The following is a 54,644-nucleotide window of genomic DNA, read 5'->3' on the forward strand; positions in this document are numbered from 1 at the left end:
TGCCGCCGAAGAGCTCGGCATCGACCTGTCCCGGCGCGAGCCGAGCAGCGTCGAAGAGGTCTGATCCAGAAGCTGAGGAGGGGAAAACACATGTTGGACGTCAACTTCTTCGACGAGCTTCGGATCGGCCTGGCGACGGCTGACGACATCCGCCAGTGGTCGCACGGTGAGGTCAAGAAGCCCGAGACCATCAACTACCGGACCCTCAAGCCCGAGAAGGACGGACTCTTCTGCGAGAAGATCTTCGGCCCGACCCGGGACTGGGAGTGCTACTGCGGCAAGTACAAGCGCGTGCGCTTCAAGGGCATCATCTGTGAGCGCTGCGGCGTCGAGGTGACCCGCGCCAAGGTGCGTCGTGAGCGGATGGGCCACATCGAGCTGGCCGCGCCGGTCACGCACATCTGGTACTTCAAGGGTGTCCCGTCGCGTCTGGGCTACCTGCTCGACCTGGCCCCGAAGGACCTGGAGAAGGTCATCTACTTCGCGGCCTACATGATCACGCACGTCGACAAGGACCTGCGTGAGCGCGACCTGCCGTCGCTGGAGGCGAAGATCTCCGTCGAGCGGCAGCACGTCGAGCAGCGCCGTGACGCCGACGTCGAGGCCCGCCAGAAGAAGCTGGAGGCCGACCTGGCGGAGCTGGAGGCCGCCGGCGCCAAGGGCGACCAGCGCCGCAAGGTCCGCGAGGGCGCCGAGCGCGAGATGCGCCAGCTCCGCGACCGGGCCCAGCGCGAGCTGGACCGGCTGGAGGAGGTCTGGAGCCGCTTCAAGAACCTCAAGGTCCAGGACCTCGAGGGCGACGAGCTGCTCTACCGCGAGATGCGCGACCGCTTCGGCCGCTACTTCCGCGGCGGCATGGGTGCCCAGGCCATCCAGGAGCGCCTGTCCAGCTTCGACCTCGACGCCGAGGCCGAGAACCTCCGCGAGACGATCCGCAGCGGCAAGGGCCAGAAGAAGGCCCGCGCCCTCAAGCGTCTCAAGGTCGTCTCCGCGTTCCTGAACACCCGCAACTCGCCCAACGGCATGGTCCTGGACTGCATCCCGGTCATCCCGCCGGACCTGCGCCCGATGGTGCAGCTCGACGGTGGCCGGTTCGCGACCTCGGACCTGAACGACCTGTACCGCCGGGTCATCAACCGCAACAACCGCCTCAAGCGTCTGCTCGACCTCGGCGCCCCCGAGATCATCGTGAACAACGAGAAGCGGATGCTCCAGGAGGCCGTCGACGCGCTGTTCGACAACGGCCGTCGCGGCCGCCCGGTCACCGGCCCCGGCAACCGCCCGCTGAAGTCCCTCAGCGACATGCTGAAGGGTAAGCAGGGTCGCTTCCGTCAGAACCTGCTGGGCAAGCGAGTCGACTACTCCGGCCGTTCGGTCATCGTCGTCGGCCCGCAGCTGAAGCTGCACCAGTGCGGCCTGCCCAAGCAGATGGCGCTGGAGCTGTTCAAGCCGTTCGTGATGAAGCGCCTGGTCGACCTGAACCACGCGCAGAACATCAAGTCGGCCAAGCGCATGGTGGAGCGTGCCCGCCCGGTGGTGTGGGACGTCCTCGAAGAGGTCATCACCGAGCACCCGGTGCTGCTCAACCGCGCGCCCACCCTGCACCGCCTGGGCATCCAGGCCTTCGAGCCGCAGCTGGTCGAGGGCAAGGCCATCCAGATCCACCCGCTCGTCTGCACCGCGTTCAACGCGGACTTCGACGGCGACCAGATGGCCGTGCACCTGCCGCTGTCGGCCGAGGCGCAGGCCGAGGCCCGCATCCTGATGCTGTCCACCAACAACATCCTGAAGCCGGCCGACGGCAAGCCGGTGACCATGCCCACCCAGGACATGATCATCGGTCTGTACTCCCTGACCACGATCAAGGACGACGGCGAGGGCGCCGGCGCGGGCCGGGTCTTCGGCTCGGTGTCCGAGGCGCTCATGGCCTTCGACCGGCGCGAGCTGGACATCCAGGCCAAGATCCAGATCAGGATGAAGGGCGACGTCCCGCCGCCGCGCGACTGGGTGGCGCCCGAGGGCTGGGAGTCGGGCGACTCCTACCGCCTGGAGACCACGCTGGGCCGGTGCCTGTTCAACCAGACGCTGCCAGCGAACTACCCCTACGTGAACTCGCAGGTCGGCAAGAAGCAGCTCTCGGTCATCGTGAACGAGCTGGCGGAGAAGTACCCCAAGGTCGAGGTCGCGACCGCGCTGGACGCGCTCAAGGACGCCGGCTTCTACTGGGCCACCCGCGCCGGTGTCACGATCTCGATCGAGGACGTCGTCGCGCCGCCGAACAAGGCCGAGATCATGGAGTCGTACGAGCGCCGGGCCGACAAGGTCCAGCGTGAGTACGAGCGCGGTCTCATCACGGACGAGGAGCGCCGTCAGGAGCTCATCGAGATCTGGACGCACGCGACCAGTGACGTGACCGAGGACATGCAGAAGGCGTTCCCGAAGACCAACCCGGTCTGGATGATGGTCCAGTCTGGCGCCCGAGGAAACCTGATGCAGGTCCGTCAGATCTCCGGCATCCGCGGTCTGGTGTCCAACACCAAGGGTGAGACGATCCCGCGCCCGATCAAGGCCTCGTTCCGCGAGGGCCTGTCGGTGCTGGAGTACTTCATCTCCACCCACGGACAGCGGAAGGGTCTGGCCGACACCGCGCTGCGGACCGCCGACTCGGGTTACCTGACCCGTCGTCTGGTGGACGTCGCGCAGGACGTCATCGTGCGCGAGATCGACTGCGGCACCGACCGCGCGGTCCCGCTGCACGTCGGCGAGCGCGACTCGGCGGGCAACCTCGTCAAGGCCGAGAACGCCGAGAGCAACGTGCACGGCCGCATCCTGGCCGAGGACGTCGTGGTCGACGGCAAGGTCATCGCGAGCGCGGGCGTCGACATCAACGACATCCACGTGACCGCGCTGGTCGAGGTCGGCGTGGAGACCGTCAGGACCCGCAGCGCCCTGGTCTGCGAGGCCAAGATCGGTGTCTGCGCGACCTGCTACGGCCGCTCCCTGGCGACCGGCAAGCTGGTGGACGTCGGTGAGGCCGTCGGCATCATCGCCGCCCAGTCGATCGGTGAGCCGGGCACCCAGCTGACCATGCGGACCTTCCACACCGGTGGTGTGGCGGGTGCGGACATCACCCACGGTCTGCCCCGTGTCCAGGAGCTGTTCGAGGCGCGCATCCCCAAGGGCGTCGCCCCGATCAGCGAGGCCGAGGGCCGGGTCCGCATCGACGAGACCGACAAGACCCGCAAGATCGTCATCGTTCCGGACGACGGCTCCGACGAGATCGCCTACCCGGTGTCGATGCGCTCGCGCCTGCTGGTCTCCGAGGGTCAGCACGTGAAGGTCGGCCAGCAGCTGATCGCCGGTGCGGTCAACCCCAACGAGGTGCTGCGCATCCTCGGCCCCCGGGCCGTGCAGCTGCACCTGGTGGCGGAGGTCCAGCAGGTCTACCGCTCGCAGGGTGTGTCGATCCACGACAAGCACATCGAGATCATCGTGCGCCAGATGCTCAAGCGCGTGAACGTGCTGGAGTCCGGTGACACCGACATGCTGCCCGGTGAGCTGGTCGAGCGGCCGCGCTTCGAGCGGATGAACCGCGAGTGCGTGGCCGAGCAGGGCACGCCGGCCTCCGGCCGCCCGGTGCTCATGGGCATCACCAAGGCCTCGCTGGCGACCGAGTCCTGGCTGTCGGCGGCGTCCTTCCAGGAGACGACCCGGGTGCTCACCGACGCGGCGATCCACGCCAAGTCGGACTCGCTGCTCGGTCTCAAGGAGAACGTCATCATCGGAAAGCTGATCCCGGCCGGTACCGGCATGCCGCAGTACCGCAACATCCGGGTCGAGCCCACCGAGGAGGCCAAGGCGGCGATGTACACCGTCGGCGGCTACGACGGCTCCGCGGCCGACTACACCTTCGGCTCGGGCTCCGGTGAGGCCGTGCCGCTGGAGGAGTACGACTTCGGTCAGTACAACCGCTAGCCGGCGTCCTTGAGGGAACGGCGGGTCCGCGCCACGGCGAGGACACTCCGTCCCCTTTCGGTCTGATCTGTACGGCGCTCGGATCCCTGGGGATCCGGGCGCCGTTTCCGTTGCGGGGCTTGACCGGGTCTTTGCGGCGCGGGCCGTACGTTATGACGTTATGGAGGAATGGCCAGAGGGCTCTGCCGGAGCGGGTAAGCTTGGCAAGGGCCCACGGCGGCCGGTCGCCAGACCGTCCGCGGGAGCCGTGACACGATGCGGACGTCCAACGACGCCCGGCGACGCAGTCGTTTTGACGTGTTGCGTCAGCTGGCGTAGTCTCTTCCTTCGTGCCCATGGCTTCATGGGCTCTCATGCGTGCGTGTCGGCAGGTTTCCCACCGGGGAGTCGACGAAGACGCCGCGTGGCCTCCACCACTGGAACGGCCTGGCTCGGGAAGTGGCGCATCATGAGCGCGACACGCCCGACCGCGTGGGTCGGAGTGGACGGAAAATCAGCAGGTCATGACACCGGCAGTACCTGCGAAAAGCACAACCTCTCGAAGTACCGGCAAGCACGAACGGAGACGCGGTGCCTACGATTCAGCAGCTGGTCCGCAAGGGCCGCCAGGACAAGGTCACAAAGACCAAGACCCCGGCGCTCAAGGCCAGCCCCCAGCGACGCGGCACCTGCATGCGCGTTTACACCACGACCCCCAAGAAGCCGAACTCCGCCCTCCGCAAGGTCGCGCGTGTCCGGCTCACCAACGGCATCGAGGTCACGGCCTACATCCCGGGTGTCGGCCACAACCTCCAGGAGCACAGCATCGTGCTCGTCCGCGGTGGTCGTGTGAAGGACCTGCCGGGTGTTCGCTACAAGATCATCCGTGGCTCGCTCGACACCCAGGGTGTCCGCAACCGCAAGCAGGCCCGTAGCCGTTACGGCGCGAAGAAGGAGAAGTAAGACATGCCTCGCAAGGGTTCTCCTGGCCGTCGCCAGCTCATGGCCGACCCGGTCCACAACTCGCCGCTGGTCACCGCGCTCATCAACAAGGTGCTCCTGGACGGCAAGCGCTCCATCGCGCAGTCGATCGTCTACGGCGCCCTGGAGGGCTGCCGTGACAAGACCGGCAACGACCCGGTCGTCACCCTGAAGCGCGCGCTGGACAACGTCAAGCCCACCCTTGAGGTCCGCAGCCGCCGCGTCGGTGGCGCGACCTACCAGGTCCCGGTCGAGGTGCGCGCCGCGCGCAGCACCACCCTGGCCCTGCGCTGGCTGGTGCAGTACTCCCGCGCCCGTCGCGAGAAGACCATGACCGAGCGCCTGATGAACGAGCTGCTCGACGCCAGCAATGGCCTCGGCGCCTCGGTCAAGAAGCGCGAGGACACCCACAAGATGGCCGAGTCCAACAAGGCCTTCGCCCACTACCGCTGGTAACAGCGGGTTCGACGAGACGACGAGGACGCGAGAGAAGTGGCCACCACGACCGCTCTTGACCTGGCCAAGGTCCGAAACATCGGGATCATGGCCCACATCGACGCGGGCAAGACCACGACGACCGAGCGCATCCTGTTCTACACCGGCATCACCTACAAGATCGGTGAGGTCCACGAGGGCGCAGCCACGATGGACTGGATGGAGCAGGAGCAGGAGCGTGGTATCACCATCACCTCCGCCGCTACCACCTGCGAGTGGCTCGGCCACACGATCAACATCATCGACACGCCGGGTCACGTGGACTTCACCATCGAGGTGGAGCGCTCGCTGCGCGTCCTCGACGGTGCCGTCGCCGTGTTCGACGGCGTGGCGGGTGTCGAGCCGCAGTCCGAGACGGTCTGGCGTCAGGCCGACCGTTACGGCGTGCCCCGCATCTGCTTCGTCAACAAGATGGACCGGGTCGGCGCGGAGTTCCACCGCTGCGTCGACATGATGGTCAGCCGTCTGAACGCCACCCCCGCCGTCATCCAGCTTCCCTGGGGCGTCGAGGCCGGCTTCAAGGGCGTCATCGACCTGGTCAAGATGAAGGGCCTGCTCTGGAGCGCCGAGGCGGCCAAGGGCGAGATGTACGAGACCGTGGACATCCCGGCGGACCACGCCGAGGCTGCCCGCGAGTGGCGTGACAAGCTCGTCGAGACCGTCGCCGAGAACGACGACGAGCTGATGGAGCTCTTCCTCGAGGGCGTCGAGCCCACCGAGGAGCAGCTGGTCGCGGCCATCCGCCGCGCGACGCTGTCCAGCGCCATCAACCCGGTCCTGACCGGCACCGCCTTCAAGAACAAGGGCGTGCAGCCCCTTCTCGACGCGATCGTCGCCTACCTCCCCGCGCCGACCGACATCCCGGCCTTCAAGGGCCACGCGGTCAACAACGAGGAGGAGGTCATCGAGCGTCACGCGGACGTGAAGGAGCCCTTCTCCGCGCTGGCCTTCAAGATCATGAGCGACCCGCACCTGGGCCGTCTCACCTACATCCGCATCTACTCGGGCACGCTCGAGACCGGCACCGGCGTGGTCAACTCGGTGAAGGGCAAGAAGGAGCGGATCGGCAAGATCTACCAGATGCACGCGAACAAGCGCGAAGAGCGCCCCACCGCGCACGCCGGTCAGATCGTCGCCGTGATGGGCCTGAAGGACACCACCACCGGTGACACCCTGTGCGACCCGACCCACCCGGTCGTGCTGGAGTCGATGACGTTCCCGGCTCCGGTCATCAACGTCGCGATCGAGCCCAAGACCAAGGGTGACCAGGAGAAGCTCAGCACCGCCATCCAGCGTCTGGCCGAGGAGGACCCGTCCTTCCAGGTCCGCCGCGACGAGGAGACCGGTCAGACGGTCATCTGGGGCATGGGCGAGCTCCACCTGGAGATCCTGGTCGACCGGATGCGCCGCGAGTTCAAGGTCGAGGCCAACGTCGGCCGGCCGCAGGTGGCCTACCGCGAGACCATCCGCCGCAAGGTGGAGAAGGTGGACTACGTCCACAAGAAGCAGACCGGTGGTTCCGGCCAGTTCGCCAAGGTCATCATCGACATTGAGCCGCTGGGCGAGGGCAACGACGGGTACGAGTTCGAGAACAAGGTCTCCGGTGGCCGCATCCCGCGGGAGTACATCCCGTCGGTCGACGCGGGCGCCCAGGAGGCCGCCGAGTTCGGTGTTCTCGCCGGGTACCCCATGGTCGGGGTGAAGGTCACCCTGCAGGACGGCGCCTACCACGAGGTGGACTCGTCCGAAATGGCCTTCAAGATCGCCGGCTCGATGGCCTTCAAGGAGGCCGCGCGCAAGGCGGACGCCGTCATCCTTGAGCCGGTGATGGCCGTCGAGGTCACCACCCCCGAGGACTACATGGGTGACGTCATCGGTGACCTCAACGGTCGCCGCGGACAGATCCGGGCGATGGACGAGCGCGCCGGCGCCCGTGTCATCCAGGCGCTCGTGCCGCTCTCTGAGATGTTCGGTTACGTGGGTGACCTGCGTAGCAAGACGCAGGGACGCGCGAGCTTCAGCATGCAGTTCGACTCCTACGCGGAAGTGCCCCAGCACATCGCCAAGGAGATCGTCGCGAAGGTCCGGGGCGAGTAAGTTCGTCACCCGCCGGCCCCCGCGGGGGGCCGGCTTCCCGGACCCGAGTGATAACGACGCAAGTCAAGTCAGAATCTCTAAGGAGACAGACCAGTGGCCAAGGCCAAGTTCGAGCGGACCAAGCCGCACGTAAACATCGGCACCATTGGGCACATCGACCACGGCAAGACCACTCTGACCGCGGCGATCACCAAGGTGCTCCACGAGCGTTTCCCTGAGCTCAACGAGGCGACCCCGTTCGACAAGATCGACAAGGCGCCCGAGGAGAAGGCTCGTGGTATCACGATCTCCATCGCGCACGTCGAGTACCAGACCGAGAAGCGCCACTACGCCCACGTGGACTGCCCCGGTCACGCCGACTACGTGAAGAACATGATCACCGGTGCGGCTCAGATGGACGGCGCGATCCTCGTGGTCGCCGCCACCGACGGCCCGATGCCGCAGACGAAGGAGCACGTCCTCCTGGCCCGCCAGGTCGGCGTCCCCTACATCGTCGTGGCCCTCAACAAGGCCGACATGGTGGACGACGAGGAGATCCTGGAGCTCGTCGAGCTCGAGGTCCGCGAGCTGCTCTCGGCTCAGGAGTTCCCCGGCGACGACCTGCCGGTCGTGCGCGTCTCCGCTCTGAAGGCCCTCGAGGGCGACCAGAAGTGGGGCGACAGCATCATCGAGCTGATGAACGCCGTCGACGAGAACGTGCCCGAGCCGACCCGTGACGTCGACAAGCCGTTCCTGATGCCGATCGAGGACGTCTTCTCGATCACCGGTCGCGGCACCGTCGTCACCGGCCGTATCGAGCGCGGCATCGTCAAGGTCAACGAGACCGTCGACATCATCGGCATCAAGCAGGAGAAGACCACCACCACGGTCACCGGCGTCGAGATGTTCCGCAAGCTGCTCGACGAGGGCCAGGCCGGCGACAACGTCGGTCTGCTCCTGCGCGGCATCAAGCGTGAGGACGTCGAGCGCGGCCAGTGCATCATCAAGCCGGGCACGACCACCCCGCACACCGAGTTCGAGGCCCAGGTCTACATCCTGGCCAAGGACGAGGGCGGCCGCCACACGCCGTTCTTCAACAACTACCGTCCGCAGTTCTACTTCCGTACGACTGACGTGACCGGTGTCGTGAACCTGCCCGAGGGCACCGAGATGGTCATGCCCGGTGACAACACCGAGATGGTCGTCCAGCTCATCCAGCCGATCGCGATGGAGGAAGGCCTCAAGTTCGCGATCCGTGAGGGTGGCCGGACCGTCGGCGCCGGTAACGTCACCAAGATTCTCAAGTAGTTCGATCGCGGAGTGGCGGTCGGCCCTCATCGAAGGGCCGGCCGCCGCACCACGAGGGGGCCCGTTCGGGTCCCGCGCACAACCCACGAACCGGGATCCCGCAGTTGGTTCGGCCGCGGAAGTGACCGAAGTAACTGCCGGATCACGGAAGAAAGCGCAGGCCGTAAGCGTCTGCTACGTGGGACCGGAAGGGAGACGCCCCGGCGGACCCCGACCGGATGACAGGTCGGGGAGGCCCGGCCGGCCGTACGGCGGCCCGGCAGGCGGACCCGACCACATACAGCGGCCACAGGCCGCACGTAACTTTTTCAGACGACAGCGAAGGACACCGAGGCCATTATGGCGGGACAGAAGATCCGCATCCGGCTCAAGGCCTATGACCACGAGGTCATCGACAGCTCGGCCAAGAAGATCGTCGAGACGGTGACGCGGACTGGCGCTAAGGTCGCGGGCCCGGTTCCGCTGCCGACCGAGAAGAACGTGTACTGCGTCATCCGCTCGCCGCACAAGTACAAGGACAGCCGCGAGCACTTCGAGATGCGCACGCACAAGCGGCTGATTGACATCATCGACCCGACGCCGAAGACGGTCGACTCGCTCATGCGACTCGACCTCCCCGCCGGCGTCGACATCTCGATCAAGCTCTGAGGGAACGCACAGACATGGCTAAGCAGATCAAGGGCGTCCTGGGCAAGAAGCTCGGCATGACCCAGGTCTTCGACGCGGACAACCGGATGGTCCCGGTGACCGTCGTCGAGGCTGGTCCGTGCGTCGTGACCCGCGTCCGCACCCCCGAAAAGGACGGCTACTCCGCCGTGCAGCTCGGCTTCGGGCAGATCGACCCCCGTAAGGTCAACAAGCCGCTCGGTGACTACCTGCGCAAGCACGAGATCACCCCGCGCCGTTACTTCACGGAGATCCGCACCGACGACGCGAGCGAGTACACCCTCGGCCAGGAGATCCTGGTCGACACCTTCGAGGCCGGTCAGTTCGTCGACGTGACGGGCAAGAGCAAGGGCAAGGGCTTCGCCGGTGTCATGAAGCGTCATGGCTTCGGCGGTCTGGGCGCCTCGCACGGTACCCAGCGCAAGCACCGCTCGCCGGGTTCCATCGGCGGCTGCGCCACTCCCGGTCGCGTCTTCAAGGGCCTGCGCATGGCCGGTCGGATGGGCAACGTCCGCACCACCGTCCAGAGCCTGAAGGTCCACGCCGTGGACGTCGAGAAGAACCTCATCCTCATCAAGGGTGCGGTTCCCGGCGCCAACGGCAGCCTGGTCCTCATCCGCACCGCTGCCAAGAAGGGGGCTGCCAAGTGAGCACCATTGACGTCCTCGACGCCAGCGGCGCCAAGGCCGGCTCGGTCGACCTGCCCGAAGACGTCTTCGGCGCGAAGGTCAACATCCCGCTGATCCACCAGGTGGTCGTGGCCCAGCTCGCCGCTCGCCGGCAGGGCACCCACAAGGCCAAGACCCGTGGCGAGGTCAGCGGTGGCGGCAAGAAGCCGTACCGCCAGAAGGGCACCGGCCGCGCCCGTCAGGGTTCGACCCGCGCCCCGCAGTTCACCGGCGGTGGCACCGTCCACGGCCCGCTCCCGCGTGACTACTCGCAGCGGACGCCCAAGAAGATGAAGGCCGCCGCGCTGCGCGGCGCCCTGTCCGACCGGGCGAACGGCGGCCGTGTCCACGTGATCAGCTCCCTGGTCACCGGTGACACCCCCAAGACCAAGGCGGCCCTCGAGGCGCTGCGCAAGGTCACGCAGGCTCGCAGCGTCCTGGTCGTCGTCGACGAGGGCGACGAGGTCACCTGGCTGAGCCTGCGCAACGCTCCGGAGGTCCACCTGCTGGACGCCGGTCAGCTGAACACCTATGACGTGCTCTGCTACGACGATGTCGTCTTCACGCAGGAGGCGTACGACCAGGTCGTCACGCGTCTGAGCAAGAGCGGGAAGGAAGACGCCTGATGCAGAAGATCGCCGACCCGCGCGACATCATCATCAAGCCGGTTGTCTCCGAGAAGAGCTACGGCCTGATCGACGAGCACAACAAGTACACGTTCCTGGTGCGGAAGACGGCCAACAAGACGCAGGTCAAGATCGCCATCGAGCAGATCTTCGGCGTCAAGGTGGCCAGCGTCAACACCATCAACCGCCAGGGCAAGCGCAAGCGGACCCGGTTCGGCTACGGCCAGCGCCCCAGCACCAAGCGCGCGATCGTGAGCCTGGCCGAGGGCGACCGGATCGACATCTTCGGTCAGGGCTGAACCCCGCTCGCCAGTAAGTGACGCGTCGAAGCCCCTCGCCGGGAGGCGAGGGGCATTCGGCCGGAATAACCGACGAAGGATGAACGAAAAAGATGGGCATCCGTAAGTACAAGCCGACGACCCCGGGTCGCCGCGGCTCGAGTGTCTCGGACTTCTCCGAGATCACCCGCAGCACGCCCGAGAAGTCGCTGCTTGCTCCCCTGCACAGCAAGGGCGGCCGCAACGTCCACGGCCGGGTCACCACCCGGCACCAGGGCGGCGGTCACAAGCGCGCCTACCGGATCATCGACTTCCGGCGCCACGACAAGGACGGGATCCCGGCCAAGGTCGCTCACATCGAGTACGACCCCAACCGCACCTCCCGCATCGCGCTGCTGCACTACGCCGACGGGGAGAAGCGCTACATCCTCTGCCCGACCGGCCTCAAGCAGGGCGACACGATCGAGAACGGCCCCACGGCCGACATCAAGCCGGGTAACTGCCTCCCGCTGCGCAACATCCCGACCGGTACCTTCATCCACGCGGTGGAGCTCCGTCCGGGCGGTGGCGCCAAGCTGGGCCGGTCCGCCGGCGCGCAGATCCAGCTGCTCGCCAAGGAGGGCCAGTACGCCACGCTGCGTATGCCGTCCGGCGAAATGCGCCAGGTCGACGTCCGCTGCCGGGCCTCCATCGGCCAGGTCGGCAACGCCGAGCAGGGCAACATCAACTGGGGTAAGGCCGGCCGTATGCGGTGGAAGGGCAAGCGCCCCACCGTCCGCGGTGTCGCGATGAACCCGGTCGACCACCCGCACGGTGGTGGTGAGGGTAAGACCTCCGGTGGTCGCCACCCGGTCAACCCCAAGGGCAAGCCCGAGGGTCGTACCCGTGCGGCGAACAAGGCCAGCGACCGCCTGATCATCCGTCGTCGGACCAAGCGGAAGAAGCGGTAGGAGTAGCCGAAATGCCACGTAGTCTTAAGAAGGGCCCCTTCGTGGACGACCACCTTCAGAAGAAGGTGGACGCCCAGAACGAGAAGGGCACCAAGAACGTCATCAAGACGTGGTCGCGGCGCTCCATGATCGTGCCCGACATGCTCGGCCACACGATCGCCGTTCACGACGGCCGCAAGCACGTCCCGGTGTTCGTCACCGAGTCGATGATCGGTCACAAGCTCGGCGAGTTCGCCCCCACGCGGACGTTCCGCAGCCACGTCAAGGAAGACCGCCGCAGCCGGCGGTAAGCGCCTTAAGCGAAGCAGAAGGTTAAGAGGAGTAAGCGATGGAAGCCAGGGCTCAGGTGCGATTCGCGCGCCACACGCCCATGAAGGCCCGCCGCGTGGTGGACCTCATTCGCGGGCTGCCCGCTTCGGAGGCGCAGGCCGTGCTGCAGTTCGCTCCCCAGTCGGCGAGCGAGACCGTGTACAAGGTGCTGTCCAGCGCCATTGCCAACGCGGAGCACAACTTCAACCTCGACCGCGACACGCTCTTCGTGAGCCGTGCGTGGGTCGACGAGGGCCCGACGCTGAAGCGGTTCCGTCCGCGCGCCCAGGGTCGTGCCTATCGGATCAACAAGCGGACGAGCCACATCACCGTGATCGTGGAGTCCCGCGAGCCGAAGGGGAGGACCCGCTAGTGGGTCAGAAGGTCAACCCGCACGGGTTCCGCCTCGGCATCACGACCGACTTCAAGAGCCGGTGGTATGCCGACAAGCTCTACAAGTCGTACGTCGCCGAGGACGTGGCGATCCGCCGCATGCTGAAGAAGGGCATGGAGCGGGCCGGTATTTCCAAGGTCGAGATCGAGCGGACCACCGACCGGGTTCAGGTCGACATCCACACCGCCCGTCCGGGCATCGTCATCGGCCGCCGCGGCGCCGAGGCCGACCGGATCCGCGGTGACCTCGAGAAGCTGACCAAGAAGCAGGTCCAGCTGAACATCCTCGAGGTCAAGAACCCTGAGATCGACGCGCAGCTCGTCGCCCAGGGCGTGGCCGAGCAGCTGTCCAGCCGTGTCTCGTTCCGCCGCGCCATGCGCAAGGCGATGCAGTCGGCGATGAAGAGCGGCGCCAAGGGCATCCGGGTGCAGTGCTCCGGTCGTCTGGGCGGCGCCGAGATGTCCCGCTCGGAGTTCTACCGCGAGGGCCGCGTGCCCCTGCACACGCTCCGCGCGGACATCGACTACGGCCTCTACGAGGCCCGCACCACCTTCGGCCGCATCGGCGTGAAGGTGTGGATCTACAAGGGTGAGGCTCCGACCAGCCGCGCCGAGCGCGAGGCGGCCGCCGCCGGCGCCCGCGCCGGTCAGCGTCAGCGTGACGAGCGTCGTGGCGCCGACCGTCCCCGCCGTGGTGGCGGCGCCGGTGGCGACCGTCCCCGTCGCGGTGGCCGTGGCGACCGCGCCCCCAGGACCGAGGCGACCTCGCAGGCCGCCCCCGAGACCGGCCCGGCTGCGCAGCCGGGTGCTGAAGGGAGCTGACCATGCTGATCCCGCGCAGGGTCAAGCACCGCAAGCAGCACCGGCCCGACCGCAGCGGCGCCGCCAAGGGCGGCACCCGCGTCGTGTTCGGCGAGTTCGGCATTCAGGCGCTTGAGCACTCCTATGTGACCAACCGCCAGATCGAGTCGGCTCGTATCGCCATGACCCGGCACATCCGCCGTGGCGGCAAGGTGTGGATCAACATCTACCCGGACCGTCCGCTGACGAAGAAGCCGGCCGAGACCCGCATGGGTTCCGGTAAGGGTTCGCCGGAGTGGTGGATCGCCAACGTCAAGCCCGGTCGCGTCATGTTCGAGCTGTCCGGTGTCGCCGAGCCCGTGGCCCGCGAGGCCATGCGCCGTGCGATGCACAAGCTCCCGATGAAGTGCCGGTTCGTTAAGCGTGAAGTGGGTGAGGCGTGATGGCTAAGGGCCTGACCGCCGGTGAGCTGCGGGTGGAGGACCAGGACACCCTGGTCCAGAAGCTGAAGGAAGCCAAGGAGGAGCTGTTCAACCTCCGCTTCCAGGCCGCGACCGGCCAGTTGGAGAGCCACGGGCGGCTGCGCGCCGTCCGCCGCGAGATCGCCCGTATCTACACCGTGATGCGCGAGCGGGAGCTCGGCATCGTGACGGTTGAGAAGGAGTCGATCGATGGCTGAGGCAACGGAGAGCACGACCGTGGCGCGGAACTACCGCAAGACCCGTGAGGGCCTGGTCGTCAGCGACAAGATGGACAAGACCGTCGTCGTCGCTGTCGAGGACCGCGTCAAGCACCCGCTGTACGGCAAGGTCATCCGCCGGACGACCAAGTACAAGGCGCACGACGAGGCCAACAGCTGCGGCGTCGGCGACCGGGTCCTGCTGATGGAGACCCGGCCCCTGTCGGCGAGCAAGCGCTGGCGGGTCGTCGAGATCCTCGAGAAGGCGAAGTAACGAACGCGCCTCGTGGGGGGTGGCCGAGAGTCCACCCCCCATGACGGTGTCCAAGGGTGTGAGGGTCCCCGCAGGGGGCCCTGGCACCGCCTGCGATGGCGGTCCGGGAAGCCGGGCTGTCACCGGAGGAAAAAGACCACAGTAGGTTCCGCAAGGCTCACCCGAGGGTGAGAACCGGCGAGACAAACAGGAGAACACGTGATCCAGCAGGAGTCGCGACTCAAGGTCGCCGACAACACGGGTGCGAAGGAAGTCCTTTGCATTCGCGTTCTCGGTGGCTCGGGTCGGCGCTACGCGGGTATCGGCGACATCATCGTCGCCACGGTGAAGGACGCCATTCCCGGCGGCACCGTCAAGAAGGGTGACGTCGTCAAGGCTGTCGTCGTGCGCACCGTCAAGGAGCGTCGCCGGCCCGACGGCTCCTACATCCGCTTCGACGAGAACGCGGCGGTCATCATCAAGGACAGCGGTGACCCCCGTGGTACGCGTATCTTCGGTCCCGTCGGCCGCGAGCTGCGTGACAAGAAGTTCATGCGCATCATCTCGCTCGCGCCGGAGGTGTTGTAAATGCCGAAGCTGCATGTGAAGAAGGGTGACCTGGTCCAGGTCATCGCCGGCAAGGACAAGGGTGCCAAGGGCCGTGTGATCGCCGCCTACCCGCGCGAGGACCGCGTGGTGGTCGAGGGCGTCAACATGATCAAGAAGCACTCCAAGGAGACCCACCAGGGTCCGCGCGGCGCCAAGACCGGCGGCGTGCAGACCATGGAGGCCCCCATCCACGTGAGCAACGTCAAGAAGCTCAAGGATGACGAGAAGCCCGCCGAGAAGAAGGCCGACAAGAAGGCCGACGACAAGACGGGTGAGGACAACTGATGACTGCGACTTCCGAAGAGCGTACGCTCCCGCGCCTCAAGCAGCGTTACCGCGAAGAGATCGCCGCGAAGCTGCAGGAGGAGTTCGGCTTCGAGAACGTCATGCTGATCCCCACGATCACCAAGATCAAGGTGAACATGGGTGTCGGCGAGGCGGCTCGCGACTCCAAGCTGATCGAGGGCGCCGTCCGTGACCTCACGGCCATCACCGGCCAGAAGCCGGCCGTCGTCCGGGCCCGCAAGTCCATCGCCCAGTTCAAGCTGCGCGAGGGCATGCCGATCGGCGCGCACGTCACGCTGCGCGGCGACCGCATGTGGGAGTTCCTGGACCGTCTGCTGTCCCTGGCGCTTCCCCGTATCCGCGACTTCCGCGGTCTGTCGCCGAAGCAGTTCGACGGCAACGGCAACTACACCTTCGGTCTGACCGAGCAGGTCATGTTCCACGAGATCGACCAGGACAAGGTCGACCGCCAGCGTGGCATGGACATCACGGTCGTGACCACCGCCAAGACCGACGACCAGGGCCGGGCGCTGCTCAAGCACCTCGGCTTCCCCTTCAAGGAGGCCTGATCATGGCGAAGACGTCGCTCAAGGTCAAGGCTGCTCGCAAGGCCAAGTTCGAGGTCCGGGCCTACACCCGGTGCTCGCGCTGTGGCCGTCCCCGCGCGGTTTTCCGGAAGTTCGGCCTGTGCCGCATCTGCTTCCGCGAGATGGCGCACCGGGGCGAGCTGCCCGGCATCACCAAGTCGAGCTGGTAGTCTCCGCGCGGATCCGGTGAACGTGCCGGATCCGCGTGAGGCCAGCCGTACAGAAGTCATATTCACACCGGGCGCTGTCTGAAGCGCCCATGACCACACCGTAGGTCCCTTGCGGAAACCGCGGTGAGGAAGGCCACCGGCCATGACGATGACCGACCCGATCGCAGACATGCTGACGCGTCTGCGAAACGCGAACTCGGCTTACCACGACACCGTGGCGATGCCGTACTCGAAGATCAAGGCGCACATCGCCGAGATCCTCCAGCAGGAGGGTTACATCCAGGCCTGGAGCGTCGAAGACGCCAAGGTCGGAAAGAACCTCGTGGTGGAGCTCAAGTTCGGGCCGAGCCGTGAGCGGTCGCTCGCGGGCCTCCGCCGGGTTTCCAAGCCCGGTCTGCGGGTCTATGCGAAGAAGGACAATCTGCCCCGAGTCCTGGGCGGGCTGGGCGTCGCGATCATCTCGACGTCCGCCGGTCTCATGACCGACAAGCAGGCCGGCAAGCGTGGAGTGGGCGGGGAAGTCCTCGCCTACGTCTGGTAAGAGGGGAGTAGAACAGCATGTCGCGAATCGGACGGCTGCCCATCCCCGTGCCGGGCGGTGTCGATGTCACCATCGACGGCCGGAATGTCACGGTCAAGGGCCCGAAGGGCACGCTTTCTCACACGGTCGCTGAGCCGATCGAGGTCGGCAAGGGCGAGGACGGTGTCGTCACCGTCACGCGCCCCAGCGACGAGAACAAGGTCCGTGCGCTGCACGGACTGTCCCGCACCCTGATCGCCAACATGGTGACGGGTGTGACCCAGGGCTACACCAAGACCCTGGAAATCGTAGGTGTCGGTTACCGCGTGCAGGCCAAGGGCCCGACTCAGCTCGAGTTCGCCCTGGGCTTCAGCCACCCGGTGATCGTCGACGCCCCCGAGGGTGTCACCTTCCGCGTCGAGAAGCCGACCCTGTTCCACGTGGACGGCATCGACAAGCAGAAGGTCGGCGAGATCGCCGCGAACATCCGCAAGCTGCGCAAGCCCGACCCGTACAAGGGCAAGGGTGTGCGCTACCAGGGCGAAGTTATCCGCCGCAAGGTCGGAAAGGCTGGTAAGTAGGCATGGCTGGCAAGACTGCGTTCGGCAAGCACACGGCCGCCCGCGCCGTCTCGCGGGCCCGTCGCCACACCCGCGTCCGCAAGAAGGTGGTCGGCACGACCGCGCGTCCGCGCATGGTCGTCAACCGCTCCACGCGGCATCTCTTCGTCCAGATCGTCGACGACACCCAGGGGCACACGCTGGTCAGCGCCTCCACCATGGAGAGCGCCCTGCGTACGGCCGACGGCGTCAAGACCGACAAGGCGAAGCAGGTCGGCGAGCTTCTCGCTCAGCGGGCCAAGGCTGCCGGGATCACCGCTGTCGTCTTCGACCGCGGTGGCAACCGCTACGCGGGCCGCATCGCGGCCCTGGCGGACAGCGCCCGCGAAGGTGGGCTGGAATTCTGATGGCCCGTCTTATGAATGAGAAGAGGAACCACTGATGGCTGGAGCTCCGCGTCGCGGTGGCGCCGCCGGTGGCGAGCGGCGTGACGGTCGGCGTGACGACCGTCGCGGCGGCAGCGCTGACAAGGGCGTCTCGTACATCGAGCGCGTCGTGAAGATCAACCGAGTGGCCAAGGTCGTGAAGGGTGGTCGTCGCTTCAGCTTCACCGCCCTGGTTATCGTCGGTGACGGTAACGGCATGGTCGGTGTCGGCTACGGCAAGGCCAAGGAAGTCCCCGCGGCCATCGCCAAGGGCGTCGAAGAGGCCAAGAAGCACTTCTTCAAGGTGCCTCGCATCCAGGGCACCATCCCGCACATCGTGCAGGGTGAGGAGGCCGCCGGCGTCGTCTTCCTGCGCCCGGCCTCGCCCGGTACCGGTGTCATCGCCGGTGGCCCGGTGCGCGCCGTCCTGGAGTGCGCCGGCATCCACGACGTGCTGTCCAAGTCGCTCGGCTCGGACAACCCGATCAACATCGTGCACGCCACGGTGGCCGCTCTGAAGGGCCTCAGCCGCCCCGAGGAGATCGCCGCCCGCCGCGGCCTGCCGATCGAGGACGTCGCCCCCAAGGCGATGCTCAAGGCTCGCGCCGAGGGTCTCGCGGAGGCCGCGGCGGCGAAGGCGGTGAGCTAGTCGATGGCGCGTCTGAAGATCACCCAGGTCCGCTCGAAGATCGGTGGCAAGCAGAACCAGCGTGACTCGCTGCGCTCGCTCGGTCTGAAGCGAATCGGTGACGTCGTCGTCAAGGAGGACCGCCCGGAGATCCGCGGCATGGTCTCCGTGGTGACGCACCTCGTCACCGTGGAAGAGGTCGACTAGACATGGCAGAGAACACTCCGCTCCGCATCCACCACCTGCGGCCGGCCCCCGGCGCCAACAAGTCGAAGGTCCGCAAGGGCCGCGGCGAGGCGTCCAAGGGCAAGACCTCCGGTCGTGGCACCAAGGGCACGACGTCCAGGACCACGGTCCCCCTCGGCTTCGAGGGTGGCCAGGTTCCGCTCCAGCGTCGCCTGCCCAAGTACAAGGGCTTCAGCAACGCCCTGTTCAAGACGACCTACCAGGTCGTCAACCTGGACAAGCTCGGCGAGCTGTTCCCCGAGGGTGGCGACGTCACCGTCGAGACGCTGGTCGCCAAGGGCGCGGTCCGCAAGAACCAGCTCGTAAAAGTCCTCGGAACCGGTGACATCTCCGTGGCGTTGAACGTGCAGGCGCACGCCTTCTCCGCCAGCGCCAAGGAGAAGATCGCCGCTGCCGGTGGTTCTGTCTCCGAGCTGTAGGCATGACACGAGGCGCGGGGGCTCGCAATGGGCCCCCGCGCCCGTGGTGCGTTAGAGTTCGCTGGACAGTGAGTGTCAATTCATTTTCCACGCGCTCGTCGACTTGAGATACAAGATGGACCACCCCCGCACCATCGCTGACCGACCTCGCCTTTCAGGCGCGCAGGAGGGACCGTGCTGACCGCGTTTACCCGAGCGTTCCGTACGCCGGACCTGCGTAAGAAGCTGCTCTTCACACTGGGCATCATCGCGCTTTTCCGTCTTGGTTCGGTTCTTCCGACCCCGGGTGTGCACACCGAGAACATCGCCCTGTGTCTCAAGGAGGCGCAGGCGGGCGATGCGGGCAACATCTACGGAATGGTCCAGCTCTTCAGCGGCGGCGCGCTGCTGAAGTTGTCGGTGTTCGCACTGGGCATCATGCCCTACATCACCGCGAGCATCATTCTCCAACTGCTGGTCGTGGTCATTCCCCGGCTCGAGGCCCTCAAGAAGGAGGGTCAGGCCGGCCAGACCAAGATCACGCAGTACACCCGTTACCTGACGATCGGCCTGGCGATCCTGCAGTCGACGGCGTTCATCGCCCTGGCTCGTACCGGGCAGCTGTTCCCGGGCTGCCAGCAGGACATTCTGCTGGACAAGGACAACGTCTTCTCCATCGTCACGATGGTGCTGACGATGACCGCCGGCACCGCCGTCATCATGTGGCTGGGCGAGCTCATCACCGACCGGGGCGTCGGCAACGGCATGTCCATCCTGATCTTCACCCAGGTCATCGCGGTCTTCCCGGCCGAGCTGCTGCGCATCGCCCAGCAGAAGGGCGCCTTCGTCTTCGCCGTCGTCATCGCCGTCGGCATCGCGATGATCGCCCTGGTCGTCATGGTCGAGCAGGCGCAGCGCCGGATCCCGGTGCAGTACGCCAAGCGCATGGTCGGCCGCCGGATGTACGGCGGGACCTCGACCTACATCCCGCTGAAGGTCAACCAGGCCGGCATCATCCCGGTCATCTTCGCGTCCTCGCTGCTCTACCTCCCGCAGCTGATCACGACCCTGTTCACGAACTCCCAGGAGGAGCCGAACGCGGTCGTGCAGTGGATCAGCACGAACCTGGTCACCGGCGACACCCCGGTCTACATGATCACGTTCTTCCTGCTGATCGTCTTCTTCACCTACTTCTACGTGTCGATCACCTTCAACCCCGTTGAAGTCGCCGACAACATGAAGAAGTACGGTGGTTTCATCCCGGGTATCCGCCCGGGACGCCCGACGGCTGAGTACCTGAACTACGTTCTTACGCGACTCACCGCTCCCGGCGCGCTCTATCTGGGCCTGATCTCGATGGTGCCGATCGTCGCGCTGGCCCTCGTCGGGGCGAGTCAGAACTTCCCGTTCGGAGGCACGAGCATTCTGATCATGGTGGGTGTCGGTCTTGACACCGTGAAGCAGATCGAGAGCCAGCTGCAGCAGCGCAACTACGAAGGCTTCCTGAAGTAGTGCGACTCGTACTGGTGGGGCCCCCCGGAGCGGGTAAGGGGACGCAGGCCCAGTTCATCGCATCGAACCTGTCCATCCCGAAGATCTCGACAGGTGACATCTTCCGTGCCAACGTCTCCGGCGGCACGGAGCTGGGCAAGCTTGCCAAGGAATACATGGACCGCGGCGATCTCGTCCCCGACGAGGTCACCATCGCGATGGTCCGCGACCGCCTCTCGGAGGACGACGCGCAGGACGGTTTCCTGCTCGACGGCTTCCCCAGGAACGTGCCCCAGGCCGAGATCCTGAAGAAGATGCTTGCCGAGTTCGGCGTCGCACTGGACATCGTCCTGGAGCTCGTGGTCGACGAGGACGAGGTGGTCCGCCGCCTCGCCGGCCGCCGGACCTGCAGCCAGTGCGGGCGTATCTGGCACGTCGACTTCGACGACAAGAAGGACGACATCTGCGACGCCTGCGGCGGCAGCCTCTACCAGCGCGACGACGACAAGGAGGAGACCGTCCGGCGTCGCCTGGAGGTCTACCAGGAGCAGACCGCTCCGCTGGTCTCCTTCTACGCCGACGAGGAGATCCTGGTCGGCGTGGACGCGGCGGGCCCGGTGGAAGAGGTCACCCAGCGCGCGATGGAGGCCCTGGCGCCCTACGTGGACTAGCGATTCGTCGCCGGCACGCCACTCACGGACCTTTCCGTGGGTGGCGTGTTGTGTTCGGGAGCAGCTCCTAGGGCACAATCGGGGGAATTGAGCTCCCGAATTGCCTGTTTAATCACCCCGGGGGTGAACACGTGTTCAAGAAGAACAAGCACGGAATCCAGGTCAAGACGCCTGAGCAGCTGGAGAAGATGCGGGCCGCGGGCCTGGTCGTCGGCCGGACGCTGCAACTGCTGCGCGAGAGCGTGCAGCCCGGTATGACGCCCCTGGACCTCGACGCCATCGCGGAGAAGGCGATCCGGGACGAGGGGGCCATCCCCTCGTTCAAGGGCTACCAGGGATTCCCCGCGACGATCTGCGCGTCGGTCAACGACGAGGTCGTCCACGGCATCCCCGGTGACAGCCGCAGGCTGCGCGAGGGTGACATCATCTCGATCGACTGCGGCGCGATCCTGGACGGCTGGCACGGCGACTCGGCGATCACGGTCCCGGTCGGCGAGGTCGACCCCGCGCTCACCGAGCTGATGCGGGTCACCGAGGAGGCCATGTGGCGCGGGATCGCCGCGCTCACGCCGGGCCGCCACCTGTCCGACATCGGGCACGAGGTGGAGAAGTACGCGCGCTCCCAGGGCCGCTACGGCATCCCGAAGGAGTACGGCGGGCACGGCATCGGCACCGAGATGCACATGGACCCCTGGGTCGCCAACCACGGCAGGCCCGGCCGGGGGCCGAAGCTCGAGGAGGGCATGTGCCTGGCGATCGAGCCGATGCTCAATCTGGGCACCGACCGCACCAAGGTGCTGGCCGACGACTGGACGGTCGTGACGATCGACGGCAAGGCCTCCGCGCATTTCGAGCACAGCGTCGCCGTGACACATAATGGACCTTGGGTACTGACCGCGCTTGACGGGGGGAAAGAGCGGCTTGCCGACCTGCTGGGAGACGACGCGGGCCGTGTGTGAGCGGCCCCTGCGGTGAGCGGATGTGAGTGACGATGGCGACTGGTCCACAGATGAGGGCGTCGGACGACGACAGGGACAGGGTCGCCTCGGTGTTGCGTGAGCACTACGCGCAGGGACGCCTCACCGTCGAGGAGTTCGACGAGCGGCTGGAGCAGCTCTACGCCAGCAAGACCTACGGCGAGCTGGCGACGCTCACCTCCGACCTGCCCGATGTGGACCTGCGCAAGCTGCCGGCGGCCGCCCCCCAGCGGTCCGCCAAGCCCGCGGAGAGCCGGGGCAACCAGCTGGCCGCCATGTGGGCGCCCTGGGCCATCGCCAGCGGGGTCAACTGGGTGATCTGGCTGATCATCGGCCTGACGAACGGCATGGACTTCCCCTATCCCTGGCCCGTGTGGGTGATGGGTCCCTGGGGGGCGATCCTGCTGGTCGGCAGCGTTCTGATCGCCCTTCGCAAGGATGGGAAGCCGTAATAGTGCACCCTCGTCACTGAGTGTGCATTCCTCCGCAGAACGGCGGATCGAATCTTCCTAACGTAAGCGGTGTCCGAACAGCAGGACCCCTTCACAGGAGGAAGAAACAAATGAGCAAGCTCCGTACCGTTCTCGCCGGAACCGCTCTGGCCGGCTCGCTGGCCGCCGGTCTGGCCGCGGCCCCCGCGGCCATGGCCTCGACCGCGGACACCGCGACCGCCGCCCAGCAGGCCCAGGCGCCCAAGAAGCACTTCTTCGGTCCGTACTACTCCAAGTTCGGCGGCGGCGAGAGCTTCGGCAAGCGGTCCTACTTCAAGGGCTACTGGTACAAGGACAGCGGCCGCTACTGGTTCTTCGGCGACCTGTTCGACCGTGACCGTGACCGCGAGTACAGCTACGTGTGGTTCCGCTGGCACGACAAGTTCGGCACCCACACCAAGTACTACAAGACCTTCGGTCACCGCCACTTCGACAAGTTCGGCGGCTTCAAGAAGAGCAACGGCTTCGACGACTTCAAGATCCGCGTCTGCGAGGGCGACAACCGCTTCGACGACTGCGGCAACTGGGGCGACGCCTTCTGAGAGCGGCGGCCGCTGAGGCGGCACGCTGACCCAGGGGGGTAGCCGACTTCGAGGGGCCCGCCGGTGATCCGATCACCGGCGGGCCCCTTCGTGTGCGCGGTGCGAATGCCGTACACGGCGCGAATGCCGTACACGGCGCGGACGGCGTACACGGCGCGAATGCCGTACACGGCGCGGACGGCGTGCACGGTGCGGGTGCCGTGTGCGGCGCGGACACCACATGCAGTCCGGATAGGGGGTATCCTGATTAGCAGTTGTGTCAAGGCGCCGGCCGTCTGTTTCGCATTTCTTCGCCCGGTGCCGTACACTCCTCTTTCGGTTCACTATGACCATTGCGCATCGGCGGTGTCGCTACCGCCGCTCTCATCGAAGCGCGTGGTCGCGGCTGCTTAGTGTTCCGAAGCCTCAGACGACCGATCAGTGAAACGCGAGGGACATGGCCAAGAAGGACGGCGCCATCGAGATCGAGGGCACTGTGGTTGAGTCGCTCCCGAACGCCATGTTCAGGGTGCAGCTCGACAACGGCCATAAGGTCCTGGCCCACATCAGCGGGCGGATGCGCATGCACTACATCCGAATCCTTCCCGACGACCGGGTTGTCGTCGAACTGAGCCCCTACGACCTCAGTCGTGGGCGGATCGTCTACCGGTACAAGTAAGCGTCTGAGGGACGAATAAAGGACTATGAAGGTCAAGCCGAGCGTCAAGAAGATCTGCGACAAGTGCAAGGTGATCCGCCGGCACGGTCGCGTCATGGTGATCTGCGACAACCTGCGCCACAAGCAGCGCCAGGGCTAGTCACAGACAAAGCAGGCCTTACGAGAGTCCGCTCCACGCAGCGGGCTCGTTCCATGTGGGGCCGACGGTAATCGCGGTTCACACCTGCGCAGGCGGCCCAGGCCGTACCACGCAGGCGACCCCCGGTCGGAGGCCGGGGCCCTCACCCCGGGCATTGGGGAGGGGTAGTGCATCGCAAGACCTCCGCCACAACGAAGGAGAATGCCCGACCATGGCTCGCCTGGTTGGCGTCGACCTCCCCCGCGACAAGCGGCTGGAGATCGCTCTCACCTACATTTTCGGAATCGGCCGCACTCGCGCGCTCGAGACCCTGAAGGCCACCGGCATCAGCGGCGACCTGCGGGTCCACCAGCTCACGGACGAAGAGCTCGTGCCGCTGCGTGACTACATCGAGGCCAACTTCAAGATCGAGGGTGACCTCCGCCGCGAGGTCCAGGCCGACATCCGTCGCAAGATCGAGATTCAGTGCTACCAGGGCATCCGGCACCGCCGCGGCCTCCCCGTGCACGGTCAGCGCACGCAGACCAACGCGCGCACCCGCAAGGGCAAGAAGAAGACCGTGGCCGGCAAGAAGAAGCCCGGCAAGAAGTAGTAGTCCGCGCAGCCGCAGGACCGAAGACCTCAGGAGTGAAGGCAAAGAATGCCTCCTAAGAGCCGCCAGGGCGCCCCGAAGAAGGTGCGCCGCAAGGAAAAGAAGAACGTCGCTCACGGGCACGCCCACATCAAGAGCACGTTCAACAACACGATCGTTTCGATCACCGACCCGAACGGGAACGTGATCTCCTGGGCCAGCGCCGGCCACGTCGGGTTCAAGGGCTCCCGTAAGTCCACCCCGTTCGCCGCGCAGATGGCCGCCGAGAACGCCGCCCGCCGCGCCATGGAGCACGGCATGCGCAAGGTCGACGTCTTCGTCAAGGGCCCCGGCTCCGGCCGTGAGACCGCGATCCGCTCGCTGCAGGCGACCGGTCTCGAGGTCGGCTCCATCCAGGACGTCACCCCCGTTCCGCACAACGGTTGCCGTCCGCCCAAGCGCCGTCGCGTCTGACGCCCAGGAGATAGAGAAAAATGGCTCGTTACACGGGTGCGGACTGCAAGCTCTGCCGTCGGGAGAAGGTCAAGCTCTTCCTCAAGGGCAAGAAGTGCGAGTCCGCGAAGTGCCCCATCGAGATCCGTCCTTACCCGCCGGGTGAGCACGGCCGCGGTCGTCCGAAGGAGTCTGAGTACCAGCTCCAGCTTCGTGAGAAGCAGAAGACCCGCCGCATCTACGGCGTCCTCGAGAAGCAGTTCCGCAACTACTACGAGGAAGCCAACCGCAAGGGCGGCAAGACCGGTGAGAACCTCCTCCAGATCCTGGAGAGCCGTCTCGACAACGTGGTCTACCGCGCCGGTTTCGCCGAGTCCCGCGACGCCGCCCGCCAGCAGGTCCGTCACGGCCACATCCTGGTGAACGGCAAGAAGGTCGACATCCCGTCGTACCGCGTCCGCGAGCACGACATCGTCGAGGTCCGCGAGCGCTCGCGCAACCTGCTGCCCTACGAGGTCGCGCGCGCCACCGCCGGCGACAGGACGTTCCCGGCCTGGCTGGGCGTCGCGCCGGAGGCCATGCGCATCCTGGTCCACCAGCTGCCGGTCCGTCAGCAGATCGACACGCAGGTCCAGGAGCAGCTGATCGTCGAGCTCTACTCCAAGTAGCGCTCACGTAGGTGCCGTGCGGTCCGCCGTACGGCACCTATGCTGTTATTACCGAGCGGCGTCAAATAGCGGGCGCCGCACGTCCAGGGGAGAACCCACATGCTGATCGCTCAGCGTCCCACCCTCCTCGAGGAGAACCTCGAGGAGAACCGGTCCAAGTTCATCATCGAACCGCTGGAGCCGGGCTTCGGTTACACCATCGGCAACTCGCTGCGGCGCACGCTGCTGTCGTCCATCCCGGGCGCGGCCGTGACCAGCATCCGCATCGAGGGCGTGCTGCACGAGTTCTCGACCGTCCCGGGGGTCAAGGAGGATGTCACCGACATCATCCTGAACCTCAAGGAGCTGGTCGTCTCCTCCGAGCACGACGAGCCCGTGGTCATGTACCTGCGCAAGCAGGGCCCCGGCGACGTCACCGCCGCCGACATCGCGCCCCCGGCCGGCGTCGAGGTGCACAACCCCGAGCTGCGCATCGCCACGCTGAACGGCAAGGCCAAGCTGGAGATGGAGCTGACCGTCGAGCGCGGTCGCGGCTACGTCTCCGCCGCGCAGAACAAGCAGCCGGGCCAGGAGATCGGCCGCATCCCGATCGACTCGATCTACTCCCCGGTGCTCAAGGTCACCTACAAGGTCGAGGCGACCCGTGTCGAGCAGCGCACCGACTTCGACCGTCTGATCCTGGACGTCGAGACCAAGCCGAGCATGAAGCCCCGCGACGCGGTGGCCTCCGCCGGCAAGACCCTCGTCGAGCTGTTCGGCCTCGCCCGCGAGCTGAACGTCGAGGCCGAGGGCATCGACATCGGCCCGTCGCCGACGGACGCGGCCCTGGCCGCCGACCTGGCGCTGCCGATCGAGGAGCTGAACCTCACCGTCCGCTCCTACAACTGCCTCAAGCGCGAGGGCATCCACACCGTGGGTGAGCTCGTCGCCCGCAGCGAGCAGGACCTGCTGGACATCCGCAACTTCGGTGCGAAGTCCATCGAGGAGGTCAAGCAGAAGCTGCACGAGATGTCGCTGGCCCTGAAGGACTCTCCGCCCGGGTTCGACCCGACCGCGGTGGCCGGTGGCGGTTACGACGACGACGACAGCGCGTACGTCGAGACCGAGCAGTACTGATGTGCCCAACGGGGGCCGCCACGGCCCCCGGCCCGACCCCGGTACCTCATACGGCCGGGGCGGGTTAACTCTCAAGGAGAACACGCAATGCCCAGGCCCACCAAGGGTGCCCGTCTCGGCGGCAGCCCGGCCCACGAGAAGCTGATCCTGGCCAACCTCGCCACCCAGCTCTTCCAGCACGGCCGGATCAAGACCACCGAGGCGAAGGCCAAGCGCCTGCGCCCGCTGGCGGAGAAGCTGATCACCAAGGCGAAGAAGGGCGACATGCACAACCGTCGCCAGGTACTGACGGTCGTTCGCGACAAGAGCGTCGTCCACCACCTCTTCACCGAGATCGCGCCGACCTTCGCCGAGCGTCCCGGCGGCTACACCCGGATCACCAAGGTCGGCCTCCGCAAGGGCGACGCCGCCCCCATGGCGGTCATCGAGCTGGTGTCCGAGCCGCTGAACCAGGTTCGCGTCTCCAACGCTCCGGCCGCCGCCGCGACCGCCCCGGCCGTCGAGGACACGACCGAGGACGTCGCCGAGACCCCGGCCGAGGAGACCGCCCAGGCCGAGGAGTCCACCGAGGCTCCCGCCGAGGAGACCGAGGCCAAGAAGGACAACGCCTGATCCGTCAGGCCGTGCGGACGGGCCCGGCATCCCCTTCCCGGGGTGCCGGGCCCGTTCCCGTTCTCCGGGAGGAACATCGTGGTACGGCTGCGCCTGGACCTCGCCTACGACGGCACCGACTTCTCCGGCTGGGCCAGGCAGCCGGGCAGGCGGACGGTCCAGGGAGAGATCGAGGACGCGCTCGCCAGGATCCTGCGCCTGCCCGCCCCGCCCGCGCTGACCGTGGCCGGGCGGACCGACGCGGGGGTGCACGCCCGCGGCCAGGTGGCCCACGTGGATCTGGAACCCGAGGCGCTCACGGCGGTGGACGGCCGCCGCGGACGCCGGCCGTCCCCGGGGGAGCCGGAAGGGCCGGAGGAAGCGACGCCCGAGGAGCTCATGACTGAGCGGCTCCCCAGCCTCCGCAGGAGGCTGGGGGGCATCCTGGACCCGGACGTCAGGGTTCATCGCGTCACGGTGGCTCCTGAGGGCTTCGACGCTCGCTTCTCGGCGATGTCCCGGCGCTACGCCTACCGGGTCTGCGACGCCCCGGGCGGCGTGGACCCGCTGCGCCGCCGCGAGGTCGTCTGGTACGCCCGCCCGCTCGACCTCGGCAGGCTCAACACCGCCGCGGCCCGCCTGCTGGGCGAGCACGACTTCGCGGCCTTCTGCAAGAAACGCGAGGGCGCCACGACCATCCGCGAGCTGCAACGGCTCGACTGGGCCGAGGAGGACGGCGTCCTGGTCGCCACGGTGGTCGCCGACGCGTTCTGTCACTCGATGGTGCGGGCGCTGGTCGGCTCGCTGCTCGCCGTGGGAGAAGGCCGCCTGCCCGTGGAGTGGCCCGGCCAGGTGCTCGCCAGAGCCGTACGGGACTCCGCGGTACACGTCGCCCCGGCCCACGGCCTCTGCCTGGAAGAGGTCCGCTATCCCGGGCCGGAGGAACTCGCCGATCGGGCCGCCGCCACCCGCCGGGTCCGCACCCTCGGCGGCTGAGCCGTACCCGGTGGGCGGGGTGCGTCCGGGGTGGAGGCACCCCGCCGGGCGGGACGGCGGGTGATCGGCGTCAGTCCGTGACGCGGCGTTCGACGGCCTTGGCGGTCTGGTCGCGGAAGGCGCCGCTGACCTTGCCCAGGCCCTTCTCCTTCGAGGTCGGGGTGTGCCCGTCGGCGAAGGTCGCGTAGCTGAACACGATGTAGCGGCCCCACACCAGCCCCGCCGCGTAACCGCCCGCGATGTGCACGCGCTCCGCCCCGGTGCCGGTGTCGCCGGGCAGGCCGCGGAACCACAGGTTGTCCTCGAGGTTCTTCGCCTGGTCGACCTTCACGGCCGACTCGCGGGTGGGCAGGACCGCGACGCCGGTGGTCACGGCGTACTTCTTCTTGCCGTCCACGTAGGTCGCCCGCAGCACGCGACGGCAGTCACCGGCGCGCAGCGCCGTGGCGAACGCGCCCGCCGCGGCCTTGTCGCAGTCCTGGGTCATGTGGGTCTCGACCAGGGTGAACGCGGTCTTGCCGATGGTGACCCTCTTCTTGAAGGCGTCGCTCACACTCATCCTGCCGGGATCGGTCAGCTCCGAGTTGAGCTTGGCCGTGTCGGCGGGGGAGGGGTCGGCGGAGGACGGTTCCGCCTGCTCGTCGAGGGGGCCACTGGGGATCGGCGCGGACGTGGCGGCCGACGAGGTCTTGCCGGAGCCGAACGACTGGTAGGCGAAGAAGGCCCCGGTCCCGATGCCGACCACCGCGACCGCCACCCCCGCCGCCAGCAGCGCGGTCTTCCCCCGGCCCTTGGCCGGTGACGCGGAGGCGGGAGCGGGCGCGCTCGGAACGGCGGCCGAGATCGGCTGGAACGGCCCGCGCTCCATCGTCGGAGAGCCACCGGCCGAGGGGGCCGGGCCGCCCGGAGCGGAAGACGGCATCAGCGGACGGCCGTCCGGAGCGGTGGGAGGAGGCGAGACCGGCAGCCGCCCTCCCGGAGGCGGAGGCACCGCGGGGAGCGTGGCCGTCGGCGTGATCACGGGGATGCCGCCGGGCGGGGTCGGATGGTCCACCGGCATGCCGCCCGGAGGGGTCGGTCGGTCCACCGGCATGCCGGACTGCTCCTCAGCGGGAGCCGGACCACCGTCCTGTACCGGCATCGAGGATCCCGGACCGTCCCCCTGCGCCGGTACCGGTAGCTGAACAGTGGAGCCCTCCCCCTGCGGGGGAATCGGGAGCCGGGCGGTCGGACCTTCTCCCCGCGGCGGGACGGGGAGCTGGACGGTGGGGCCCCCACCCTGCGGCGGGACCGGGATCTGGACCGGCGGGGGCAGGACGTCCCCCGGCGTCGGGGCGGGCAGGACCGGGCCGCCGGCCTGCGGCGGGGACGGCGGGACGTTCGCAGGCGCGGGGATCGGAGCGTCACCTTGCGGCGGGACCTGGGGGATCGGGCCGTTGTCCGGGGGCACGATCGGCGGGACCGGGGCGTGGCCCTGCGGCGGGACCGGCAGGCCGTGCGGAGGCGGGGGAACGGAACCCTCACCCTGCGGCGGGGGCGGCGGGGCCGGGACGGGCCCCTGCGGCGGAACCGGGATGTGGTCCTGCGGCGGGGGCGGCGGGGCCGGGGTGTCGTGCTGGGGCGGTGCCGGGGGCGTCGGGGGCCCGCCTGCCTGTACGGCGTGCGCGGTCCCCGGATCCTGGGCGGGCGCGGTGTTCTGCGGCTCAGGGCCGGTCGGCGTCACCGGACCGGCGGCGGGAAGCGGGAGATCCGAGGCGTACGGCCCGGGCCCCTGCTGATAGCCGTGCTCGTGACCCTGGTCGGGCCCGGGGAAATGGCCGGGGACCGGAGGAGCCGCGGGCGCGGAGGGCTGGTCGTCGGGAGAGAGGGGGACGCGGACGTTGACGGTGTCGACCTCGGAGTCATCACCGGAATGCTGGGCGACGACATGCGGCGGCCAGACGGGAACGTCACCGGGTTCGCCGGGACGGGACGGCTCGTCGTGGTCGGGCCACGAGGGCCCCCCGACCGGCTCGCCCGTGGCGGCGGGCCACGGTGCGGCGCCCGGCACACCCGAGGCGGGAGAGGGCCACACGTGCATGCCCGCGGCCGCGGCGGTGAAGGCCGGAGGCGGCTGCCATGAAGGCTCCTCCGGGGCGGCGGCGCCGGGTCCGGGAAGCTCATCCCCGGCGGGGCCGTCCATCCCCGGCCGGCCCTGCGGTACGGAGGCAGACGGGCCCGGCGAGGGAGCGGAGAACGGCGCAGCGCCGGAGCTCGGCGCCGGCGAAGAGAAGGAGCCGTGGTCCGGCGCGGACGTCCCGGCGCCGGGGTGGGGTGCCGGGGGCGGCGTAGTGCCGGAGCTCGGCGGCGCGGGCGGCATGGGGCCGGGGTGAGGCATGTCGGACGGCCCGGGGCCGGAGCCCGGTGCCTGCGCAGTGCCGGAGGGCGGCATGGGGGTGGGGCACGGAGGCGGGGCGGGCAGGGGGTCGGGGTCGAGCAGGTCGCCGGGGGCGGCAAGCCAGTCGTAGGGGGCTTCGCCGTCGTCGGGGACCGTCCAGGGCGGCTCGGTCGTGGGCTGCGGCTGTGCCGCGGGGACGGAGGGCTGCTCGTCTGCTGTCTGATCGGTCCGTGAGGCGTGCGGCGAAGGCCTGCCGAAACTCGGCGGCGGCGTCGCCGGCATGGTCGAACCGTCGGTTTCGTGCTCGGACTCGGACCCGGATTCCTGGCCACGCATACCCGGAAGCGTAGCGACAGCTGGAGATCGCCACGTAGGTATGGGCTTTCCCGACGCTGTCACCCACGGATTTTCCGGTGAAAAACGGCTGAAAAATCTTCGTTACGGAGCCCCGGGAAGGCTCACGGACGCCTGCCGGTCAGCGCGCGTGACTCCAGCGCGGGCGTGACGGTGGCGTCGGCGACGGCGAAGGCGGCGGCGTTGAGCTTCTTGGCCTCGCTCTCGCTCGGCTTGTGGCCGTCCTTGTACTTGAAGTAGACGAGGATCGCGTAGTGCCCGTGCCGCCATCCGCCGGCGACCGCCTCGCCCTGCACGCCGAGCCACTTGGTGGTCTCGTCCTTGCCGGGGAGCACCTTGAGATAGTTGTCCAGGCTCTTGCCCCTGGTGGCCTTGACGACCTTCGCCGCCGACGACGTGGTGTTCAGGTTGGCGACCCCCAGGGTGCCGACGATCTTTCCGGAGGAGTCCTTGAAGCTGGCGCGCAGCAACTGGGTGCACTTGCCGGAGGTGAGCGCCTTCTGCAGGGTGCTCCCCACCGCGGCGTCCTTGCACTTCTTGTCGCTCCGGCGGACGGTCATCAGGTAGTTCTGGCCGCCGGCCCGGAACTTCCTCTTCTTGAAGATCTCGTTCAGCGTCAGCGCGTGCGGGTCGGTGGTGCGGGACTCGGTGAAGCCGTACTCGCCGCCGGGGTCGGCCGGCGCGGCGGCGTTGGTCGGCGCCGCGGTGGGGGAGCCGGCCGCGGCGGACGGGGAGTCCTCGGAGTTGGCGAGCATCGCCAGGCCGATGCCCCCGGCGACCAGGACGGCGAGCCCGCCGGCGGCGATGATGAGCGGGCGGCGCGAGCGGGGACCCTCGTCGTAGGGGCTCCACATCTCCGTCCGGGGGCGTTCCGGGGGCGTGGGGAGCCCGGAGGCGACCGTGGGCTCCGCGCCCGGCCCGCCCGCGGGCCGGGGGTCCCGGCCGGGCGGCGGGGACTGCGGGGCCCTGCCGTACGGGGGTTCGGTGCCCCGGCCGGACTGTTGCGGGTGGGGAGACCGGTCGTGCCCCGATTGCGGAGATCGGCCGTATCCCGGCTGCGGGGCCTGACCGTAACCCGGCGGTGGAGAGGCCTGGCCGTACCCGGGCGGCGGGGAGGCCTGACCGTGCGCCGAGGGGTCGAACCAGTTCTCGCCCTGCTCGTCGCGGTGCCCGGCGGGCGGCGCGGACGACGCGTCAGGCTGGCCGTACGGCTGGCGGCGAGGGGAGTCCCCAGGAAAACCCATGCGCTGAGAGTAGCTCCGTCCTGAGGGCGTTCCGCTCACGAATATCCGAAATCCTGCGTCCACCAGGGCCCGGCGGGGCCGTCGACGACGCCGACGCCCGTGACCGTCAGCGCGCAGTTCAGGATGTTGCGCCGGTGGCCGCTGCTGGCCATCCAGCTCCGCACGGCGTCGGCGGCCGTGGTCGATCCCCGGCCGATGTTCTCGGCGCCCCCGTCGCGGTAGCCGGCGGCCTCCATCCGGTCCCACGGGGAGGAGCCGTCGGGGGACTCGTGCGACAGCCGGCCGGTGGCCGCCATCTCGGCCGAGTGGGTGCGGGCCGCCTGGACCAGCCGCGCGTCGACCCGGAAGGGCGCGCATCCGGCCCGCTTGCGCGTGACGTTGATGAGCCGGACGGCCTCGCTCTCCAGCGCGCTCAGCGCCGGCGGGCCGGAGTCCTCGCCGCCCTCCCCGCGCAGGATGTAGCGGGACTCCTCGTCGCCGTCGGAGCCGTCGATGCTGTTGCGGGGGCTGACGGAGGGGCGCGGGGTGCGGCGGACCCGCGGCGTCTGGACGATCTCGCTCGGCCGGGCGACCCGTCCCAGCGGGACGCGCTGGTCGACGGACCCGGCGCGGCCGGCCTTGGGCGCCGCGGTGGGCGACGGGCTGCCGGGGACGTCGTTCAGGAAGATCTGGTCGGCCACCTCCTGGCCGCGGCTCCCCCTGCCGAGGACGAATCCGATCAGCAGAACCGCCATCAGGCATGCAAACGCTCCCATACGGCGCAAGCGGGCCCGCTGGGTATGCCTGGGGTAAGGGGAGTGCCACATACCGCTAACAAAGATAGAGATGTTGAGATAGTTGAAGAAGAGAATGTCGGGAACAATCTACGGAACGCAGGACGTGCGCCCGGCGGAGCACTCCCACCTGCCGGTAGACTTGCGCCGGAGGCAGGCGGGAGAGGCGTCTTTTTGACCCTCGTTCTCCTGGGGCTGTATCCTGCTTCGTTGTGTGCGAATCGTTCTGCTGAAGAACGATGCGCGGCGCGTCCGGCGTCATCTCCTTCGACTTGGGAGACGGGAGGTCCGGGCTGTCGTGTGCCCGCACCTACCGACCAAGTCGCTGCCGCTCCCGGCAGCCCCGAAGACGCGAACAAAGAAGGCATACGACCGTGCGCACGTACACACCCAAGCCTGCTGAAGTCGAGCGTCAGTGGTATGTCATCGACGCCACCGACATCGTGCTCGGCCGGCTGGCCAGCCACGTCGCGATCCTGCTTCGCGGTAAGCACAAGCCGATCTTCGCCAACCACGTCGACACCGGTGACTTCGTGATCGTCATCAACGCCGACAAGATCGCGCTGACCGGCAACAAGCTCGAGCAGAAGAAGGCTTACCGCCACTCGGGTTACCCCGGCGGTCTGCGCTCCGTGAGCTACGCCGAGCTGATGGACAAGCGTCCCGACCGCGCAGTCGAGAAGGCCGTGAAGGGCATGCTGCCCAAGAACGCCCTCGGCCGAAAGATGATCAAGAAGCTCAAGGTCTACTCCGGGTCCGAGCACCCGCACCAGGCGCAGCAGCCGGTGTCGTTCGAGATCACCCAGATCGCCCAGTAGTCGCCCGAGCCGCTGTCGCCAGCAGCGTTGGCCGATGGCCGACGCCGAGTAGGAAAGTTAGAGGAGAACCGTGGCTGAGCCCACCGGTGTCGAGACGCCCGTCGAGGGCGAGCTGGACGAATTCAACGCGGAGGAGTTCCCCTCCGAGTACACCAGCGAGTCCGCTGTCGGCGGCGAGGCCGCCGTCCGCAAGCCCATCACCCTGGGCAACTCGTACGGCACCGGCCGCCGCAAGGAGGCCGTCGCCCGCGTGCGCATCGTGCCGGGCACCGGCAAGTGGACGATCAACGGTCGCCCGCTTGACGTCTACTTCCCGAACAAGGTCCACCAGCAGATCGTCAACGAGCCCTTCGTGACGCTCGGCGCCGAGGACCAGTTCGACGTCATCGCCCGCATCGACGGCGGCGGCGTCACCGGCCAGGCCGGTGCCCTGCGCATGGGCCTGTCCCGCGCGCTGGCCGTCCTGGACGTCGAGGTCAACCGCCCGCCGCTGAAGAAGGCCGGCTTCCTGACCCGTGACGCCCGCGCCACCGAGCGCAAGAAGTACGGTCTCAAGAAGGCCCGTAAGGCCCCGCAGTACAGCAAGCGTTAAGTTGGGGCGCCTTTTCGGCACCGACGGGGTACGTGGGGTCGCTGGTCGCGACCTCACGGCCGAGCTCGTCATGGACCTGTCCGTGGCGGCGGCTCATGTCCTCGGCGATGCCGGGGCGTTCCATGCCAGCGGCGGGCGGCCCGGTTCACCGGACCGCCCGATCGCCGTCGTAGGCCGGGATCCCCGCGCTTCAGGAGAATTCCTGGAGGCCGCGGTGGTCGCCGGCCTTGCGTCGTCTGGCGTGGATGTGCTCCGGCTCGGCGTGCTGCCCACCCCGGCGGTCGCATACCTGACCACGGCTCTCGGAGCCGACATGGGCGTGATGATCTCCGCCTCCCACAACCCCGCCCCGGACAACGGGATCAAGTTCTTCCTGAAGGGCGGCTACAAGCTGCCCGACGCGGTGGAGGACGAGATCGAGCAGCGGCTCGGCGAGAAGTGGGACCGCCCGGTCGGATCCGCGGTCGGCCGCGTGCGCGACGCGTACGGCGAGGCCGACCGTTACGTGTCCCACGTGCTGTCCACCGTGACGGGCCGCCTCGACGGCCTGAGCGTGGTCGTCGACTGCGCGCACGGCGCGGCCCACATCGTGGCGCCCGAGGCGCTGCTGCGGGCCGGCGCGAAGGTCGAGACCATCGGCGCGCGCCCGGACGGCCTGAACATCAACGCCGGAGTCGGCTCGACCCACCTGGACAAGCTCCAGCAGGTCGTGGTCTCCCGCGGCGCGGACGTCGGGATCGCCTACGACGGCGACGCCGACCGCTGCCTGGCGGTCGCGCACACCGGTGAGGTGATCGACGGCGACCAGATCATGGCCGTGCTGGCCATGGCCATGCACGCCGAGGGGAAACTGGCCGGTGACACCGTGGTCGCCACGGTGATGTCCAACCTGGGCTTCAAGCTGGCGATGCAGAACGCCGGGATCAACGTGATCGAGACGGCGGTGGGCGACCGCTACGTCCTGGAGGCGATGAAGGCCGGCGGTCACAACCTCGGCGGCGAGCAGTCGGGGCACGTCCTGATGCTCGACCACGCCACCACCGGGGACGGCCTGCTGACCTCGCTCCACCTGCTGTCGGCGGTGGTCCGCGAGGGCCGGCCGCTGGCCGAGCTCGCCTCGGTGATGACCCGGCTCCCGCAGGTCCTGATCAACGTCAAGGGCGTCGACCGGGCGAAGGCCTCGGTGCCGGAGCTGGCGGCGGCCGTCGCCGGGGCCGAGGAGGAACTCGGCGAGACCGGCCGGGTGCTGATCCGGCCGAGCGGCACCGAGCCCATGATCCGGGTGATGGTCGAGGCCGCCTCGGCGGAGCAGGCCGAGCAACTGGCCAACCGTCTGGCGGATGTCGTCCGCGAGGTCTGCCTCTGAACTCGCCCGCCGTACGGCCCCGGCATCCGTCCGCGGGCCGTACGGCCTGGGCATTCGCCCGGGGGAGCGGGCGGAGGGCGTACGGAACAGTGGCCCTCGGGTATCCGGTCGGGATTCTTATCACATTGACGCTTCCGAGAGACATTCGAGATATTTACGAAATGATCTCTTTACGCCCCCTCGCGGGAGCGATCACCGCTTCCGCCCTCGCTTCCGCCCTTCTCGTCGGCCCCGCCGTCGCGCCGGCCGCCGCCTCGACCCAGGAAACCGCAGTCTCCTGGGCCGACGCGGCCGCGCGGCCGGGCAACGGCCGGATCCTCTACGACCGCATCAGCGGTGGACGCGGTGTCCTGAAGATCAAGAACGGCAACAGGACCGACGCCGTCATCACCCTCGTCCGCGGCAGGACCAAGGCGATCAGCATCTACGTCCGGGCCCGGTCGACCGCCAAGATCAATGACGTCCGGGACGGCACCTACCGGATCTACTTCACCAGCGGCTACCGGTTCAGCGTCTCCAAGGGCCGCTTCACCAAGAGCGCGGTCTACCAGCGCTTCGACGACAAGCTGCGGTTCACCACGACCTCGACCAGCGCGACCATCTGGACGCTGACCCTCAACCGCGTCGTCGGCGGCAACGCCCGGACCAGCGGCGTCAACCCCAAGGACTTCCCGGCCTGACTCCGGCCCTCCCTCACCGGCGGCTACTCGTCGCCGGTGAGGGAGAAGCTCCGCAGGCGCAGGCCCGCCCAGGCCACGGCGCCCACGGTGACGACGAGCAGCGCGGTGGCGGCGAAGCCCAGCGCGATCTCGGTGGACAGGAAGAACGAGGAGGACACCTGGTCGGCGACGGTCTGGGCCCACTGCTGGACGGAGAAGCGCCGGGCGCCGGGGACGAGGTTGCCCACCAGCCCCTCCCAGATCACCGCGTAGGCGATGCCGATCGTGACCGCGTGCCGGGTGATCACCCCCAGCAGCATGAACACCGCCGCGTACGCGACGCCGCCGACCAGAGCGGCCAGGGCGAAGCCGGAGGCGACCCCGGATTCGAGGCCGATCAGCAGGTAGGCCGCCAGGAAGGTCGGCACCGTGGCGAAGAGCGCGACGACCGAGGCGGCGACCAGGAACTTGGTCTGCGCGATCACCGGCCGGGAGATCGGCTTGGCCAGCAGGTGGATGACGGTCCCGTCGTCGATCTCGGGGGCGATCACCCCGGTCCCGGCGATCAGGCCCAGCAGCGGCAGCATGATGCCGATGGCGAAGGTCCGCATGAGCTCCACCGTGGCCCGTTCGCCGTCGGCGCCGATCACGCGGAGCAGGACGGCCAGGGCCAGCAGCACCGCCGGCAGCAGGACGAGAAGCCAGATCCGCCGCCGGCCGAGCAGCGCCCGGTAGGAGATCCCGGCGATGACACCGTTCATGATCAGCCGCTCCTGTTGATCAGGTAGGAGAAGACGCTCTCCAGGTCTTCGTCGGCGGGGGAGACCTGCCAGACCCGCACGCCGGCGTCCCTGGCCACGCGGGGCAGCAGCCAGGTGAAGCGCCGGAAGTCCACCGCGCGCACCTCCAGTCCCGCCTCGGTGAGGGAGACCGACCCCGAGGAGGCGTCGGCGATCAGCGCCGAGGCCAGGCGGCGGTCGTCGCTGGAGCGGACCCGGAACAGGTGCGGCCGGTCGGTCATCCGGCGGCGGATCTCGCGGAAGTCGCCGGAGGCGGCGTGCCGGCCGGCGACCAGGACCTCGATCTGCTGGGCGACGCGCTCGACCTCCTCCAGGATGTGCGAGCTGAACAGGATGGTCTTGCCCGCCGTGCCCATCTCGCGGATGAGCTCCATCAGGTGCAGGCGCTGACGCGGGTCCATGCCGTTGAACGGCTCGTCCAGCAGCAGGACCTGCGGGTCGTGCACGAGAGCCGCGGCGACCTTCACCCGCTGGCGCATGCCCTTGGAGTAGGTCTCGATCCTGCGGTCCTTGGCGCTCTCCATCTCGACCATGGCCAGCGCCTTGCGGGCGGCGTCGTCGGGGTTGGGCAGGCGGTGCAGGCGCGCGCTGGACAGCACGAACTGCCAGCCGGTGAGGAAGCCGTAGACGGCCTCGCGCTCGGGGACCAGGCCGATCGAGCGGTAGATCTCGTGGTTCTGCCAGATCCGGGTGCCGTCCAGGGTGACGGTCCCGCCGGAGGGCGCCAGGAAGCCGGCCATCATGTGCAGCAGCGTCGACTTGCCCGCCCCGTTGGGGCCGAGCAGCCCGGTGACGCCGGGGCCGATGGTCATGGTGACGTCGTTGACGGCCACCACGTTGCCGTACCAGCGGGAGACCTGGGCCAGTTCGATGTTCATCGGGAGGCCGCCTTCCGGTAGCGCGCGATCAGGGCGACCATCGAGAGCGCGATCAGCGCGAGCATCAGCACGATGGCGGCGGCGACGCCGACCCCCGTCGGGTAGGCGCCCGGGGCGGCCGGCTCCGTGCCGAAGAGCCCGACCGGGATGGCGGCGTCCACCAGGAAGAACGGGTTGATCAGCCAGGCCCATCCGGCGGCGGCGTAGTCGTTGACCGACTCCATCACCGCGGCCACGACGGTCGAGACGCCCGAGGCCAGGAGATAGAGCGCGATGACCGAGGCCACGCCCAGCCCGCGCCGCGGGGTGAAGGAGGCGATCGCCACCCCCAGCGAGGCCAGCAGCACCGCGTAGCCGACCGCGCCGGCCATGCCCGCCAGGTACTCGGAGGTCTGCGGGGGCCCGGGCATGTCGACGAGGAGCTCGCCGACGTACAGCACGGTCAGCGGGACCGCCAGCAGCGTGAACATCGCCACCGCCATCGCCGCGAGCTTGGCCCCCACGTAGTCCCACAGGCCCACCGGCCGCGACAGGTACAGCGGCAGCACCCGGAAGCGCAGGTCCGGCGCGACGGCGTACGGCGACTGCGAGGCCAGGAAGATCGCCAGCACGGGCTGCATGATGGTGGCGTAGGGGGTGTACTCCATCGCCCGCTGCTGGACCATCGCCATGACCGCGATGGAGACCACGGCCGGGAGCATCATGATCCCGAAGAGCGCGAACGGGATGATCTTCGAGCGGGCCGGGCGGCCGAGGCCGAAGACCCCGCGCAGGGTGTGCACGGCCAGGGCGACGGTCGCGGGGCCGCGGCCGAGCCGGGGCCCGTCGTAGTGGCGGTAGCCGATGTCGTGGATGACGCCCACCGGCCCGGCCGGGCCCCGCGGGCCGGAGCCGTGCGGCACGGGGTTCACCGGGCCGCCGGGAGGGGAGGCGGGGAGGTCAGACATCGGCGGGCTCCTTGAAGACGTCCTCGATGCGCTGGCGGCCCTGCTCGACGCGGATGAGGCACAGGTCCAGGTCGCACACGGCGTCGCGCAGGACGTCGTAGGTCTGCGGGGCGCGCACCCGCAGCAGGAGCGCCCGGCCCTCGGTGGTGACGGTCTCGCCCAGCTCGGTCAGGCGGGCCGCCAGCAGGTCGCGGCCGTCCTCGACCTCGACCGTGACGGTCTGGGTGGCCTGGGTGAACTCGCCGATGGCCGACGAGCGCAGCAGCCGGCCGCCGTCGATCACGATCACGTGGTCGCAGATCCGCTCCAGCTCGCCGAGGAGGTGCGAGGTGACCAGCACGCTGATCCCGAACTCGGCGCCGATCCTGCGGATCAGCGCGAGCATCTCGTCGCGGCCCTGCGGGTCGAGCCCGTTGGTGGGCTCGTCCAGGAAGACGACCCGGGGGTCGTGCACGAGAGCCTGCGCCAGCTTGACCCGCTGTTTCATGCCGGTGGAGTAACCGCCCATCGGGCGGTAGCGCTCCTCGTAGAGCCCGACGTGCCGCAGCACGTCGGCGGCGCGCTCGCGGGCGGCGGTGCGCGGCAGGCCGGACATCCGGGCCATGTGCACCGTGAACTCGGTGGCGGACAGGTCGGGCGGCAGGCAGTCGTGCTCGGGCATGTAGCCGACGACCCGGCGGATCTCGGCGCCCTGGGCCGTCACGTCCATGCCGAGCACCCGCGCGCCTCCGCCGGAGGGCGGCAGCAGTCCCAGCAGGATCTTGATCAGCGTGGACTTGCCCGCGCCGTTGGCGCCGACCAGGCCCGTCACGCCGGGCCCGACGGTGACGGTGAGCCGGTCGAGCGCCGTCACCCGGGGAAAGCTCCTGCTGAGCTCCTCGGTGGCGAGGATAGTCATGATCGGAGACTATCCACCGGAGGTCGCGCGCGCCTCCCTCACGGGAAGGACTCGCCCCTCATCCGATCGGGCGGGCGGCGCCCGCCCGCCTCGGCCGTTCGGCCGGGATCACGGCGGGCCGCGATCAGATGCGGCGCAGCCGTACGCGCTTGATCGAGTGGTCGGGGCCCTTGAGCAGGACCAGACCGGCGCGGCCCCGGGTGGGGGCGATGTTCTCGATGAGGTTGCGCTCGTTGATGTCGCGCCAGACGTCCTCGGCGAAGGCGGTGGCCTCCTCCTCCGACAGCTCGGTCAGGCGCCGGAAGTAGGACTTGGGATCCTCGAAGGCGGTACGGCGGAGCTTGTGGAAGCGGTCCACGTACCACTCGCGGATGTGCTCGGTCTTGGCGTCCACGTAGATGGAGAAGTCGAAGTAGTCGTTGACGGCCAGCGCCGCGGGCGGGGCGGGCTGCAGGACGTTGAGGCCCTCGACGATGAGGATGTCGGGCCGGCGCACGGTCTGCACGGCGCCGGGCACGATGTCGTACTCCAGGTGGCTGTAGACCGGGGCGCTCACCTCGGGCAGCCCGGCCTTGACGCCGGCCATGAACCTGACCAGGGCCCGCCGGTCGTAGCTCTCGGGGAAGCCCTTGCGGTGCATGATGTCGCGCTCGGTCAGCACCTTGTTCGGGTGCAGGAAGCTGTCGGTGGTGATCAGATCCACCCGCGGGTGCTCGGGCCAGCGGGCCAGCAGCGTGTGCAGCAGCCGGGCCGTGGTCGACTTGCCGACCGCGACGCTGCCGGCGATGCCCAGGATGTACGGCGCCGGCCGCCCGCCGGTGCCGAGGAAGGTGGTGACCGCGGCGTTGCGCTGCCTGGCCCCGGTGAAGTGCAGGTTGAGCAGCCGGGTCAGGGGCAGGTAGACGTCGGTGACCTCGGCCAGGTCGATCGGGTCGTCGACGCCGCGCAGTTCCTCCAGCTCCTCCTCGGTGAGGGTGAGCGGAGTGTTCTTGCGCAGCTCGCTCCACTGCGACCTGTTCAGCTCGACGTACGGCGTCGCCGCCTCGTCCCACCCGTTGGCCATAGCCCGCAAGCCTACTGACCGGTCACCGGCGCGCCGGTGACGGGGCTCCCCGGGGACTCACCGGCGCGGGCGGGGTTCCGGACTCATTGATTGGCGATATATGCCCTATAGCGGATTGGTGAGCGCGGATTAACGTGTCGTGAACCCATCGGATCCCAGGGAGTGCACCATGGATCGTCGTCGTTTTCTCGCCGGGACCACGACACTGGCGGCGGTAGGGGTGGCCGGGCCGTTCGCCGGCGTCGCCAGCGCGGGACGCAACGGGGAACTGCGGCCGGGGGGCGGATACGGCCCCCTGGTCCCGATCGCCGACGAGCGGGACGGGGTAGTCCGGCTGCATCTGCCGAAGGGGTTCAAGTACCGCTCGTTCAACCCCGCCGGCGAGGCGTTCACCGACGGGAGCACCACCCCGGGCAGGCACGACGGCATGGCGGCGTTCCGGGGACCGCGCGGGAACGCGATCCTGGTGCGCAACCACGAGGTCAACGGCCCCGTCGGCGCGTTCGGGGACCCGGCCAAGGCCTACGACCCGGCGGCGGGCGGCGGTACGGCCACGCTGGAGGTCACCCGCTACGGCCGGGTCGTCAAGTCCGGTCCCAGCCTGAACGGCACCCAGATGAACTGCTCCGGCGGGCCGATGCCCTGGGGGGCGTGGGTGACCTGCGAGGAGACCGTCAACGGGCCGGACGTCGGCAACGACTTCACCGGCCAGGACAACACCAGGCTCAAGCAGAAGCACGGCTACATCTTCGAGGTGCCGGTCGACGGCCGGCCGAGCGGGCCGATCAGGAGCGCCGGGCGCTTCGCCCACGAGTCGGCCGCGTTCGACCCGCTGACCGGGGCGATCTATCTGACCGAGGACAACTTCGCCTTCCCCTCGGGCTTCTACCGCTACCTGCCGCCGAAGAACCCGCTCAAGGCGGGCCGGATCCTGGACGGCGGCAAGCTGCAGATGCTGGCCGTACGCGACCAGCCGGGCAAGGACCTGTCGGCAGGCCAGCCCGCCGGGGCCTCCTACCGCGTCACCTGGGTGGACATCGACGACCCCGACCCGGCCTTCACCGGCACGCCGAGCAACGACACCGCGATCCAGGCCGTCGGCAAGCAGGGCCGGGACAAGGGAGCGGCGATCTTCTCCCGCCTGGAGGGGGCGATCCACCACCACGGCACCGTCTACTTCGTCTCCACCCAGGGCGGCGCGACCGCCTCCGGCGACACCCCGCCCAGCGGTTTCGGCAAGGGACGCGGCCAGGTGTGGGCGTACGAGTCGTGGAGCGGCCGGCTGAAGCTCGTCTACGAGTCGCCCGGCGCGGTCACCCTCGACCTGCCCGACAACGTCACCACCAGCCCCCGCGGCACCCTCGTCCTGTGCGAGGACGGCAACGGTGACAACTATCTGCGCGGGCTCACCCGGCGCGGCGAGATCTTCGACTTCTCCCGCCTGGTCCCCGTCGCCGGCGACTCCGGCGCCGAGTTCGCCGGCTCCACCTTCGGTCCCGGCGGCCACACCCTGTACGTCAACGTCCAGTCCAGCCAGGGGCTGAGCTTCGCCATCTGGGGCCCCTGGCAGCGCGGGGGTTTCTAGCCGCGCCCGGCTCGGCCGTCGTCGGCGCTGCCGCCGCGCGGCCGGCCGGGCGGGGGTCGTAGTCTCCGGGCGCCCGGTGCGGAGTCCGCACGGCGCCGCGGCGGCCCGGACGGAACCCAGGTCCGGGCCGCTCGGCGGGGGTCAGTCGTCCTGACGGGCGGACAGGGTGTTGATGACCTCCTTGGGGTCGACGATGCCGGTGGGCAGGTCCTTGTCCTCGATGACCTGGTCGGCGGGCGGGGCGATGATGGACAGCGGGATGCCCCAGTTGGTGTAGCGGGTGTCGGTCGTGGTGACCGTCAGCGACTTGCCGGTGCCGGTGCTCTCGGAGGTCCTCAGACGCTGGGGCAGGCCCTTGTCGTCGGTCCAGAGTCGCCAGGAGACCTTCCTCTGGGCGAACTTCTTGCCGTACTTGGGCAGGAGGGCGGCCTCGCCCCTGGCCTTCAGCAGTTCCGCGTAGGTCACGACGCCCTGATAGCGGGCTCCGGCGGAGGGCTTGCCCACCGAGGTCTTCAGAACGGTCTTCAGGACGGCCGGATCGAAGATGTCGATCCCCTGGCTGCTGAGGTTGGGGGTCGGGACCTTCTCCTTGAGGCGCACCCAGGTCTTCCCCTCGGGGAGCTGGCCCCTGTAGGGCTCACCGGAGAAGTACGCGCGCTTGTCGGCGACCACCACCCGCTGGGGCGCGAACACGGTGGCCGTGAACGACTCGCCGTCCGTGCTCAGTTTCTCCAACTGCTCCCTGGTCTTGGGGTCGATGACCCAGCTCAGGGTGAAGTCGGAGGCGACCGGGCCGGCGGAGCCGAACTGCAGGTCGCCGTTGAGCCGGATCCCCAGCGAGCTGTCCTTGTCGGTCAGACGGGAGATCTCGTGGACCTCGACGCCGTGCCCGGCCTTGAACTGCCGCTTGACCGCCTGCACCGGGTCGGCGGCGGGAGCGGCCTGCGCGGCGGCGGGCAGCGCGACCGCGGCTGCGGACGCGACCAGAGTCGTGGCCGCGAGGGCGAGCCATCGTTTCATGAAATATCTGTCCTTGGGGAAGAGGTGATCATGCGGAGAATGATCATCCCAGACAAAGGTCAATATTTCGCCTCAATAGGGTGCAGCCCGTGGGGAGAATCACCGCAGATAAAGCCTAACGACGAATGCGGGCGTCGATGATGTCGGCGGGCAGGACGGGCAGGCCGTCCACCGGCGGGGTCGGGCCGTCCGGGGTGGGCCGGATGCCGCCGGCGGCGATGCGGTCCAGGGCGGCGAGGCCGGCGGCGTCGACCGTACCGAAGATCGTGTAGTTGGGGGCCAGCCCGGAGTCGCCGTAGACCAGGAAGAACTGGCTGCCGTTGGTGTCGGGGCCGGCGTTGGCCATGGCCAGCACGCCGCGCGCGTACGTCTTGCGCACGCCGGTGGGGTCGCCCGGCCACGGCGGCAGGTCGGTGGGCAGCTCGTCCTTGTAGCGGTAGCCCGGACCGCCCTCGCCGGTGAAGCTCGGATCGCCGCACTGCAGCACCTTCAGCCGGTCGTAGGCGGTCAGCCGGTGGCAGGAGGTGGCGTCGTAGAACCCGTGCCGGATCAGGTGCAGGAAACTCTGCACCGTGCAGGGCGCCTTGTCCGGGTGGAGGGTGAGCCCGATGCGGCCGTGGTTGGTCTTCAGGACCGCGGACACCGGCCGGGTGGGGGTGCGGCGCGGGTCCGGGGGCAGCGGGACCTTGCGCACGGCCGGATCGTCCGGGGTCTCGGTGTAGCGGCACGGGCCCTTCGTCGTCCTGGGCGGCCTGTCCCCGGCCGCCCCCGCGGAGGCCTCCCCGGCCGTCCCCGCGGACGCCGGCGCGGGCATGAGGCCGAAGGCGGCCAGCGAACCCGCCGTCACCGCGGCCATCGCGGCGCGCCGTACCAGTGTTCTGCCGGACATGACATCCTCCCCAGAAAGTGATCGACAAGCTCTCTGCGGTCCTAACCGATCAAGCCGACGCCGTCAAGGGTGAGGAGTCAAGGGCGCGGTACGGCGGGCGGGTCCACCGGCCACCCGGAGGAGACCCGGCCGGGTCAGACCCGGGTCACTTGATCACTCCGCAGGCCACCCGTCCGCCGGCGTCGCCGGTCTTCAGGGTCATCTCGTCGGGGTCCGGGTCGTACCGCTCGGGGATGTTGGCCAGGTTGTCGGGCAGCGCGTGGATGATGACGGCGCTGCCGTCGTCGTCGGAGAGGTGGCGCACCCGGAACCTGTCGGTGATGACGGAGGCCGTGGCGGTGCCGTCCTTGGCGGCCAGCAGCGGGGGCAGGTCCCCCGAGTGGTCGCCGTGGGCGCCCTTGCCGAGGTTGAAGTGGCCGCCCGCGGAGAAGAACGGCGTGACCTTCCCGGTGGCGGGGTCGACGGCCTTCGGGTCACACGTGCCGGTGGTGTGGATGTGGAAGCCGTGGAAGCCCGGATCCAGGCCCTTCACCGTGACCGTCACTCTGGCCTTGCCGTACCCCGCGCGTTCGATGGTGAGCTGGCCGATGGCCTTGCCCTTGGTGTCGCGGATCGTGGCCGCCGCGGAGTCCTTGCCCTTTGACGGCACGACGTCGGCCGCGGCGGAGACGGCGACGGCTCCGACTCCCGCGGTGAGCGTGGCTGCGATGGCCAGATGGGTCCAGCGGAGAATCATGGGTTGCCCTTCTCGGGGAATCGATCATTCTGCCGCGAGGGTAAATCGACATACTTTCCCCGCGCTGAACGCTCACTGAATGATTTCCCCGGACCCGCGACGGCCTGGTGTTATGGCGCGTCGTTCCGGATGTCCGGCGGATACCGGCCGCCCGGTAAACGCCGTTCGGGTCGTCCCCGGCGCCGGAGCGCCCGGCCGTACTTCACCGGGCGCTATCCGGCATCATCGGAAATCAAGGGTTTTTCGCGCTTATTTGTTCTCGCCGGATTTCACCGTGTAGTACAGGTGGGTCACACCGGTCCCCTCGATCACCCGCGGGCCCTCCAGCTCGACCGGGGCGCAGGTGAGGCCCTCGAAGAAGGGGATGCCCCCGCCCAGCAGCACGGGCACCAGGTCCACCCGGATCTCCTCCAGCAGCCCCGCGTTGAGGCACTGCGAGGCGATCTTGGACCCGACGCCGATCCAGCCGTCGCCGGCGACCTCCTTGGCCTGGGCGACCGCGCTCTCGACCCCGTCGGTGACGAAGGTGAAGGGGGCGTCCTCGCGGGGCCAGCCGTCCGGGACGCTGTGGGTGACCACGAAGACCGGCACGTCCAGCGGGTGCCGGCCGCCCCACCCGCCGGTTATGTCGAACAGGCGGCGGCCGACGATCAGGGCCCCGACGTTCTCCATCGCGCCGCGCAGGTGGGCCGCGCTGGCCTCCGACACCTGGAAGGTCAGCTCCGGGGCGGCGGTCGGGATGGCGACGTCGCCGTTCTCGTACCAGCCGAACAGGTGCTCCACCCCGTCGGAGGGGTCGGCGACGAAACCGTCGAGGGACATCGACATGTTGGCGATCACCTTGGCCATGGGAATGCTCCGTTCTTGAGGTTCTGCGGGTTCCGCGGTCCGCGCGGTATCCGGCTGTTGAGACGCGCCCGGCCCGGAGAACTCATCGCTTCCCGTACGGTCCCCGGCGGAACCCGCCGGAGCCTCACAACCTCAAGGGGAGCCCGAACGCGGGGAACAGGTGGGGCTCGAACGCCATGATCTCCACGATCTTCCCGTCCTGGACGCGCAGCACGTCCAGCACCTGCGCCCGGTAGACCGTGGTGCCGGGGCGCTGCACGTAGCCCGCGGCCGCCGGCCGGCCGTTCGCCCGGGTGGGCAGGTGCCGCCAGTTCCCGAAGTGGCTCGGGGAGGCCGGGTCGAGGGACGGCCTCAGGAAGGCCGTCATCGCCTCGCGGCCGGTGAACCAGAACGGGTTCGGCGGCATGGTCAGCCGGATGTCCTCGCTGAGCAGGGCGGGCCGGGCCCGCTGGAGCGCGCTGTTGACCGAGGCGGTGCTCATCTCCAGCATCGTGGCCGTCTCGGCGGCCGGCAGCCCGAGCACGTCCCGCAGGATCAGCACCGCCCGCTGCCGCGGCGGCAGGTGCTGGATCGCCGCCAGACAGACCAGCTCCACCGTCTCCCCGGACACCGCCGCGGCCTCCGGCGACGCCTCGCCCGAGACCGCGCCCTCCAGGTCCTCCAGCAGGTGGTCGGGGTACGGCTGGAGCCAGGTGATCCGCGGCGGGGGATCCTGGCTGCCGTGGTCCATCCCCTCGACGGGCTCGTACCGTGTCACCCGCCGGGTGGTGCGCCGCAGGAAGTCCAGGCAGGTGTTGGTGGCGATCCGGTACAGCCAGGCCCGCGGCGTGGAGCGCCCCCGGAACCCGTCCCGCCCGTCACCCGCCCCGGAACCCGCCGGGATCTCTGCGCCGGTCGCCGGGTCGTGCCGGGACCGGTAGGCCTTCTGCCGGCACGCGGCCGAGCAGTAGACCGACGACCGCCCCCGCCTGCCCGCCCGCTCCGGCAGGGCCCGGCCGCAGACCTGGCAGCCGTCCTCCGGCATGGTCACGCCACCCCCAGAAAGACCCCGGGAAAAACGACACGCGGCACCCGCGTTACGCATTAAGCCACGCCTGCGACTCCTGGTCTTCGGCCACCGGCACCCTCATGATCCGTCCAGGATGCTCCGCCTCCGGTTACAACGGGGTAACCGCCGCTGTTCCCGTCCGGTAACCGCCCCTCGGCTTGGCTGGTCCCACCGACGGACAGCGGAGGAACCATAATGAACGGTGTAAAGATCAGGAACGTGCTCCTCGTCGCGGCTCTCGTCGTGGGAGGGGGAGGGGCGGCCGCCTCGGCCGCGGTGGCCGGCGAGGACGACGGCAAGGCGTTCGCCGCATGCATGAGCTCACACGGACTGCCGGAATTCCCCGAGGTCACGTTCTCCCCGGATGGGACGGTCGTCCTCGCCGTCAAGGGCGAGCGTGTCGACCTGCTCTCCTCGGAGTACGGCACGGCGGTGAGGGCATGCGAGTCGCTGCTGCCCGCCTGGGCCCACCTTCCCGCCCCGCCGGAGGCCCACAAGGCAGTGAAGGCCCCGGAACTGTCCGCCGTACCGGCGGCACTGATCACCGTGCCCACCGCGCCCGTACCACCCGTCGCTCCTCTCGCGCCCGCCGTACTCGCCGTACTCGCCGTACTCGGCGCGCTCGCCGCGCTCACCAGAACGGGTTCACATCGGCAGCGGAACACTACGCTGGGCGGGTGATCGTGGGGATTGGCGTGGATGTGGTGGACGTGGCCAGGTTCGAGGCGACGCTGGCCCGGACGCCCGGGCTGCGGATCCGGCTGTTCACCGAGGCGGAGCGCGACCTGCGGGTGGAGTCCCTGGCCGCGCGCTTCGCGGCCAAGGAGGCCGTGGCCAAGGCGCTGGGGGCACCGCCCGGCCTGCTCCACGTGGAGGCCGAGGTGGTGACCGGCGAGCACGGCCGTCCCGAACTGCGGGTGACCGGCCGGGTCGCCGAGGTGGCCGCCGCGCTGGGGGTGGCCCGCTGGCACATCTCCCTGACCCACGACGGGGGCGTCGCCGTCGCCTATGTGATCGCCGAGGGCTAGCAATCGGTCCTCACGCGTCACTCCGCACCTCCCGCCGGACGGCCTCCTGCGCGACGAAGGCCGCCGTGACCCGCTTCTCCCGCAACCTGCGCACCGAGCAGGTGTGACGCCGGGGCGGCGGGGAGGGCGGCTGTGATCGCTGCCGTACTCTCGGACCATGGGAGGACGACCCCGTGAACCACGCGCCCGTCACGACCTCACGCGACCGGCGTACACCTCCGACCAGATCAGGGCGGCCGAGGCGGCCCTGATGGCGACGTTGCCCGAGGGCACGCTGATGGAACGGGCGGCCACCGGGCTCGCCGTGCACTGCGCCGCGATGCTGGGGAGGGTGTACGGCTCCCGCGTCGCGCTCCTGATCGGCAGCGGTGACAACGGCGGCGACGCCCTCTACGCCGGGGCCCGGCTGGCGGCCCGGGGAGCCCGGGTGCACGCGGTCCTGGCCGGGTCGCGGGTCCACCGGGGCGGCCTCGCCGCCCTGCGCCGATCCGGCGGCCGGGTCCTGGACCTGCGCGGTGCCGCGGCTTTCGGGACCGGCCCGGAGGGGTCCCGGGACGCGGGCGGACCCCGGGACGGCGGCGGGGCGGAGGCGGCGCGGCGGGTGATCGAGGCCGCCGACCTGATCGTGGACGGGCTGGTCGGGATCGGCGGGACCGGGGCCCTGCGGGAGCCGTACGCGACGCTGGCGGCGATCGCCGGTGCGGCCTCCGGCGCCGTCGTCGCGGTGGACGTGCCGAGCGGGGTGGACGCGGGCAACGGGCGGGTCGACGGGGAGGCGGTCCCGGCGGATGTCACCGTCACGTTCGGAGCGCTCAAGACCGGGCTGCTGGTCGACCCGGGAGCCGGGTACGCGGGCCGGGTGGAGTTCGTCGACATCGGGCTGGGGCCGTACCTGCCGGATCCCGACGCGGCCGGGCTCACCGACGAGGGCGTCGCCGCGCTGCTGCCCAGGCCCGACGCCCGCTCCGACAAGTACCGCCGGGGCGTCGTCGGCGTCGCGGCCGGCAGCCACCGCTACACCGGCGCCGCGGTGCTGGCCGTGGGGGGCGCGATCCGGGCCGGGGCGGGCATGGTGCGTTACGCGGGCGTCGCCGAGCCGGTGGCGCAGGTACGCGCCCGCTGGCCGGAGGCGGTCGTCACCGAGCTGGCCCCGGCCGAGGACGGCGGTCACGCGGGTCCGGAGGCGGGGACGGGTCATGCGGACCCGGAGGCCGGCACCGGGCGTGCGGACCCGGAGGACACCGGCCCGGACGCGGGCGGGGTGGACCCCGGCAAGCGCATCGAGGACGTCGGCCGGGTGCAGGCGTGGGTACTGGGCCCCGGGCTCGGCACCGGTCCCGAGGCGCACGCCGTCGCCCGCGCGGTTCTGGCGAGTGACGTCCCCGTGCTGGTGGACGCCGACGGCCTGACGCTCATCGCGCACGACAGGTCGCTGCTCCGCAGGGACGCGCCCGTGCTGATCACCCCGCACGCCGGTGAGCTGTCGCGGCTGTTGCAGGTGTCCCGGGGGAAGATCGAGGCCCGGCGGCTGGAGTACGCCCGGCTGGCGGCCGCGGAGCTGGGCGTGACCGTGCTGCTGAAGGGTTCGACCACGGTGGTCGCGCGGGAGGGCGACCCGGTCAGGGTCAACCCGACCGGCAGTCCCTGGCTGGCCACCGGCGGCACCGGGGACGTGCTGGCCGGGCTGGCGGGCGCGCTGCTGGCGGCCGGGCTCGACTGCTACGACGCGGCCTCGTGCGCGGCGTACCTCCACGGGATGGCCGGAAGGCACGGCCCGCTGGCCGCCGGGGACGTGGCCGAGGCGCTCCCCGAGGTCATGAGGTCGGTCACGAATCGGCCTCGGCACCGGAGGCGAGCTGCCAGACTGGGAATATGAGCTTCCCGATGACTCCTGCCGAGGCGCGGGTGGACCTGTCCGCGATCCGGGAGAACGTCGCGCTGCTGCGCGAGCACGCCCCGGGGGCTCTGACCATGGTCGCGGTCAAGGCCGACGCCTACGGGCACGGACTCGTCGCCGCCGCGCGGGCGTGCCTGGAGGGCGGGGCCGAACGGCTCGGCACCGCCTACGTCCGCGAGGCTCTGGAGCTGCGGGCCGCCGGGGTCACCGCGCCGATCCTGTCGTGGCTCATCCCGCCGGGAGAGCCGCTGGACGACGCGCTGGCCGCGGACGTGGAGCTGTCGGCGGGCGCGCCATGGCTGGTGGACGCCGTCGCCGAGGCGGCGGGCCGTACCGGGCGGGCGGCGAGACTGCACCTGAAGGCCGACACGGGCAACGGGCGCGGCGGCGCGGCGGCGGCGGACTGGCCCGCGCTGCTGGAGCGGGCGCTGGCCCGGCAGGCGGAGGGCACGGTCGAGATCGTCGGGCTCTGGTCGCACTTCGCGTGCGCCGACATCCCGGGGCACCCGTCGATCGACGTCCAGCTCGACGCCTTCGACGAGGCGCTGGCCGTCGCCGAGAAGGCGGGTGCGGGGGGATCCCACGTGATCCGCCACATCGCCAACTCCGCGGCGAATCTGACGCTCCCGCGGGCGCGCTATGACATGGTGCGGCCGGGCATCGCGGCCTACGGGCTCAGCCCCATCCCCGAGCTGGGCGATTTCGGTCTCCGCCCGGCGATGACGCTCACAGCGCGGATCTCCCTGGTGAAGCGGGTGCCGGCTGATTCAGGCGTGTCCTATGGGCACCTATATGTTACGGATCGCGAAACAACGCTTGGCCTGGTCCCGCTCGGGTATGCGGACGGCGTCCTGCGGCACGCCACCAACAGGGCGGAGGTGCTGGCGGGCGGCCGGCGACGGCGGATCGCCGGGCGGGTCTGCATGGACCAGTTCGTGATCGACGTGGGGGAGGATCCGCTGGCCGAGGGGGATGAGGTGATTCTGTTCGGTGACGGTTCGCAGGGCGAGCCGACCGCGCAGGAATGGGCGGATTCCCTCGGCACGATCACTCATGAGATCGTGACCAGGATCGGTTCGCGCGTGCCACGCGTTTACCGGTGAAGGGGGTCTGAATGACGAGTACGCGACGACGTAAGGTCGGCATCGCCGGTGCGATCGTCGGTGCGGCGTCCGCCGGTGTGGCGGCCGGCGCCTTCGCCAAGAGATACGCCATCGGCCGGATCAGGCTCCGCCCCGACCCCGAGGCCAGCGAGCCGCTGGGCGAGCTGCGCGGGCGGCAGGCCACGGTCGTCACCTCCGACGGGGCGGCCCTGCACGCGGAGGTGGACGGTCCCGAGGACAGCCCGCTGACCGTGGTGCTGTGCCACGGCTACACCCTCAACCTGGACTCCTGGCACTACCAGCGGCGCGACCTGCGCGACTATCACCGCCTGGTGCTGTGGGACCAGCGTTCCCACGGGCGCTCGTCCCGCACCGGCGCGGACAACTCGACGATCGACCGGCTCGGCGAGGACCTGTTCGAGGTCCTGCAGGAGCTGGTGCCCGGTCCGTGCGTGCTCGTCGGGCACTCCATGGGCGGGATGACCATCATGGCGCTCGCCGACCGGCACCCCGAGCTCTTCGGCGACAAGGTCAAGGGCGTGGCGCTCATCTCCACCTCCGCCGGCAAGCTGGCCGAGGTCTCCCTGGGCCTGCCCGCGCTGCTGTCCAAGGCGGTGCACAAGGTCACGCCGGGGACGGTGTCGATACTGGGCCGCCGGGGGTCCCTGGTGGACAAGGGCCGCCACGCGGCCAACGACGTCGCCTTCCTGGTCCTGCGCTACCTGGGCTTCGGCGACTCCAGGAACGTCAGCCCCACGGTGGTGGACTTCGTCGAGTCGATGATCCGCTCCACCCCCTTCGAAGTGATCGCGAACTTCTATCCGGCGCTCATGTCGCACGACAAGCTGAGCGCGCTGGACGTGCTGGACGACGTGCCCACCTCCATCGTGGTCGGTGACGACGACTGGCTGACGCCCGTCGAGCACAGCAAGGCGATCGCGGCGGCGCTGCCGCGCGCCCGGCTGACGGAGGTTCCCGACAGCTCGCACCTGGTCCAGCTGGAGCGGCCGGGGGCGGTCAACGACGCACTGCGCGACCTGCTGAAGCGGGTGGCGGTGGACATACAGGAGTGAGCGAACGGTGAGAATCGTGGCGACCGCCGAGGAGATGCGGGAGCTGGGCGCGGAGCTGGCCGGCCTGCTGCGGCCGGGGGATCTGGCGGTGCTGTCCGGCCCGCTGGGCGCGGGCAAGACGACCCTGGTGCAGGGCGTCGCCGAGGGGCTCAAGGTCCGCGGGCCGATCACCTCCCCGACCTTCGTGATCGCCCGGGTGCACCCCTCGCTCGTGGACGGTCCCGCGCTGGTGCACGCGGACGCCTACCGGCTCGGCGGGGACCTGGAGGTCGACGACCTGGACCTCGACGCCTCCCTGCAGGAGTCGGTGACGGTCGTCGAGTGGGGCGAGGGCCTGGTCGAGGGGCTGGCCGAGGACCGGCTGGAGATCGCGATCGACCGGAGCGGGGCGGACGACGAGCGCGTGGTGCGGTTGCGCGGCGTCGGTCCCCGCTGGGAGGGCGTCGTCTGACCCCCTGAGGACCCCGGCCCGGTACGGCTCGCAGCGTCGATCGCCGGCCCGCAACACCGGCCCCGTCGGAGGTATCCGGTCCGGGAGGACCGTCGGGCCCCACGACATTCCACAATTCTCTGATGTCGCCTGATTCGCCCACGTAAGGGCGTCAAGCCTGGCAACCTGGCACTACGCCCCACTTGGTCTAGATCATTACGGATGATGATCGACTTCTCTGGGTTTGCCCATGTTTAATGGGGAGCAGGTGGGAAGTCGTGCCGGGCGAGGGTCGTCGGCCGGAGTGCGAAGTGGAGAGCGACAGTGCCAAGGGTCAAGCTTGTCGCGGTTCTCGGGGCCATCGCCCTGACCGGAATAGCCGGATGCACGGCCGAGGCGAACTCGGGCAACCCCACGGGAACGCCGACTCCCGCGGCGACCACGACGGGAGCCCCCCGGGCGGACATCGAAGTCCAGCTCCAGCCCTCCAGCGTGCGCGCCGGCGGCAAGGCGTGGGTGCTGGCGAACTGCCCGATCCCCCAGGGCGGTCCCGCGCACCAGGGCACCGCGGCGTCGGAGATCTTCGAGACCGCGATCACGCTCGATCCGATCCTGGTGACGCCCACGCCGGCCACCCCCGGCACGAGCACGCCCACGCCGCGGCCGTGGGTGCGGGGTCAGGCGACGGTCGTCGACAACGCCAAGCCCGGCGAGTACGAGGTCAGCGTCAGGTGTGAGGGGACCAACGACACCGGCAGCACCACCCTGCGGATCCTGCAGAGCAGCTCGCCGACCCCCCAGCCGACCACCACCCGCACCATCATCACCACCAAGGCCCCGGGCACCGGAGGCGGCGGCACCGCGGCCGGCGGACCCGAGGACTCCGGCACGCCGATCGGGCTGACCGCCGCGCTGGTGGCGGCGGCCGTGGCGGGCGGCGTCGGCGTGGCCGTCGCGCGGCGGCGCCGTCCGTAGTCCGCGATGGGAGAGTCCCGCTGGTCGCGGATCATCGTGGCCGGAGTCATCACCGGAGCCGTCCTGGTCGCCTTCAACAGGGGTGGCGGCCAGGAGCGCGCGGAGGTTCCCCCGGTCGTGCCCAGCCGCATCGAGATCCCCTCCCTGGGCATCGAGGCGCCGCTGATGAAGCTCGGCGTCAAGGGCGGGGAGATCGAGCTGCCGCCGTACGAGAAGCCGGACCACGCCGGGTGGGTGAAGGACAGCGTGGTCCCGGGCGACCCGGGGCCGGCGGTGATCCTCGGGCACGTCGACACCAAGACGGATCCGGCGGTCTTCTACCGGCTCAAGGAGATGCGGGAGGGACAGGCCATCAAGGTCGTGCGGAGCGACGGCAAGGTCGCCCAGTACCGGGTGGACTCCATCGAGCAGGTGTCCAAGCACGACTTCCCCGCCGACAAGGTCTATCTGGAGGACGGCCTGCGCCTGATCACCTGCGGCGGGAAGTTCGACTGGGACGAGAACGAGTACGACGACAACGTGATCGTCTACGCCACCCTGGTGAAGCCGGCCGACCCCAAGGCCTGACCTCGCGGTTTACCAGGTCGACGAAAGCCGCATAGCCCGCGAAATCCCCGAAAACACCGAGAAAAGCAAGACGAAATCCACCGTTCCTAATCTCACAGCCATAGATCGAACAGCAGGTCACGGCAGTGAGAGAGAACGGCATGGTAATGCTCGACAGCGGGAAACGTGCCGAGCGCACGGAGTCACCCGCGAGTCCCGACCAGAAACCCGCGATCGAGATCAGCGGCCTGGTGAAGGCCTACGGTGGGCATCGCGCCGTCAACGGCCTCAGCCTGGCCATCGCCCCCGGCGAGGTCTTCGGACTGCTCGGGCCCAACGGCGCGGGCAAGACGACGACGGTGGAGTGCCTGGTAGGCCTCCGCGAGCCCACCGAGGGCGGCATCGAGGTCCTCGGCCTCGACCCCCTGCGCGACCGCGGGGAGTTCGTCCGGCGGGTGAGCGTGCAG

General features: G+C 69.3%; 66 protein-coding genes (1 of these 66 running past the window's edge). 53 read left to right on the top strand and 13 right to left on the bottom strand.

Going from position 1 to position 54,644, the window contains the following annotated elements; genetic code table 11:
- Positions 1-90: 90 nt before the first annotated feature.
- The 39 genes from Pta02_RS25280 (at position 91) to truA (ending at position 28,229) form a co-directional block, all read left to right on the top strand.
- Positions 91-3,975 (top strand): DNA-directed RNA polymerase subunit beta', encoded by a 3,885-nt coding sequence (locus tag Pta02_RS25280; RefSeq protein WP_203877423.1) that lies wholly within the window; start codon positions 91-93, stop codon positions 3,973-3,975.
- A gap of 570 nt (positions 3,976-4,545) precedes the next feature.
- Positions 4,546-4,917 carry a 30S ribosomal protein S12 gene (rpsL, locus tag Pta02_RS25285; protein ID WP_012887826.1) on the top strand — a complete coding sequence of 124 codons (372 nt, stop codon included), beginning with the start codon at positions 4,546-4,548 and terminating at the stop codon, positions 4,915-4,917.
- Between the two features lie 3 nt (positions 4,918-4,920).
- A complete protein-coding gene (gene rpsG, locus Pta02_RS25290) occupies positions 4,921-5,391 on the top strand; it encodes a 30S ribosomal protein S7 (RefSeq protein WP_203877424.1) in 471 nt (156 codons plus the stop codon).
- Between the two features lie 87 nt (positions 5,392-5,478).
- Entirely contained in the window at positions 5,479-7,527 is a 2,049-nt protein-coding gene (gene fusA, locus Pta02_RS25295; protein WP_239131230.1) for an elongation factor G, read from the top strand.
- Positions 7,528-7,620: 93 nt separating this feature from the next.
- Positions 7,621-8,814 carry an elongation factor Tu gene (gene tuf / locus Pta02_RS25300; protein ID WP_203877426.1) on the top strand — a complete coding sequence of 398 codons (1,194 nt, stop codon included), beginning with the start codon at positions 7,621-7,623 and terminating at the stop codon, positions 8,812-8,814.
- A gap of 339 nt (positions 8,815-9,153) precedes the next feature.
- Entirely contained in the window at positions 9,154-9,462 is a 309-nt protein-coding gene (rpsJ, locus tag Pta02_RS25305; protein ID WP_012887830.1) for a 30S ribosomal protein S10, read from the top strand.
- A gap of 14 nt (positions 9,463-9,476) precedes the next feature.
- Positions 9,477-10,130 (top strand): 50S ribosomal protein L3, encoded by a 654-nt coding sequence (rplC, locus tag Pta02_RS25310; protein ID WP_203877427.1) that lies wholly within the window; start codon positions 9,477-9,479, stop codon positions 10,128-10,130.
- Positions 10,127-10,774 (top strand): 50S ribosomal protein L4, encoded by a 648-nt coding sequence (gene rplD / locus Pta02_RS25315; protein ID WP_203877428.1) that lies wholly within the window; start codon positions 10,127-10,129, stop codon positions 10,772-10,774. Before rplC ends, rplD begins: the two co-directional genes overlap by 4 nt.
- The gene (gene rplW / locus Pta02_RS25320; protein WP_203877429.1) at positions 10,774-11,073 is read left to right on the top strand and encodes a 50S ribosomal protein L23; all 300 of its coding nucleotides are present in this window, start codon (positions 10,774-10,776) and stop codon (positions 11,071-11,073) included. The genes rplD and rplW overlap by 1 nt, the downstream gene beginning before the upstream one ends.
- Before the next feature lie 92 nt (positions 11,074-11,165).
- Positions 11,166-12,002 (top strand): 50S ribosomal protein L2, encoded by an 837-nt coding sequence (gene rplB, locus Pta02_RS25325; protein WP_203877430.1) that lies wholly within the window; start codon positions 11,166-11,168, stop codon positions 12,000-12,002.
- 11 nt (positions 12,003-12,013) lie between these two features.
- Entirely contained in the window at positions 12,014-12,292 is a 279-nt protein-coding gene (gene rpsS, locus Pta02_RS25330) for a 30S ribosomal protein S19 (RefSeq protein WP_030451498.1), read from the top strand.
- 38 nt (positions 12,293-12,330) lie between these two features.
- Positions 12,331-12,684 (top strand): 50S ribosomal protein L22, encoded by a 354-nt coding sequence (gene rplV, locus Pta02_RS25335; RefSeq protein WP_184942285.1) that lies wholly within the window; start codon positions 12,331-12,333, stop codon positions 12,682-12,684.
- Positions 12,684-13,526 carry a 30S ribosomal protein S3 gene (gene rpsC, locus Pta02_RS25340; protein ID WP_203877431.1) on the top strand — a complete coding sequence of 281 codons (843 nt, stop codon included), beginning with the start codon at positions 12,684-12,686 and terminating at the stop codon, positions 13,524-13,526. Before rplV ends, rpsC begins: the two co-directional genes overlap by 1 nt.
- A gap of 2 nt (positions 13,527-13,528) precedes the next feature.
- Positions 13,529-13,948: a 50S ribosomal protein L16 gene (rplP, locus tag Pta02_RS25345; RefSeq protein ID WP_067130055.1), complete on the top strand. Its 420-nt coding sequence runs from the start codon at positions 13,529-13,531 to the stop codon at positions 13,946-13,948.
- On the top strand, positions 13,948-14,184 hold the full coding sequence (rpmC, locus tag Pta02_RS25350; RefSeq protein WP_012887839.1) for a 50S ribosomal protein L29: 237 nt from the start codon (positions 13,948-13,950) through the stop codon (positions 14,182-14,184). Before rplP ends, rpmC begins: the two co-directional genes overlap by 1 nt.
- Complete coding sequence (gene rpsQ, locus Pta02_RS25355; protein ID WP_203877432.1) at positions 14,177-14,458, top strand: 30S ribosomal protein S17; 282 nt, start codon at positions 14,177-14,179, stop codon at positions 14,456-14,458. The genes rpmC and rpsQ overlap by 8 nt, the downstream gene beginning before the upstream one ends.
- A gap of 198 nt (positions 14,459-14,656) precedes the next feature.
- On the top strand, positions 14,657-15,025 hold the full coding sequence (gene rplN, locus Pta02_RS25360) for a 50S ribosomal protein L14 (RefSeq protein WP_068896541.1): 369 nt from the start codon (positions 14,657-14,659) through the stop codon (positions 15,023-15,025).
- 9 nt (positions 15,026-15,034) lie between these two features.
- Positions 15,035-15,331, top strand: coding sequence for a 50S ribosomal protein L24 (gene rplX / locus Pta02_RS25365; RefSeq protein WP_203877565.1), 297 nt, complete (start codon positions 15,035-15,037; stop codon positions 15,329-15,331).
- A complete protein-coding gene (gene rplE / locus Pta02_RS25370; protein ID WP_203877433.1) occupies positions 15,331-15,900 on the top strand; it encodes a 50S ribosomal protein L5 in 570 nt (189 codons plus the stop codon). The genes rplX and rplE overlap by 1 nt, the downstream gene beginning before the upstream one ends.
- Positions 15,901-15,902: 2 nt before the next feature.
- Positions 15,903-16,088 (top strand): type Z 30S ribosomal protein S14, encoded by a 186-nt coding sequence (locus Pta02_RS25375; protein ID WP_068896544.1) that lies wholly within the window; start codon positions 15,903-15,905, stop codon positions 16,086-16,088.
- Positions 16,089-16,230: 142 nt separating this feature from the next.
- Positions 16,231-16,629 (top strand): 30S ribosomal protein S8, encoded by a 399-nt coding sequence (gene rpsH, locus Pta02_RS25380; protein ID WP_184942297.1) that lies wholly within the window; start codon positions 16,231-16,233, stop codon positions 16,627-16,629.
- Between the two features lie 17 nt (positions 16,630-16,646).
- Entirely contained in the window at positions 16,647-17,189 is a 543-nt protein-coding gene (gene rplF / locus Pta02_RS25385; RefSeq protein WP_203877434.1) for a 50S ribosomal protein L6, read from the top strand.
- Between the two features lie 2 nt (positions 17,190-17,191).
- Entirely contained in the window at positions 17,192-17,575 is a 384-nt protein-coding gene (gene rplR, locus Pta02_RS25390; RefSeq protein WP_203877435.1) for a 50S ribosomal protein L18, read from the top strand.
- Between the two features lie 34 nt (positions 17,576-17,609).
- A complete protein-coding gene (rpsE, locus tag Pta02_RS25395; protein ID WP_203877436.1) occupies positions 17,610-18,242 on the top strand; it encodes a 30S ribosomal protein S5 in 633 nt (210 codons plus the stop codon).
- A 3-nt stretch (positions 18,243-18,245) separates the two neighbouring features.
- On the top strand, positions 18,246-18,428 hold the full coding sequence (gene rpmD / locus Pta02_RS25400) for a 50S ribosomal protein L30 (protein WP_068896549.1): 183 nt from the start codon (positions 18,246-18,248) through the stop codon (positions 18,426-18,428).
- 2 nt (positions 18,429-18,430) lie between these two features.
- Complete coding sequence (gene rplO, locus Pta02_RS25405; RefSeq protein WP_203877437.1) at positions 18,431-18,886, top strand: 50S ribosomal protein L15; 456 nt, start codon at positions 18,431-18,433, stop codon at positions 18,884-18,886.
- Between the two features lie 174 nt (positions 18,887-19,060).
- Positions 19,061-20,377 (top strand): preprotein translocase subunit SecY, encoded by a 1,317-nt coding sequence (secY, locus tag Pta02_RS25410; protein ID WP_203877438.1) that lies wholly within the window; start codon positions 19,061-19,063, stop codon positions 20,375-20,377.
- Positions 20,377-21,027 carry an adenylate kinase gene (locus Pta02_RS25415; protein WP_203877439.1) on the top strand — a complete coding sequence of 217 codons (651 nt, stop codon included), beginning with the start codon at positions 20,377-20,379 and terminating at the stop codon, positions 21,025-21,027. The genes secY and Pta02_RS25415 overlap by 1 nt, the downstream gene beginning before the upstream one ends.
- 131 nt (positions 21,028-21,158) lie before the next feature.
- Entirely contained in the window at positions 21,159-21,986 is an 828-nt protein-coding gene (gene map / locus Pta02_RS25420; RefSeq protein WP_203877440.1) for a type I methionyl aminopeptidase, read from the top strand.
- Positions 21,987-22,018: 32 nt separating this feature from the next.
- Positions 22,019-22,456: a DUF1707 SHOCT-like domain-containing protein gene (locus tag Pta02_RS25425; protein ID WP_203877441.1), complete on the top strand. Its 438-nt coding sequence runs from the start codon at positions 22,019-22,021 to the stop codon at positions 22,454-22,456.
- 110 nt (positions 22,457-22,566) lie between these two features.
- The gene (locus Pta02_RS25430; protein WP_203877442.1) at positions 22,567-23,037 is read left to right on the top strand and encodes a hypothetical protein; all 471 of its coding nucleotides are present in this window, start codon (positions 22,567-22,569) and stop codon (positions 23,035-23,037) included.
- 436 nt (positions 23,038-23,473) lie between these two features.
- Positions 23,474-23,695, top strand: a complete 222-nt coding sequence (gene infA, locus Pta02_RS25435) for a translation initiation factor IF-1 (RefSeq protein WP_012887858.1) — start codon at positions 23,474-23,476, stop codon at positions 23,693-23,695.
- Between the two features lie 25 nt (positions 23,696-23,720).
- Positions 23,721-23,834, top strand: a complete 114-nt coding sequence (gene rpmJ / locus Pta02_RS25440; protein ID WP_003956441.1) for a 50S ribosomal protein L36 — start codon at positions 23,721-23,723, stop codon at positions 23,832-23,834.
- Between the two features lie 211 nt (positions 23,835-24,045).
- Positions 24,046-24,426: a 30S ribosomal protein S13 gene (gene rpsM, locus Pta02_RS25445; RefSeq protein ID WP_184942315.1), complete on the top strand. Its 381-nt coding sequence runs from the start codon at positions 24,046-24,048 to the stop codon at positions 24,424-24,426.
- Positions 24,427-24,474: 48 nt separating this feature from the next.
- Positions 24,475-24,879 (top strand): 30S ribosomal protein S11, encoded by a 405-nt coding sequence (gene rpsK, locus Pta02_RS25450; RefSeq protein ID WP_020542285.1) that lies wholly within the window; start codon positions 24,475-24,477, stop codon positions 24,877-24,879.
- Between the two features lie 20 nt (positions 24,880-24,899).
- A complete protein-coding gene (rpsD, locus tag Pta02_RS25455) occupies positions 24,900-25,526 on the top strand; it encodes a 30S ribosomal protein S4 (protein WP_203877443.1) in 627 nt (208 codons plus the stop codon).
- Between the two features lie 99 nt (positions 25,527-25,625).
- Complete coding sequence (locus tag Pta02_RS25460) at positions 25,626-26,642, top strand: DNA-directed RNA polymerase subunit alpha (RefSeq protein ID WP_203877444.1); 1,017 nt, start codon at positions 25,626-25,628, stop codon at positions 26,640-26,642.
- Positions 26,643-26,729: 87 nt separating this feature from the next.
- A complete protein-coding gene (rplQ, locus tag Pta02_RS25465) occupies positions 26,730-27,254 on the top strand; it encodes a 50S ribosomal protein L17 (protein ID WP_203877445.1) in 525 nt (174 codons plus the stop codon).
- Positions 27,255-27,332: 78 nt separating this feature from the next.
- Entirely contained in the window at positions 27,333-28,229 is an 897-nt protein-coding gene (gene truA, locus Pta02_RS25470; protein WP_203877566.1) for a tRNA pseudouridine(38-40) synthase TruA, read from the top strand.
- 70 nt (positions 28,230-28,299) lie between these two features.
- On the opposite strand, the gene Pta02_RS25475 is transcribed toward truA, so the two are convergent.
- The 3 genes from Pta02_RS25475 to Pta02_RS25485 form a co-directional block, all read right to left on the bottom strand.
- Positions 28,300-30,411: a hypothetical protein gene (locus Pta02_RS25475; protein WP_203877446.1), complete on the bottom strand. Its 2,112-nt coding sequence runs from the start codon at positions 30,409-30,411 to the stop codon at positions 28,300-28,302.
- A gap of 653 nt (positions 30,412-31,064) precedes the next feature.
- On the bottom strand, positions 31,065-32,204 hold the full coding sequence (locus Pta02_RS25480; protein WP_203877447.1) for a hypothetical protein: 1,140 nt from the start codon (positions 32,202-32,204) through the stop codon (positions 31,065-31,067).
- A 35-nt stretch (positions 32,205-32,239) separates the two neighbouring features.
- Complete coding sequence (locus Pta02_RS25485; RefSeq protein ID WP_203877448.1) at positions 32,240-32,938, bottom strand: CAP domain-containing protein; 699 nt, start codon at positions 32,936-32,938, stop codon at positions 32,240-32,242.
- Positions 32,939-33,351: 413 nt separating this feature from the next.
- Here Pta02_RS25485 and rplM point away from each other — a divergent pair, with 413 nt between their 5' ends.
- The 4 genes from rplM to Pta02_RS25505 all read left to right on the top strand — a co-directional run bounded on the left by rplM (position 33,352) and on the right by Pta02_RS25505 (position 36,433).
- Positions 33,352-33,795: a 50S ribosomal protein L13 gene (gene rplM, locus Pta02_RS25490; RefSeq protein WP_203877449.1), complete on the top strand. Its 444-nt coding sequence runs from the start codon at positions 33,352-33,354 to the stop codon at positions 33,793-33,795.
- 70 nt (positions 33,796-33,865) lie between these two features.
- Positions 33,866-34,387 carry a 30S ribosomal protein S9 gene (gene rpsI, locus Pta02_RS25495; protein ID WP_203877450.1) on the top strand — a complete coding sequence of 174 codons (522 nt, stop codon included), beginning with the start codon at positions 33,866-33,868 and terminating at the stop codon, positions 34,385-34,387.
- Between the two features lies 1 nt (position 34,388).
- Positions 34,389-35,753 carry a phosphoglucosamine mutase gene (gene glmM / locus Pta02_RS25500; RefSeq protein ID WP_203877451.1) on the top strand — a complete coding sequence of 455 codons (1,365 nt, stop codon included), beginning with the start codon at positions 34,389-34,391 and terminating at the stop codon, positions 35,751-35,753.
- Positions 35,754-35,914: 161 nt separating this feature from the next.
- The gene (locus Pta02_RS25505; protein ID WP_203877452.1) at positions 35,915-36,433 is read left to right on the top strand and encodes a hypothetical protein; all 519 of its coding nucleotides are present in this window, start codon (positions 35,915-35,917) and stop codon (positions 36,431-36,433) included.
- 23 nt (positions 36,434-36,456) lie between these two features.
- On the opposite strand, the gene Pta02_RS25510 is transcribed toward Pta02_RS25505, so the two are convergent.
- From Pta02_RS25510 to coaA, 5 genes are all read right to left on the bottom strand, one after another.
- Positions 36,457-37,173, bottom strand: coding sequence for an ABC transporter permease (locus Pta02_RS25510; RefSeq protein ID WP_203877453.1), 717 nt, complete (start codon positions 37,171-37,173; stop codon positions 36,457-36,459).
- 2 nt (positions 37,174-37,175) lie between these two features.
- Positions 37,176-38,090: an ABC transporter ATP-binding protein gene (locus Pta02_RS25515; RefSeq protein ID WP_203877454.1), complete on the bottom strand. Its 915-nt coding sequence runs from the start codon at positions 38,088-38,090 to the stop codon at positions 37,176-37,178.
- Complete coding sequence (locus Pta02_RS25520; RefSeq protein ID WP_239131217.1) at positions 38,087-39,037, bottom strand: ABC transporter permease; 951 nt, start codon at positions 39,035-39,037, stop codon at positions 38,087-38,089. Before Pta02_RS25520 ends, Pta02_RS25515 begins: the two co-directional genes overlap by 4 nt.
- The gene (locus Pta02_RS25525; RefSeq protein ID WP_203877455.1) at positions 39,030-39,935 is read right to left on the bottom strand and encodes an ABC transporter ATP-binding protein; all 906 of its coding nucleotides are present in this window, start codon (positions 39,933-39,935) and stop codon (positions 39,030-39,032) included. The genes Pta02_RS25520 and Pta02_RS25525 overlap by 8 nt, the downstream gene beginning before the upstream one ends.
- A gap of 124 nt (positions 39,936-40,059) precedes the next feature.
- Positions 40,060-40,998 carry a type I pantothenate kinase gene (gene coaA / locus Pta02_RS25530; RefSeq protein ID WP_203877456.1) on the bottom strand — a complete coding sequence of 313 codons (939 nt, stop codon included), beginning with the start codon at positions 40,996-40,998 and terminating at the stop codon, positions 40,060-40,062.
- Positions 40,999-41,167: 169 nt separating this feature from the next.
- On the opposite strand from coaA, the gene Pta02_RS25535 reads away from it, so the two are divergent.
- Positions 41,168-42,583, top strand: a complete 1,416-nt coding sequence (locus Pta02_RS25535) for a PhoX family protein (RefSeq protein ID WP_203877457.1) — start codon at positions 41,168-41,170, stop codon at positions 42,581-42,583.
- Between the two features lie 141 nt (positions 42,584-42,724).
- On the opposite strand, the gene Pta02_RS25540 is transcribed toward Pta02_RS25535, so the two are convergent.
- The 5 genes from Pta02_RS25540 to Pta02_RS25560 all read right to left on the bottom strand — a co-directional run bounded on the left by Pta02_RS25540 (position 42,725) and on the right by Pta02_RS25560 (position 47,101).
- Positions 42,725-43,603 carry a hypothetical protein gene (locus Pta02_RS25540; RefSeq protein ID WP_203877458.1) on the bottom strand — a complete coding sequence of 293 codons (879 nt, stop codon included), beginning with the start codon at positions 43,601-43,603 and terminating at the stop codon, positions 42,725-42,727.
- A gap of 115 nt (positions 43,604-43,718) precedes the next feature.
- Complete coding sequence (locus tag Pta02_RS25545; RefSeq protein WP_203877459.1) at positions 43,719-44,492, bottom strand: peptidylprolyl isomerase; 774 nt, start codon at positions 44,490-44,492, stop codon at positions 43,719-43,721.
- Between the two features lie 145 nt (positions 44,493-44,637).
- Positions 44,638-45,228 carry a superoxide dismutase family protein gene (locus tag Pta02_RS25550; RefSeq protein WP_203877460.1) on the bottom strand — a complete coding sequence of 197 codons (591 nt, stop codon included), beginning with the start codon at positions 45,226-45,228 and terminating at the stop codon, positions 44,638-44,640.
- 249 nt (positions 45,229-45,477) lie between these two features.
- Positions 45,478-46,077, bottom strand: a complete 600-nt coding sequence (locus Pta02_RS25555) for a dihydrofolate reductase family protein (protein ID WP_203877461.1) — start codon at positions 46,075-46,077, stop codon at positions 45,478-45,480.
- A 124-nt stretch (positions 46,078-46,201) separates the two neighbouring features.
- Complete coding sequence (locus tag Pta02_RS25560; protein WP_203877568.1) at positions 46,202-47,101, bottom strand: sigma-70 family RNA polymerase sigma factor; 900 nt, start codon at positions 47,099-47,101, stop codon at positions 46,202-46,204.
- 219 nt (positions 47,102-47,320) lie between these two features.
- Here Pta02_RS25560 and Pta02_RS25565 point away from each other — a divergent pair, with 219 nt between their 5' ends.
- The 9 genes from Pta02_RS25565 to Pta02_RS25605 all read left to right on the top strand — a co-directional run.
- Positions 47,321-47,806 carry a hypothetical protein gene (locus tag Pta02_RS25565; RefSeq protein WP_203877462.1) on the top strand — a complete coding sequence of 162 codons (486 nt, stop codon included), beginning with the start codon at positions 47,321-47,323 and terminating at the stop codon, positions 47,804-47,806.
- Positions 47,803-48,153 carry a holo-ACP synthase gene (locus Pta02_RS25570; protein WP_203877463.1) on the top strand — a complete coding sequence of 117 codons (351 nt, stop codon included), beginning with the start codon at positions 47,803-47,805 and terminating at the stop codon, positions 48,151-48,153. Before Pta02_RS25565 ends, Pta02_RS25570 begins: the two co-directional genes overlap by 4 nt.
- A 157-nt stretch (positions 48,154-48,310) precedes the next feature.
- Positions 48,311-50,029, top strand: coding sequence for an NAD(P)H-hydrate dehydratase (locus Pta02_RS25575; protein ID WP_203877464.1), 1,719 nt, complete (start codon positions 48,311-48,313; stop codon positions 50,027-50,029).
- Entirely contained in the window at positions 50,026-51,153 is a 1,128-nt protein-coding gene (gene alr / locus Pta02_RS25580) for an alanine racemase (RefSeq protein WP_239131218.1), read from the top strand. The genes Pta02_RS25575 and alr overlap by 4 nt, the downstream gene beginning before the upstream one ends.
- 11 nt (positions 51,154-51,164) lie before the next feature.
- Complete coding sequence (locus Pta02_RS25585) at positions 51,165-52,226, top strand: alpha/beta fold hydrolase (RefSeq protein WP_203877465.1); 1,062 nt, start codon at positions 51,165-51,167, stop codon at positions 52,224-52,226.
- A gap of 7 nt (positions 52,227-52,233) precedes the next feature.
- Positions 52,234-52,677 (top strand): tRNA (adenosine(37)-N6)-threonylcarbamoyltransferase complex ATPase subunit type 1 TsaE, encoded by a 444-nt coding sequence (tsaE, locus tag Pta02_RS25590; RefSeq protein WP_307837498.1) that lies wholly within the window; start codon positions 52,234-52,236, stop codon positions 52,675-52,677.
- A 303-nt stretch (positions 52,678-52,980) separates the two neighbouring features.
- Complete coding sequence (locus Pta02_RS25595) at positions 52,981-53,631, top strand: hypothetical protein (RefSeq protein WP_203877466.1); 651 nt, start codon at positions 52,981-52,983, stop codon at positions 53,629-53,631.
- A gap of 6 nt (positions 53,632-53,637) precedes the next feature.
- Positions 53,638-54,198, top strand: a complete 561-nt coding sequence (locus Pta02_RS25600; RefSeq protein WP_203877467.1) for a class F sortase — start codon at positions 53,638-53,640, stop codon at positions 54,196-54,198.
- Between the two features lie 140 nt (positions 54,199-54,338).
- Positions 54,339-54,644, top strand: the 5' portion of a protein-coding gene (locus tag Pta02_RS25605; protein WP_203877468.1) for an ABC transporter ATP-binding protein. It continues 678 nt past the right edge of the window; the window shows 306 of its 984 coding nt (coding positions 1-306); its start codon is at positions 54,339-54,341; its stop codon lies beyond the right edge, outside the window.

This window comes from Paraplanobispora takensis (genome assembly GCF_016863195.1).
In the GTDB taxonomy this organism is placed as follows: Bacteria; Actinomycetota; Actinomycetes; order Streptosporangiales; family Streptosporangiaceae; genus Planobispora; species Planobispora takensis.

Bases quoted from the DNA above. Each gene is read 5' to 3' on its own strand.
- Pta02_RS25515 (WP_203877454.1), bottom strand. From the start codon at position 38,090: ATGAACATCGAACTGGCCCAGGTCTCCCGCTGGTACGGCAACGTGGTG.
- rpsJ (WP_012887830.1), top strand. From the start codon at position 9,154: ATGGCGGGACAGAAGATCCGCATCCGGCTCAAGGCCTATGACCACGAG.
- Pta02_RS25475 (WP_203877446.1), bottom strand. From the start codon at position 30,411: ATGGACGGCCCCGCCGGGGATGAGCTTCCCGGACCCGGCGCCGCCGCC.
- rplP (WP_067130055.1), top strand. From the start codon at position 13,529: ATGCTGATCCCGCGCAGGGTCAAGCACCGCAAGCAGCACCGGCCCGAC.
- Pta02_RS25525 (WP_203877455.1), bottom strand. From the start codon at position 39,935: ATGACTATCCTCGCCACCGAGGAGCTCAGCAGGAGCTTTCCCCGGGTG.
- Pta02_RS25505 (WP_203877452.1), top strand. From the start codon at position 35,915: ATGATCTCTTTACGCCCCCTCGCGGGAGCGATCACCGCTTCCGCCCTC.
- rplF (WP_203877434.1), top strand. From the start codon at position 16,647: ATGTCGCGAATCGGACGGCTGCCCATCCCCGTGCCGGGCGGTGTCGAT.
- rpsQ (WP_203877432.1), top strand. From the start codon at position 14,177: ATGGCTGAGGCAACGGAGAGCACGACCGTGGCGCGGAACTACCGCAAG.
- Pta02_RS25485 (WP_203877448.1), bottom strand. From the start codon at position 32,938: ATGGCGGTTCTGCTGATCGGATTCGTCCTCGGCAGGGGGAGCCGCGGC.
- Pta02_RS25510 (WP_203877453.1), bottom strand. From the start codon at position 37,173: ATGAACGGTGTCATCGCCGGGATCTCCTACCGGGCGCTGCTCGGCCGG.
- Pta02_RS25280 (WP_203877423.1), top strand. From the start codon at position 91: ATGTTGGACGTCAACTTCTTCGACGAGCTTCGGATCGGCCTGGCGACG.
- rplQ (WP_203877445.1), top strand. From the start codon at position 26,730: ATGCCCAGGCCCACCAAGGGTGCCCGTCTCGGCGGCAGCCCGGCCCAC.
- Pta02_RS25560 (WP_203877568.1), bottom strand. From the start codon at position 47,101: ATGCCGGAGGACGGCTGCCAGGTCTGCGGCCGGGCCCTGCCGGAGCGG.
- rpsD (WP_203877443.1), top strand. From the start codon at position 24,900: ATGGCTCGTTACACGGGTGCGGACTGCAAGCTCTGCCGTCGGGAGAAG.
- Pta02_RS25600 (WP_203877467.1), top strand. From the start codon at position 53,638: ATGGGAGAGTCCCGCTGGTCGCGGATCATCGTGGCCGGAGTCATCACC.
- rplC (WP_203877427.1), top strand. From the start codon at position 9,477: ATGGCTAAGCAGATCAAGGGCGTCCTGGGCAAGAAGCTCGGCATGACC.
- infA (WP_012887858.1), top strand. From the start codon at position 23,474: ATGGCCAAGAAGGACGGCGCCATCGAGATCGAGGGCACTGTGGTTGAG.
- Pta02_RS25425 (WP_203877441.1), top strand. From the start codon at position 22,019: ATGGCGACTGGTCCACAGATGAGGGCGTCGGACGACGACAGGGACAGG.
- Pta02_RS25535 (WP_203877457.1), top strand. From the start codon at position 41,168: ATGGATCGTCGTCGTTTTCTCGCCGGGACCACGACACTGGCGGCGGTA.
- rpsS (WP_030451498.1), top strand. From the start codon at position 12,014: ATGCCACGTAGTCTTAAGAAGGGCCCCTTCGTGGACGACCACCTTCAG.
- Pta02_RS25540 (WP_203877458.1), bottom strand. From the start codon at position 43,603: ATGAAACGATGGCTCGCCCTCGCGGCCACGACTCTGGTCGCGTCCGCA.
- Pta02_RS25555 (WP_203877461.1), bottom strand. From the start codon at position 46,077: ATGGCCAAGGTGATCGCCAACATGTCGATGTCCCTCGACGGTTTCGTC.
- rpsK (WP_020542285.1), top strand. From the start codon at position 24,475: ATGCCTCCTAAGAGCCGCCAGGGCGCCCCGAAGAAGGTGCGCCGCAAG.
- rpsE (WP_203877436.1), top strand. From the start codon at position 17,610: ATGGCTGGAGCTCCGCGTCGCGGTGGCGCCGCCGGTGGCGAGCGGCGT.
- coaA (WP_203877456.1), bottom strand. From the start codon at position 40,998: ATGGCCAACGGGTGGGACGAGGCGGCGACGCCGTACGTCGAGCTGAAC.
- rplE (WP_203877433.1), top strand. From the start codon at position 15,331: ATGACTGCGACTTCCGAAGAGCGTACGCTCCCGCGCCTCAAGCAGCGT.
- Pta02_RS25480 (WP_203877447.1), bottom strand. From the start codon at position 32,204: ATGGGTTTTCCTGGGGACTCCCCTCGCCGCCAGCCGTACGGCCAGCCT.
- rpmC (WP_012887839.1), top strand. From the start codon at position 13,948: ATGGCTAAGGGCCTGACCGCCGGTGAGCTGCGGGTGGAGGACCAGGAC.
- rplO (WP_203877437.1), top strand. From the start codon at position 18,431: ATGGCAGAGAACACTCCGCTCCGCATCCACCACCTGCGGCCGGCCCCC.
- rpsG (WP_203877424.1), top strand. From the start codon at position 4,921: ATGCCTCGCAAGGGTTCTCCTGGCCGTCGCCAGCTCATGGCCGACCCG.
- Pta02_RS25460 (WP_203877444.1), top strand. From the start codon at position 25,626: ATGCTGATCGCTCAGCGTCCCACCCTCCTCGAGGAGAACCTCGAGGAG.
- rplB (WP_203877430.1), top strand. From the start codon at position 11,166: ATGGGCATCCGTAAGTACAAGCCGACGACCCCGGGTCGCCGCGGCTCG.
- rpsH (WP_184942297.1), top strand. From the start codon at position 16,231: ATGACGATGACCGACCCGATCGCAGACATGCTGACGCGTCTGCGAAAC.
- alr (WP_239131218.1), top strand. From the start codon at position 50,026: ATGAGCTTCCCGATGACTCCTGCCGAGGCGCGGGTGGACCTGTCCGCG.
- rpmJ (WP_003956441.1), top strand. From the start codon at position 23,721: ATGAAGGTCAAGCCGAGCGTCAAGAAGATCTGCGACAAGTGCAAGGTG.
- rpmD (WP_068896549.1), top strand. From the start codon at position 18,246: ATGGCGCGTCTGAAGATCACCCAGGTCCGCTCGAAGATCGGTGGCAAG.
- fusA (WP_239131230.1), top strand. From the start codon at position 5,479: ATGGCCCACATCGACGCGGGCAAGACCACGACGACCGAGCGCATCCTG.
- Pta02_RS25575 (WP_203877464.1), top strand. From the start codon at position 48,311: ATGGGAGGACGACCCCGTGAACCACGCGCCCGTCACGACCTCACGCGA.
- Pta02_RS25550 (WP_203877460.1), bottom strand. From the start codon at position 45,228: ATGATTCTCCGCTGGACCCATCTGGCCATCGCAGCCACGCTCACCGCG.
- Pta02_RS25430 (WP_203877442.1), top strand. From the start codon at position 22,567: ATGAGCAAGCTCCGTACCGTTCTCGCCGGAACCGCTCTGGCCGGCTCG.
- rplV (WP_184942285.1), top strand. From the start codon at position 12,331: ATGGAAGCCAGGGCTCAGGTGCGATTCGCGCGCCACACGCCCATGAAG.
- Pta02_RS25375 (WP_068896544.1), top strand. From the start codon at position 15,903: ATGGCGAAGACGTCGCTCAAGGTCAAGGCTGCTCGCAAGGCCAAGTTC.
- rplW (WP_203877429.1), top strand. From the start codon at position 10,774: ATGCAGAAGATCGCCGACCCGCGCGACATCATCATCAAGCCGGTTGTC.
- Pta02_RS25585 (WP_203877465.1), top strand. From the start codon at position 51,165: ATGACGAGTACGCGACGACGTAAGGTCGGCATCGCCGGTGCGATCGTC.
- rpsM (WP_184942315.1), top strand. From the start codon at position 24,046: ATGGCTCGCCTGGTTGGCGTCGACCTCCCCCGCGACAAGCGGCTGGAG.
- rplR (WP_203877435.1), top strand. From the start codon at position 17,192: ATGGCTGGCAAGACTGCGTTCGGCAAGCACACGGCCGCCCGCGCCGTC.
- Pta02_RS25520 (WP_239131217.1), bottom strand. From the start codon at position 39,037: ATGTCTGACCTCCCCGCCTCCCCTCCCGGCGGCCCGGTGAACCCCGTG.
- Pta02_RS25565 (WP_203877462.1), top strand. From the start codon at position 47,321: ATGAACGGTGTAAAGATCAGGAACGTGCTCCTCGTCGCGGCTCTCGTC.
- Pta02_RS25545 (WP_203877459.1), bottom strand. From the start codon at position 44,492: ATGTCCGGCAGAACACTGGTACGGCGCGCCGCGATGGCCGCGGTGACG.